The sequence below is a fragment of the Microbacterium sp. 11MF genome (genome assembly GCF_000383475.1).
GTDB classification, from domain to species: Bacteria; Actinomycetota; Actinomycetes; order Actinomycetales; family Microbacteriaceae; genus Microbacterium; species Microbacterium aquilitoris.
The window spans coordinates 1-57,671 of sequence record NZ_KB911459.1; the positions used below are offsets into that span (position 1 = coordinate 1).

Annotated in this window: 45 protein-coding genes, 1 tRNA gene and 3 rRNA genes (1 of these 49 running past the window's edge); 38 read left to right on the plus strand and 11 right to left on the minus strand. The window is 68.8% G+C overall.

Annotated elements, in window-relative coordinates:
- The first annotated feature begins 225 nt into the window (after positions 1–225).
- The 9 genes from H286_RS0100005 (at position 226) to H286_RS0100050 (ending at position 13,114) form a co-directional block, all read left to right on the plus strand.
- Positions 226–1,748 (plus strand): 16S ribosomal RNA (locus H286_RS0100005).
- Positions 1,749–2,117: 369 nt separating this feature from the next.
- A 23S ribosomal RNA gene (locus H286_RS0100015) occupies positions 2,118–5,223 on the plus strand.
- Between the two features lie 98 nt (positions 5,224–5,321).
- Positions 5,322–5,438, plus strand: a 5S ribosomal RNA gene (gene rrf, locus H286_RS0100020).
- The 16S, 23S and 5S rRNA genes sit together here, the layout of an rRNA operon.
- Positions 5,439–5,567: 129 nt before the next feature.
- Positions 5,568–7,256 (plus strand): ABC-F family ATP-binding cassette domain-containing protein, encoded by a 1,689-nt coding sequence (locus H286_RS0100025; RefSeq protein WP_028497327.1) that lies wholly within the window; start codon positions 5,568–5,570, stop codon positions 7,254–7,256.
- Positions 7,257–7,303: 47 nt separating this feature from the next.
- Positions 7,304–8,425 (plus strand): GuaB3 family IMP dehydrogenase-related protein, encoded by a 1,122-nt coding sequence (locus H286_RS0100030; protein WP_018188924.1) that lies wholly within the window; start codon positions 7,304–7,306, stop codon positions 8,423–8,425.
- A complete protein-coding gene (locus tag H286_RS0100035; protein WP_020096611.1) occupies positions 8,425–9,291 on the plus strand; it encodes an SURF1 family protein in 867 nt (288 codons plus the stop codon). The genes H286_RS0100030 and H286_RS0100035 overlap by 1 nt, the downstream gene beginning before the upstream one ends.
- Before the next feature lie 10 nt (positions 9,292–9,301).
- Positions 9,302–9,820 (plus strand): DUF3817 domain-containing protein, encoded by a 519-nt coding sequence (locus H286_RS0100040; protein ID WP_018188922.1) that lies wholly within the window; start codon positions 9,302–9,304, stop codon positions 9,818–9,820.
- Positions 9,817–11,397 (plus strand): glutamine-hydrolyzing GMP synthase, encoded by a 1,581-nt coding sequence (guaA, locus tag H286_RS0100045; protein ID WP_020096612.1) that lies wholly within the window; start codon positions 9,817–9,819, stop codon positions 11,395–11,397. The genes H286_RS0100040 and guaA overlap by 4 nt, the downstream gene beginning before the upstream one ends.
- Before the next feature lie 124 nt (positions 11,398–11,521).
- Positions 11,522–13,114, plus strand: a complete 1,593-nt coding sequence (locus H286_RS0100050) for a sensor histidine kinase (protein WP_020096613.1) — start codon at positions 11,522–11,524, stop codon at positions 13,112–13,114.
- A gap of 337 nt (positions 13,115–13,451) precedes the next feature.
- Here the strand turns inward: H286_RS0100050 and H286_RS0100055 are convergent, their stop codons facing one another.
- Positions 13,452–14,348: a Bax inhibitor-1/YccA family protein gene (locus H286_RS0100055; RefSeq protein ID WP_020096614.1), complete on the minus strand. Its 897-nt coding sequence runs from the start codon at positions 14,346–14,348 to the stop codon at positions 13,452–13,454.
- Positions 14,349–14,512: 164 nt separating this feature from the next.
- Between H286_RS0100055 and H286_RS0100060 the strand changes: the two genes are divergently transcribed.
- The 5 genes from H286_RS0100060 to H286_RS0100080 all read left to right on the plus strand — a co-directional run bounded on the left by H286_RS0100060 (position 14,513) and on the right by H286_RS0100080 (position 22,172).
- The gene (locus H286_RS0100060; RefSeq protein ID WP_020096615.1) at positions 14,513–15,523 is read left to right on the plus strand and encodes a glycerophosphodiester phosphodiesterase family protein; all 1,011 of its coding nucleotides are present in this window, start codon (positions 14,513–14,515) and stop codon (positions 15,521–15,523) included.
- Between the two features lie 91 nt (positions 15,524–15,614).
- Positions 15,615–16,865: an MFS transporter gene (locus H286_RS0100065; RefSeq protein WP_020096616.1), complete on the plus strand. Its 1,251-nt coding sequence runs from the start codon at positions 15,615–15,617 to the stop codon at positions 16,863–16,865.
- A gap of 30 nt (positions 16,866–16,895) precedes the next feature.
- Positions 16,896–17,828 carry an ABC transporter ATP-binding protein gene (locus tag H286_RS0100070; protein ID WP_028497328.1) on the plus strand — a complete coding sequence of 311 codons (933 nt, stop codon included), beginning with the start codon at positions 16,896–16,898 and terminating at the stop codon, positions 17,826–17,828.
- Positions 17,825–18,904, plus strand: coding sequence for an ABC transporter permease (locus H286_RS0100075; protein WP_020096618.1), 1,080 nt, complete (start codon positions 17,825–17,827; stop codon positions 18,902–18,904). The genes H286_RS0100070 and H286_RS0100075 overlap by 4 nt, the downstream gene beginning before the upstream one ends.
- A 169-nt stretch (positions 18,905–19,073) precedes the next feature.
- Positions 19,074–22,172 (plus strand): S8 family serine peptidase, encoded by a 3,099-nt coding sequence (locus H286_RS0100080; protein WP_155900273.1) that lies wholly within the window; start codon positions 19,074–19,076, stop codon positions 22,170–22,172.
- Positions 22,173–22,237: 65 nt separating this feature from the next.
- Here H286_RS0100080 and H286_RS0100085 read toward each other — a convergent pair whose 3' ends face one another.
- Positions 22,238–22,657, minus strand: coding sequence for a hypothetical protein (locus H286_RS0100085; protein WP_020096620.1), 420 nt, complete (start codon positions 22,655–22,657; stop codon positions 22,238–22,240).
- 87 nt (positions 22,658–22,744) lie between these two features.
- On the opposite strand from H286_RS0100085, the gene H286_RS0100090 reads away from it, so the two are divergent.
- Positions 22,745–23,374: a DUF1684 domain-containing protein gene (locus tag H286_RS0100090; RefSeq protein WP_020096621.1), complete on the plus strand. Its 630-nt coding sequence runs from the start codon at positions 22,745–22,747 to the stop codon at positions 23,372–23,374.
- Here the strand turns inward: H286_RS0100090 and H286_RS0100095 are convergent.
- The 3 genes from H286_RS0100095 to H286_RS14355 all read right to left on the minus strand — a co-directional run bounded on the left by H286_RS0100095 (position 23,359) and on the right by H286_RS14355 (position 25,480).
- Positions 23,359–23,790 carry a DoxX family protein gene (locus tag H286_RS0100095; RefSeq protein WP_020096622.1) on the minus strand — a complete coding sequence of 144 codons (432 nt, stop codon included), beginning with the start codon at positions 23,788–23,790 and terminating at the stop codon, positions 23,359–23,361. The genes H286_RS0100090 and H286_RS0100095 overlap by 16 nt on opposite strands.
- A 45-nt stretch (positions 23,791–23,835) precedes the next feature.
- A tRNA-OTHER gene (locus tag H286_RS14850) sits at positions 23,836–23,910 on the minus strand.
- 82 nt (positions 23,911–23,992) lie between these two features.
- On the minus strand, positions 23,993–25,480 hold the full coding sequence (locus H286_RS14355; protein WP_020096623.1) for a serine/threonine-protein kinase: 1,488 nt from the start codon (positions 25,478–25,480) through the stop codon (positions 23,993–23,995).
- 280 nt (positions 25,481–25,760) lie between these two features.
- Here H286_RS14355 and H286_RS0100105 point away from each other — a divergent pair, with 280 nt between their 5' ends.
- The 5 genes from H286_RS0100105 to ligD all read left to right on the plus strand — a co-directional run bounded on the left by H286_RS0100105 (position 25,761) and on the right by ligD (position 33,191).
- Positions 25,761–27,320, plus strand: coding sequence for a glycosyltransferase family 2 protein (locus H286_RS0100105; protein WP_231370858.1), 1,560 nt, complete (start codon positions 25,761–25,763; stop codon positions 27,318–27,320).
- A gap of 75 nt (positions 27,321–27,395) precedes the next feature.
- Positions 27,396–28,499, plus strand: coding sequence for an FUSC family protein (locus H286_RS0100110; RefSeq protein WP_020096625.1), 1,104 nt, complete (start codon positions 27,396–27,398; stop codon positions 28,497–28,499).
- 60 nt (positions 28,500–28,559) lie between these two features.
- On the plus strand, positions 28,560–31,016 hold the full coding sequence (locus tag H286_RS0100115) for an ATP-dependent helicase (protein ID WP_020096626.1): 2,457 nt from the start codon (positions 28,560–28,562) through the stop codon (positions 31,014–31,016).
- Between the two features lie 41 nt (positions 31,017–31,057).
- Positions 31,058–32,122, plus strand: coding sequence for an SseB family protein (locus tag H286_RS0100120; RefSeq protein WP_018188903.1), 1,065 nt, complete (start codon positions 31,058–31,060; stop codon positions 32,120–32,122).
- Positions 32,123–32,177: 55 nt separating this feature from the next.
- Positions 32,178–33,191, plus strand: coding sequence for a non-homologous end-joining DNA ligase (ligD, locus tag H286_RS0100125; protein WP_020096627.1), 1,014 nt, complete (start codon positions 32,178–32,180; stop codon positions 33,189–33,191).
- 6 nt (positions 33,192–33,197) lie between these two features.
- Here the strand turns inward: ligD and H286_RS0100130 are convergent, their stop codons facing one another.
- The 4 genes from H286_RS0100130 to H286_RS0100145 are packed head-to-tail and all read right to left on the minus strand — an operon-like array spanning position 33,198 to position 37,460.
- The gene (locus tag H286_RS0100130) at positions 33,198–34,376 is read right to left on the minus strand and encodes an AI-2E family transporter (RefSeq protein WP_020096628.1); all 1,179 of its coding nucleotides are present in this window, start codon (positions 34,374–34,376) and stop codon (positions 33,198–33,200) included.
- Between the two features lie 44 nt (positions 34,377–34,420).
- Positions 34,421–35,461: an ATP-dependent DNA ligase gene (locus H286_RS0100135; protein WP_020096629.1), complete on the minus strand. Its 1,041-nt coding sequence runs from the start codon at positions 35,459–35,461 to the stop codon at positions 34,421–34,423.
- A gap of 47 nt (positions 35,462–35,508) precedes the next feature.
- Positions 35,509–36,735 carry an acyl-CoA dehydrogenase family protein gene (locus tag H286_RS0100140; RefSeq protein WP_020096630.1) on the minus strand — a complete coding sequence of 409 codons (1,227 nt, stop codon included), beginning with the start codon at positions 36,733–36,735 and terminating at the stop codon, positions 35,509–35,511.
- Positions 36,736–36,794: 59 nt separating this feature from the next.
- A complete protein-coding gene (locus H286_RS0100145) occupies positions 36,795–37,460 on the minus strand; it encodes a TetR/AcrR family transcriptional regulator (protein ID WP_020096631.1) in 666 nt (221 codons plus the stop codon).
- A gap of 74 nt (positions 37,461–37,534) precedes the next feature.
- On the opposite strand from H286_RS0100145, the gene H286_RS0100150 reads away from it, so the two are divergent.
- Complete coding sequence (locus H286_RS0100150) at positions 37,535–39,049, plus strand: FAD-dependent oxidoreductase (RefSeq protein WP_020096632.1); 1,515 nt, start codon at positions 37,535–37,537, stop codon at positions 39,047–39,049.
- A 1-nt stretch (position 39,050) separates the two neighbouring features.
- Here the strand turns inward: H286_RS0100150 and H286_RS0100155 are convergent, their stop codons facing one another.
- Positions 39,051–39,551, minus strand: a complete 501-nt coding sequence (locus tag H286_RS0100155; RefSeq protein ID WP_020096633.1) for a hypothetical protein — start codon at positions 39,549–39,551, stop codon at positions 39,051–39,053.
- A gap of 152 nt (positions 39,552–39,703) precedes the next feature.
- Between H286_RS0100155 and H286_RS0100160 the strand changes: the two genes are divergently transcribed.
- The 5 genes from H286_RS0100160 to sucD all read left to right on the plus strand — a co-directional run bounded on the left by H286_RS0100160 (position 39,704) and on the right by sucD (position 44,524).
- Positions 39,704–40,915: a sensor histidine kinase gene (locus H286_RS0100160; protein WP_020096634.1), complete on the plus strand. Its 1,212-nt coding sequence runs from the start codon at positions 39,704–39,706 to the stop codon at positions 40,913–40,915.
- Positions 40,912–41,514: a response regulator transcription factor gene (locus H286_RS0100165; protein WP_018188894.1), complete on the plus strand. Its 603-nt coding sequence runs from the start codon at positions 40,912–40,914 to the stop codon at positions 41,512–41,514. The genes H286_RS0100160 and H286_RS0100165 overlap by 4 nt, the downstream gene beginning before the upstream one ends.
- Before the next feature lie 3 nt (positions 41,515–41,517).
- On the plus strand, positions 41,518–42,282 hold the full coding sequence (locus H286_RS0100170; protein ID WP_020096636.1) for a phosphotransferase: 765 nt from the start codon (positions 41,518–41,520) through the stop codon (positions 42,280–42,282).
- A gap of 135 nt (positions 42,283–42,417) precedes the next feature.
- Positions 42,418–43,584 (plus strand): ADP-forming succinate--CoA ligase subunit beta, encoded by a 1,167-nt coding sequence (gene sucC, locus H286_RS0100175; RefSeq protein WP_020096637.1) that lies wholly within the window; start codon positions 42,418–42,420, stop codon positions 43,582–43,584.
- A gap of 37 nt (positions 43,585–43,621) precedes the next feature.
- On the plus strand, positions 43,622–44,524 hold the full coding sequence (gene sucD, locus H286_RS0100180) for a succinate--CoA ligase subunit alpha (RefSeq protein ID WP_020096638.1): 903 nt from the start codon (positions 43,622–43,624) through the stop codon (positions 44,522–44,524).
- Positions 44,525–44,668: 144 nt separating this feature from the next.
- Here sucD and H286_RS0100185 read toward each other — a convergent pair whose 3' ends face one another.
- Complete coding sequence (locus H286_RS0100185) at positions 44,669–46,096, minus strand: NCS2 family permease (RefSeq protein WP_020096639.1); 1,428 nt, start codon at positions 46,094–46,096, stop codon at positions 44,669–44,671.
- Positions 46,097–46,205: 109 nt separating this feature from the next.
- On the opposite strand from H286_RS0100185, the gene H286_RS0100190 reads away from it, so the two are divergent.
- The 12 genes from H286_RS0100190 to H286_RS0100245 form a co-directional block, all read left to right on the plus strand.
- A complete protein-coding gene (locus tag H286_RS0100190) occupies positions 46,206–47,549 on the plus strand; it encodes a cell division protein PerM (RefSeq protein ID WP_020096640.1) in 1,344 nt (447 codons plus the stop codon).
- A gap of 4 nt (positions 47,550–47,553) precedes the next feature.
- Positions 47,554–48,135 (plus strand): phosphoribosylglycinamide formyltransferase, encoded by a 582-nt coding sequence (gene purN / locus H286_RS0100195; protein WP_020096641.1) that lies wholly within the window; start codon positions 47,554–47,556, stop codon positions 48,133–48,135.
- 55 nt (positions 48,136–48,190) lie between these two features.
- Positions 48,191–49,798 carry a bifunctional phosphoribosylaminoimidazolecarboxamide formyltransferase/IMP cyclohydrolase gene (purH, locus tag H286_RS0100200; RefSeq protein WP_020096642.1) on the plus strand — a complete coding sequence of 536 codons (1,608 nt, stop codon included), beginning with the start codon at positions 48,191–48,193 and terminating at the stop codon, positions 49,796–49,798.
- A gap of 109 nt (positions 49,799–49,907) precedes the next feature.
- Positions 49,908–50,606 (plus strand): WXG100-like domain-containing protein, encoded by a 699-nt coding sequence (locus H286_RS0100205; protein WP_020096643.1) that lies wholly within the window; start codon positions 49,908–49,910, stop codon positions 50,604–50,606.
- Between the two features lie 97 nt (positions 50,607–50,703).
- Positions 50,704–51,396, plus strand: a complete 693-nt coding sequence (locus H286_RS0100210) for a hypothetical protein (protein WP_231370859.1) — start codon at positions 50,704–50,706, stop codon at positions 51,394–51,396.
- A gap of 2 nt (positions 51,397–51,398) precedes the next feature.
- The gene (locus tag H286_RS0100215) at positions 51,399–52,499 is read left to right on the plus strand and encodes a hypothetical protein (RefSeq protein WP_231370860.1); all 1,101 of its coding nucleotides are present in this window, start codon (positions 51,399–51,401) and stop codon (positions 52,497–52,499) included.
- Complete coding sequence (locus tag H286_RS0100220) at positions 52,496–53,071, plus strand: hypothetical protein (RefSeq protein WP_155900274.1); 576 nt, start codon at positions 52,496–52,498, stop codon at positions 53,069–53,071. Before H286_RS0100215 ends, H286_RS0100220 begins: the two co-directional genes overlap by 4 nt.
- A 75-nt stretch (positions 53,072–53,146) precedes the next feature.
- Complete coding sequence (locus H286_RS0100225; RefSeq protein ID WP_018188882.1) at positions 53,147–53,848, plus strand: hypothetical protein; 702 nt, start codon at positions 53,147–53,149, stop codon at positions 53,846–53,848.
- Positions 53,849–53,860: 12 nt separating this feature from the next.
- Entirely contained in the window at positions 53,861–54,472 is a 612-nt protein-coding gene (locus H286_RS0100230) for a hypothetical protein (protein WP_020096646.1), read from the plus strand.
- 25 nt (positions 54,473–54,497) lie between these two features.
- Positions 54,498–55,370: a hypothetical protein gene (locus H286_RS0100235; RefSeq protein ID WP_020096647.1), complete on the plus strand. Its 873-nt coding sequence runs from the start codon at positions 54,498–54,500 to the stop codon at positions 55,368–55,370.
- Positions 55,367–56,698 carry an RDD family protein gene (locus H286_RS0100240; protein ID WP_028497329.1) on the plus strand — a complete coding sequence of 444 codons (1,332 nt, stop codon included), beginning with the start codon at positions 55,367–55,369 and terminating at the stop codon, positions 56,696–56,698. Before H286_RS0100235 ends, H286_RS0100240 begins: the two co-directional genes overlap by 4 nt.
- 55 nt (positions 56,699–56,753) lie before the next feature.
- Positions 56,754–57,671 carry the beginning of an FtsK/SpoIIIE domain-containing protein gene (locus tag H286_RS0100245; protein WP_020096648.1) on the plus strand. The gene runs 3,678 nt beyond the window's last position, so 918 of the gene's 4,596 nt are visible here — the first part of the coding sequence; its start codon is at positions 56,754–56,756; the stop codon falls past the right edge of the window.

Below are 57,671 nucleotides of genomic sequence, written 5' to 3' on the forward strand. Positions count from 1 at the left end.
CCCTGCGGGGTGGTGTGGGAGCATCCGATCCTTGAGAACTCAACAGCGTGCACTTGTCAAATGCCAAATAACCTCGACTTCAGCTTCGGCTGAGGTGAGATTCCTTTGGATCAAAGTCCGGCTTCTTTCGGGAGGTCGGCAAACGGATAGTCAGCAATGATTTATCTCTTTGGTCAGTTCAAACTCGCTGCTTCGGCCTATTCCGGTCGTTGTCAGTATTTTTCTTTTACGGAGAGTTTGATCCTGGCTCAGGATGAACGCTGGCGGCGTGCTTAACACATGCAAGTCGAACGGTGAAGCAGAGCTTGCTCTGTGGATCAGTGGCGAACGGGTGAGTAACACGTGAGCAACCTGCCCCTGACTCTGGGATAAGCGCTGGAAACGGCGTCTAATACTGGATATGAGCTGCGACCGCATGGTCAGCAGTTGGAAAGATTTTTCGGTCTGGGATGGGCTCACGGCCTATCAGCTTGTTGGTGAGGTAATGGCTCACCAAGGCGTCGACGGGTAGCCGGCCTGAGAGGGTGACCGGCCACACTGGGACTGAGACACGGCCCAGACTCCTACGGGAGGCAGCAGTGGGGAATATTGCACAATGGGCGAAAGCCTGATGCAGCAACGCCGCGTGAGGGATGACGGCCTTCGGGTTGTAAACCTCTTTTAGCAGGGAAGAAGCGAAAGTGACGGTACCTGCAGAAAAAGCGCCGGCTAACTACGTGCCAGCAGCCGCGGTAATACGTAGGGCGCAAGCGTTATCCGGAATTATTGGGCGTAAAGAGCTCGTAGGCGGTTTGTCGCGTCTGCTGTGAAATCCCGAGGCTCAACCTCGGGTCTGCAGTGGGTACGGGCAGACTAGAGTGCGGTAGGGGAGATTGGAATTCCTGGTGTAGCGGTGGAATGCGCAGATATCAGGAGGAACACCGATGGCGAAGGCAGATCTCTGGGCCGTTACTGACGCTGAGGAGCGAAAGGGTGGGGAGCAAACAGGCTTAGATACCCTGGTAGTCCACCCCGTAAACGTTGGGAACTAGTTGTGGGGTCCATTCCACGGATTCCGTGACGCAGCTAACGCATTAAGTTCCCCGCCTGGGGAGTACGGCCGCAAGGCTAAAACTCAAAGGAATTGACGGGGACCCGCACAAGCGGCGGAGCATGCGGATTAATTCGATGCAACGCGAAGAACCTTACCAAGGCTTGACATATACGAGAACGGGCCAGAAATGGTCAACTCTTTGGACACTCGTAAACAGGTGGTGCATGGTTGTCGTCAGCTCGTGTCGTGAGATGTTGGGTTAAGTCCCGCAACGAGCGCAACCCTCGTTCTATGTTGCCAGCACGTAATGGTGGGAACTCATGGGATACTGCCGGGGTCAACTCGGAGGAAGGTGGGGATGACGTCAAATCATCATGCCCCTTATGTCTTGGGCTTCACGCATGCTACAATGGCCGGTACAAAGGGCTGCAATACCGTGAGGTGGAGCGAATCCCAAAAAGCCGGTCCCAGTTCGGATTGAGGTCTGCAACTCGACCTCATGAAGTCGGAGTCGCTAGTAATCGCAGATCAGCAACGCTGCGGTGAATACGTTCCCGGGTCTTGTACACACCGCCCGTCAAGTCATGAAAGTCGGTAACACCTGAAGCCGGTGGCCCAACCCTTGTGGAGGGAGCCGTCGAAGGTGGGATTGGTAATTAGGACTAAGTCGTAACAAGGTAGCCGTACCGGAAGGTGCGGCTGGATCACCTCCTTTCTAAGGAGCACTGCACTCTTCGGAGTGACAGAGCCGGTTTCGAGACGAATGTTCTCGGCCGGAGCTCATGGGTGGAACATTTGACAAGGTGTCGGAGGGTGACCTTCGGATTTAGTACGGCCTTCGGGTCTGGAACGGTTCGGGGTGAGGCTTCTGGCACATGCACGCTGTTGGGTCCTGAGGGACCGGATGAGAGTCCGAACCTCTGGGCCTTTCCTTGTGCCGGCGTTGCCGGTGCGGGGGAGGTACCGCCCGTACTTTGAGAACTACACAGTGGACGCGAGCATCTTTGAACTGATCTTTGATCGGTTCAGAAAGATGATCTTAAAGATCATTAGTCAATTTCGATTGACGATTCAACTCATGTGATTTCAAGTCTTTAAGAGCAAACGGTGGATGCCTTGGCATCTGGAGCCGAAGAAGGACGTAGCAATCTGCGATAAGCCTCGGGGAACTGATAAGCAAGTTTTGATCCGAGGGTGTCCGAATGGGGAAACCCCGCTGGGCGGCGTGCCGACCTAGTGACTCCCGCCTGAATATATAGGGCGGGTAGAGGGAACGTGGGGAAGTGAAACATCTCAGTACCCACAGGAAGAGAAAGCAACCGCGATTCCGTTAGTAGTGGCGAGCGAAACCGGAACAGGCTAAACCGAGTACGTGTGATATCCGGCAGGAGTTGCGTATTCGGGGTTGTGGGACTTTTCAGACAGTTCTGCCGATCTGTCGGCGTTACAAGAAGGTATAGACGAACCGCATTGAAAGGCGGGTCATAGAGGGTGCCAACCCCGTAGTCGAAATGCCTCTCTTGACGCGAAGAGTATCCCAAGTAGCACGGGGCCCGAGAAATCCCGTGTGAATCTGTCAGGACCACCTGATAAGCCTAAATACTCCCAGATGACCGATAGCGGACAAGTACCGTGAGGGAAAGGTGAAAAGTACCCCGGGAGGGGAGTGAAATAGTACCTGAAACCGTTTGCTTACAAACCGTTGGAGCCTCCTTAGTAGGGGTGACAGCGTGCCTTTTGAAGAATGAGCCTGCGAGTTAGCGATATGTGGCGAGGTTAACCCGTGTGGGGTAGCCGTAGCGAAAGCGAGTCTGAATAGGGCGATTCAGTCGCATGTCCTAGACCCGAAGCGAAGTGATCTATCCATGGCCAGGTTGAAGCGACGGTAAGACGTCGTGGAGGACCGAACCCACTTAGGTTGAAAACTGAGGGGATGAGCTGTGGATAGGGGTGAAAGGCCAATCAAACTTCGTGATAGCTGGTTCTCTCCGAAATGCATTTAGGTGCAGCGTTGCGTGTTTCTTGCCGGAGGTAGAGCTACTGGATGGCCGATGGGCCCTACAAGGTTACTGACGTCAGCCAAACTCCGAATGCCGGTAAGTGAGAGCGCAGCAGTGAGACTGTGGGGGATAAGCTTCATAGTCGAGAGGGAAACAACCCAGACCACCAACTAAGGTCCCAAAGCGCGTGCTAAGTGGGAAAGGATGTGGAGTTGCTGTGACAACCAGGAGGTTGGCTTAGAAGCAGCCACCCTTGAAAGAGTGCGTAATAGCTCACTGGTCAAGTGATTCCGCGCCGACAATGTAACGGGGCTCAAGCACGCCACCGAAGTTGTGGCATTGACATTATTGGTAGGCCTTCGTGGTCCAGCCGTGTTGATGGGTAGGAGAGCGTCGTGTGGCCAGCGAAGCGGCGGTGTGAACCAGCCGTGGAGGCTACACGAGTGAGAATGCAGGCATGAGTAGCGAAAGACGTGTGAGAAACACGTCCTCCGAAAGACCAAGGGTTCCAGGGTCAAGCTAATCTTCCCTGGGTAAGTCGGGACCTAAGGCGAGGCCGACAGGCGTAGTCGATGGACAACGGGTTGATATTCCCGTACCGGCGAAGAACCGCCCAAGCTAATCCAGTGGTGCTAAGAGTCCTAACCCGGCTGAGTGGATCCCTTCGGGGTGAAGCCGGCCGGTCTAACGCTCGACCCCGTTCTGGTGCGGCTAGCGTATTAACAGGTGTGACGCAGGAAGGTAGCCCAACCCGGGCGATGGTTGTCCCGGGGCAAGTGCGTAGGCCGAGAGATAGGCAAATCCGTCTCTCATTAAGGCTGAGACACGATGCGGATAAAAAGTGGGTGATCCTATGCTGCCAAGAAAAGCATCGACGCGAGGTTCAAGCCGCCCGTACCCCAAACCGACTCAGGTGGTCAGGTAGAGAATACCAAGGAGATCGAGAGAATCGTGGTTAAGGAACTCGGCAAAATGCCCCCGTAACTTCGGGAGAAGGGGGGCCTTCCGCTTATTAGGATTTACTCCGAAAGGGCGTGGAGGCCGCAGAGACTAGTGGGTAGCGACTGTTTACTAAAAACACAGGTCCGTGCCAAGTCGCAAGACGATGTATACGGACTGACGCCTGCCCGGTGCTGGAAGGTTAAGAGGACCGGTTAGCCGCAAGGCGAAGCTGAGAATTTAAGCCCCAGTAAACGGCGGTGGTAACTATAACCATCCTAAGGTAGCGAAATTCCTTGTCGGGTAAGTTCCGACCTGCACGAATGGCGTAACGACTTCCCAACTGTCTCAACCGCGAACTCGGCGAAATTGCATTACGAGTAAAGATGCTCGTTACGCGCAGCAGGACGGAAAGACCCCGTGACCTTTACTACAGCTTGGTATTGGTGTTCGGTGTGGCTTGTGTAGGATAGGTGGGAGACTTTGAAGCGGTGACGCCAGTTACCGTGGAGTCATTGTTGAAATACCACTCTGGTCACTCTGGATATCTAACTTCGAACCGTAATCCGGTTCAGGGACAGTGCCTGGTGGGTAGTTTAACTGGGGCGGTTGCCTCCCAAAAAGTAACGGAGGCGCCCAAAGGTTCCCTCAACCTGGTTGGCAATCAGGTGGCGAGTGTAAGTGCACAAGGGAGCTTGACTGTGAGACTGACAGGTCGAGCAGGGACGAAAGTCGGGACTAGTGATCCGGCAGTGGCTTGTGGAAGCGCTGTCGCTCAACGGATAAAAGGTACCTCGGGGATAACAGGCTGATCTTGCCCAAGAGTCCATATCGACGGCATGGTTTGGCACCTCGATGTCGGCTCGTCGCATCCTGGGGCTGGAGTAGGTCCCAAGGGTTGGGCTGTTCGCCCATTAAAGCGGTACGCGAGCTGGGTTTAGAACGTCGTGAGACAGTTCGGTCCCTATCCGCTGCGCGCGTAGGAAATTTGAGAGGATCTGACCCTAGTACGAGAGGACCGGGTTGGACGAACCTCTGGTGTGCCAGTTGTTCTGCCAAGAGCACCGCTGGTTAGCTACGTTCGGGATGGATAACCGCTGAAAGCATCTAAGCGGGAAGCCGGCCTCAAGATGAGATTTCCATACCTTCGGGTGAGAGGCTCCCAGCCAGACTACTGGGTTGATAGGCCGGATGTGGAAGCGTGGTAACACGTGAAGCTGACCGGTACTAATAAGCCGATGACTTGATAACACACCGTTTAGGTGCTTGCGTCCACTGAGTGGTTCTCGATGTACGGTCGAGAACCGCATAACGAATATTCGTTGTGCAGACTGAAACATCAATAGTGTTTCGGCGGCCATAGCGTGAGGGAAACGCCCGGTTACATTCCGAACCCGGAAGCTAAGCCTCACAGCGCCGATGGTACTGCAGGGGGGACCCTGTGGGAGAGTAGGACACCGCCGGACTTCTTTCGATCGAAAGCCCCGACCAATGCTGGTCGGGGCTTTCGTGGTTAACGTGCACTTTTCCTTTCGGGGACAGCGACTTCTCGGATAAGCTGGTTGGCTCCGCTCTCGGAGCGGAAGGACCATCTCGTGTCGCACATCGACGTTCAGAACGTCTCACTCTCTCTGCCCGACGGGCGCCCACTCCTCGACGACGTCACCTTTCGGGTGCCGTCGGGGAAGACGACGGCCCTCATCGGCCAGAACGGTGCCGGAAAGTCCACCCTGATGAGAATCGTCCGGGGCGACGTGTCTCCGCATGCGGGCGTCGTCACGATCGATGGTGCGCTCGGAGTCATGGACCAGTTCATCGGCCACGGCGCTGCGGGCAGCACCGTCCACGATCTGCTGGTCGCGGTTGCGCCCGCTCGCATCTCCCAGGCGGCGAGGGAACTTGAGGACGCCGAGAACGCCGTCATCATGGCCGACTCCCTCGAGTCACAGATGCGGTATGCCGGCGGCATCGCCGACTACGCCGATGCCGGTGGATACGAATACGAGACGGTGTGGGACACCTGCACGATCGCAGCCCTTGGCATCCCGTTCGATCGTGCTCGCTACCGGGAGCTCGTCACCCTCTCGGGCGGAGAACAGAAGCGCCTGGCGCTCGAGGCGTTGTTGCGTGGCACGGATCAGGTGCTGCTGCTCGATGAGCCCGACAACTACCTCGACGTACCCGGTAAACGTTGGCTCGAGGAGCGCCTCCGCGAAACAGCGAAGACCGTGCTCCTGATCTCGCACGATCGCGAACTCCTCGCCCGTGCGGCGGACCGCATCGTCACCCTCGAGGCCGGCCCGGCAGGCAGTTCCGCGTGGGTGCACGGCGGCGGCTTCGGCACGTACCACCGAGCCCGCGAGGAACGGATGTCGCGGCTCGACGAGTTGCGCCGACGGTGGGACGAACAGCACGCGGCCCTGAAGAAGTTCGTCGCGGACATGAAGGTGAAAGCGGCCGCGAGTGACGACTTCGCGTCTCGCTACCGCGCTGCTCAGACGCGGCTGCGGAGGTTCGAGGATGCGGGACCGCCGGAAGCCCGCCCGATCGAGCAGCGTCTCGACCTGCGGTTGCGAGGCGCCCGGACCGGAAAGCGGGCCGTGGTCGCCGAATCCCTCGAGCTGAGCGGATTGATGAAGCCTTTCGATCTGGAGGTGTGGTTCGGCGACAGGGTCGCCGTCCTCGGCTCCAACGGGTCGGGGAAGTCCCACTTCCTCCGCCTCCTCGCCGGCGGCGGCACCGACCCCGATGCGCTGCTGGGCCATGTGACCGACGCGGGATCGGCCCTCCAGCGAGTGGAGCACGCCGGCCGTGTCAGCCTCGGGGCCCGCGTCGTGCCCGGCTGGTTCGCGCAGACCCACCAGCATCCCGAATACACGGGCCGGACCCTGCTCGACATCCTGCACCGCGGGGACAGCGACCGGAACGGGATGCCGCGGGACGCCGCCAGTTCGGCACTCGACCGCTACGGGCTCGTCGCGCAGGCGGAACAGGCCTTCGATCAGCTGTCCGGAGGCCAGCAGGCGCGCTTCCAGATCCTCCTGCTCGAGCTCTCGGGGGCGACATTGCTCCTGCTGGACGAGCCGACGGACAACCTCGACCTCGTGTCCGCCGAAGCACTGGAGAGCGCCCTAGCGTCGTTCGAGGGCACCGTGCTCGCCGTGACGCACGACCGCTGGTTCGCGCGATCCTTCGATCGCTTCGTCGTCTTCGGTTCCGACGGAGAGGTGTACGAATCGGACGCGCCGGTCTGGGACGAGCAGCGCGTGAGCCGAGTCCGCTGACGGGCGGGGCAGGGGAGAGAGCTCGACGGTAGGCTGGGGTGGTGACCATGGAAATCGAGCTCGGCCGCGCCAAGCGCGCGCGTCGCGCGTACGCCTTCGACGACATCGCTGTGGTGCCCTCGCGGCGCACGCGCAACCCCGAGGACGTCTCGACCTCCTGGTCGATCGATGCCTACAGCTTCGGCATCCCTGTCCTGGGCGCACCGATGGATTCGGTCATGAGCCCTCGAACGGCCATCATGCTCGGCCAGCTCGGCGGACTCGGTGTGCTCGACCTCGAGGGGCTCTGGACCCGGTACGACGACCCAGAACCGCTGCTGGCCGAGATCGCTGCGCTGCCGGCGGACGGCGCGACGCGCCGCATGCAGGAGCTGTACTCGGCGCCGATCAAGCCCGAGCTCGTGCGTGATCGTCTCGCCGAGATCCGCGCCGCCGGCGTGACCGTCGCCGGTGCGCTCACCCCCCAGCGCACGCAGGATCTGTACGAAACCGTCGTCGCGGCAGGCGTCGACCTCTTCGTCATCCGCGGCACCACCGTCTCGGCGGAGCACGTCTCGAGCGTCGATGAGCCCCTCAACCTCAAGAAGTTCATCTACGACCTCGACGTCCCCGTGATCGTCGGAGGCGCGGCGACCTACACCGCTGCCCTGCACCTCATGCGCACCGGCGCGGCGGGTGTCCTCGTCGGATTCGGTGGGGGAGCGGCATCCACCACCCGTGCGACGCTCGGCCTGCACGCGCCGATGGCCACGGCCGTCGCGGATGTCGCGGGTGCGCGTCGCGACTACCTCGACGAGTCCGGCGGGCGCTACGTCCACGTCATCGCCGACGGCGGGGTGGGCACCTCGGGCGACATCGTGAAGGCGCTCGCGATGGGCGCGGACGCCGTCATGCTCGGCGTTGCGCTCGCGCGCGCCACCGACGCCCCCGGACGCGGCTACCACTGGGGACCCGAATCGCACCACGCGAAGCTGCCGCGCGGCACGCGCGTCGAGGTCGGACAGGTCTCGCCGCTCGAGGAGATCCTGTACGGCCCGGCCCCCGTCGCCGACGGAACGGCCAACCTCATCGGCGCACTGCGGAAGTCGATGGCGACGACCGGATACTCCGATCTGAAGGAGTTCCAGCGCGTCGAGGTCGTCGTCGCGCCGTACGCGTCGTCCCACTGATGACCACTACTCCCGCCGTCGACGACGTCCCCGACGTCTTCCCGCCGACGCTGCGGGAAGTCATGGTCCGACCCTTCTGGATCGGGATGCTGGGACTCGCCCTGCTCGTCGCCGGGATCTTCGCGTGGCTCGGGCAGTGGCAGCTCGGCAACGCGATCGACACGAACCCTCCCGCCGCCGGCGCGACGGAGAAGGTCCGCCCCCTGGGCGACGTCGTCGCCCCCGGCGTCTATCTGGCGGAACCCCTCGTCGGGCAGCGCGTCGACGTGTCCGGATCCTTCGTCGCGGGAGACTTCCGCGTCGTCACGTCGCGCTACGACGACGGCGAGCCCGGCTTCTGGGTGGCTGGTCAGTTCCGTGTCGACCCGGCCACGCCGGGTGTGGACGGTCCGACGTCGCTGGCGGTGGCCGTCGGGTTCACCGCGGATCGATCGGCGGCGGATGCTGCGGCATCCGCTCTGAACGAGGATGCCCCGCAGAAGGTCGATCTGACGGGCCGGCTCATCTCGGACGAGGGCGCGAAGGAACCGCCGCGGAACGGCAGCCCCTTCGAGATCGCGGCCATGTCGCCCGCTGCGCTGCTCTCGCAGTGGAGCGATGCGCAGGGGATCGACGTCTACCGTCCGTACCTCGTGTCGTCCGAGGCCTTCGGGGGACTGCAGGAGATCCACTCGCCCGCTCCGACGGAGTTGTCCTCGGTCAACTGGCTCAACATCTTCTACGCCATCGAGTGGGCGGTGTTCGCCGGCTTCGCGTTCTACATGTGGTACCGACTCGCGCGCGATGCGTGGGAGAAGGAAGTCGAACTTCTCACCGAGGGCGATCCCGACTCCGACGCGGCTGAGCAGCTCCCTTCGCGCCCGTAGACTGGAAGCCATGCCCGTTCAGCCCAAACTCGCCTCTTTTCCGGCGATCCGCGGCGCCCTGAAGTTCTACCAGATCGCTTCGATCATCACCGGTGTTGGCCTGCTCCTGCTGGTCACCGAGATGGTCCTCAAGTACACGCCCCTGCACGTCGAGCTCTTCGCGGGTGGGTCGGGCGGGTTGCTGTGGTTCGCCACCGCGATCCCGAGCCCGGACTGCGAGTGGTACTCGCTGTTCGTCCCGGGAAGCAGCACGTGCGACATCGTGTCGACGGGCGACGGCGTGAACATCTCGCTCGCGATCCTCATCGTCCACGGCTGGTTCTACGTCGTGTACCTCTTCGCGTGCTTCCGCGTCTGGAGCCTGATGCGCTGGCGCTTCCCGCGCTTCATCGTCCTGGCCCTCGGGGGCATCGTGCCCCTCTTGTCCTTCTTCATGGAGTCGAAGGTCGCGCGCGAGGTCAGGGAGTACCTGGCCACGCGTGAAGCCGCGGCATCCACCCCCCTCGAGACCCCCACGGAGACCCGGTGACAGAGCAGACCGAAACCTCCCAGCGCCCCGTCCTGGTCGTCGACTTCGGCGCCCAGTACGCGCAGCTGATCGCCCGTCGCGTCCGCGAAGCCGGCGTCTACAGCGAGCTGGTCCCGCACACCGCGACGGCCTCGGAGATCGCCGAGAAGAACCCGGTGGGCATCATCCTCTCGGGCGGCCCGTCCTCGGTGTACGAGGAGGGCGCGCCGCAGCTCGATGCCGGCGTGTTCGACCTCGGCATCCCGACCCTCGGCATCTGCTACGGCTTCCAGGTCATGGCGAAGACGCTCGGCGGTGACGTCGCCAACACGGGACTGCGCGAATACGGTGCGACGGATGCCACGATCGTCACCGACAACGTGCTCCTCGACGGACAGCCGGTCGACCAGAACGTCTGGATGAGCCACGGCGACCAGGTCAGCGCCGCCCCCGACGGCTTCCAGGTGCTCGCCCGGACCGCCGCAACCCCCGTTGCCGCCTTCGCCGACGACGTGCGCAAGTTCTACGGCGTGCAGTGGCACCCCGAGGTCAAGCACTCCGACCACGGCCAGCGCGTGATCGAGAACTTCCTGCACAAGGCCGCAGGCCTCCCCGCGGACTGGAACAGCGACAATGTGATCGCCGAGCAGGTCGAGAAGATCCGCGCGCAGGTCGGCTCGGGTCGCGTGATCTCGGCGCTCTCCGGCGGCGTGGACTCCGCGGTCTCGACGGCGCTCGTCCACAAGGCGGTCGGCGATCAGCTGACGGCCGTCTTCATCGACCACGGTCTCCTCCGCAAGGGTGAGCGCGAGCAGGTCGAGAACGATTACGTCGCGTCGACCGGCGTGCGTCTGATCACCGTCGACGCCCGGGAGACGTTCCTGGACGCCCTCGCCGGCGTCAGCGACCCCGAGCAGAAGCGCAAGATCATCGGCCGCGAGTTCATCCGCGCCTTCGAGAAGGTGCAGTCCGATCTCATCGCCGAGGCTGCCGCGGACGGCGATCCCATCGGGTTCCTCGTACAGGGCACGCTGTACCCCGACGTCGTCGAGTCGGGCGGTGGCGCCGGTACGGCGAACATCAAGAGCCACCACAACGTCGGCGGCCTGCCGGAGGACCTTCAGTTCGAACTCGTCGAGCCGCTCCGGACCCTCTTCAAGGACGAGGTCCGTGCGATCGGTCGCGAGCTCGGGCTGCCCGAAGCGATCGTCGGCCGCCAGCCGTTTCCGGGGCCCGGCCTCGGGATCCGCATCGTGGGCGAGGTCACCGCTGACCGTCTCGAGATCCTGCGTGACGCCGATGCCATCGCCCGTGCCGAGCTGACGAAGGCGGGCCTCGACGGCGAGATCTGGCAGTGCCCCGTGGTGCTGCTCGCCGATGTCCGCTCTGTCGGTGTTCAGGGCGACGGCCGGACCTACGGGCACCCGATCGTCCTCCGTCCGGTGTCGAGCGAGGACGCCATGACGGCGGACTGGACGCGACTGCCCTACGACGTGCTCTCGAAGATCAGCAACCGCATCACGAACGAGGTGCGCGAGGTCAACCGGGTGGTGCTCGACGTCACGTCGAAGCCCCCGGGGACCATCGAGTGGGAGTGAGTCACGGGGGTCGCCCCCGTGACGGTGCACTCCACCGCCTCTTGACACGGCCCGTGCCTCACCATCAGAGTGAGCGCGGGACCCAGCCCCTTTCTGCACCGCCGTCTGAGGAGGGGGTGAGGCGTTGATCGAGCGTTCGCGCACGCAGCCGTACGCGCAGTTCGTCCTGGCCGCCGCCAGCCTCATCGTGGTGCTCATCCTCGGGACCATCGACAGCGAGCGGGTCACTCCGTTACTGCTCGCCGGATTCGGCGTCATCGTGCTCAGCACGGCGGCGATGACCGCGATCTGGCTCGTGCAGCCGTCGCGGCACACCGGATGGCTCGCGGTGGTGCCGCTGCTGCAGATCGTGGCCTGCGTGCCGGTGAGGGACGCCGGCGTCGATGTGCTGCCCTCGGCGTCGATGCTCATCATCTTCCCGCTCGGGTGGCTCGCCTTCGCGTTCCCCCCTGCCCTCGCCGCAGCCGGCGTCCTGCTGACCGCGCTCGGACCTCTCGTGCAGGTGCTCGCCAGCGGCGGCATCCGCGGTGTTCAAGACATCGTGTCGATCCTGGCCTTGCCGATCCTCTCGGCCTTCGTCGCCGTCACTGTCGGCATCATCGCGCGGCACCTGGCCCGAATGCGGGAGACGATGCAGAGCGTCTCGACGGATCTGGAGCATGCGATGCGTCTGTCGGGGCGCGACACCGCCATGCTGCGGGCGACGCTCGACGCGACGGACAACGCCGTCGCGGTCTTCGGATCGGACGGGCGCCCCATCCTTCTGAACGCCGTCGCCGCCGAGATCAGTGGCAGGTCCGGGATCGACGACGTCGACCGGGACGGCTTCGCGTCGCTCATCTGGCGGGCGGATCCCTCGATGCCGCTCGAAGCGACGTCGGCGGACTTCGTCGAGCGCGTCCGCTCCGGCGACTTCGCGGCGCCCCGCACCGTCGAGTTCGGCGGCGATCCGCGTCGCGTCATGCAGGTCATCGTCCGTCCTGTCGTTGCGGGTGGCGACGAGGTCGGCATCGTCATCGTCGGTCAGGACGTCACCGAACTCGTCAACGCCGTCGAAGTCCGCGACCGATTCCTGAGCACCGTCGGCCACGAGTTCCGCACGCCGCTCACCGTCATCCTGGGTCATACCGACATCGCTCTGATGAACGGGTCCCCTGAGACCGAGCGCTGGGAGGCGGTGGAGCGCTCCGCGGAGCGCCTGCTGCGCCTCGTCGAACGTCTCATCGCCGCGGGTCAAACGACGCGGGATGTCGAGGCCCGCTCCGGTGCCTCGCACGTCGGGCCGGTCGTCAAGCATGCCGTGACGGAGGTGGCGGCCCGCGCGAAGGAGCGTGGGATCGGCATCCAGATCGGAGCGATGCCCGAGCGTGCCGCCCGGATCGCCGTGCGCGATCTCGCCTCGATCCTCGAGGAACTGCTGCGGAACGCGGTCGAGTTCACTCGGGCCGACGGCGGGGACGTCGTCGTCTCGGCGCACGAGGACGGACGCGACATCGTCGTGACCGTCGCTGATGAGGGCGTCGGGATGACGGAGCAGGAGCGCGTCCACGCCTTCGAACGGTTCTACCGGGCCCCCTACGCCCACGATGCGGCGATCCCGGGGACGGGCATCGGCCTCTCCAACGCGGCATCCCTCGCCGAGGCGTATGGGGCGAGCGTCTCGCTCGAGCCCCACACGCCGCGCGGCACCGTCGCGGTCCTGCGGCTGCCGTCCTGACTCGCGGCGTGCCGGCGGGCGGGGTCGCCGCGCGGGGCGGCGCGCGCTGGGGGCGGCGCACGATCACCGAGACTGCACGCCCGCGCCGAGACCGCGGCTCGGGGCAGCTGTCTCGCGCGCCGCGTGCAGTCTCGCGGTGTACGAGAGGCGGGCGCCCGCAGATGGCGGCACCGGGGGAGCGAGCACCGGGCGGCGAGACTGCACGTGTGTGGCGAGACCGCGGTGCGGGGCCGCAGTCTCGAGGCCCACGTGCAGTCTCGCGGAGAGAGGTGTGCGCCGAAACGACGAAGGCCGCCCGGTCACCCGGACGGCCTTCGTCGTTACGCGTTGCGTGAGGTCAGTTGTTGCCCCGCAGGATGGCGATCATGCGGAGGATCTCGACGTACAGCCACACGACGGTGACCATGATGCCGAAGGCGCCGACCCACCCGAACTGGCGGGGAGCGCCGTTGCGGGCGCCCTGCTGGACGAGGTCGAAGTCGAGCACCAGCGAGTACGCCGCCATGATGACGACGAGGACGCCGATGACGAGGCCCACCGGGAACGGCCCGATCTTCGCGCTGTGCAGACCGAACATCATGTCCTGGGGGAGGACATTCGTCCACATGAGGACGAGGTTGAGCAGCGAGAAGACCATGTAGCCGACCATCGCGATCATGAAGATCTTCGTCGCCTTCGCAGAGGCACGGATCTTTCCGCTCGCGAACAGTGCCAGCGTCGTTCCGACGACGGCGACCGTGGCCAGCGTCGCCTGCATGACGATGCCGGGCCAGATGAACTCGAAGAACGCCGAGATGCCACCGACGAAAAGTCCCTCGAAGGCCGCGTAGGCGAAGATCAGGGCGGGCCGGACCTTCTTGCGCGACGTGAACGAGATGACGAGGGCGAGGACGAAGCCACCCAGGGCGCCGATGATCCAGGGCATCATCGTCGGAACCGGGTTCTCGACGCTCACCGGAGCCAGCGTCCAGACCCAGCCGACGACGGCGGTGACCAGAAGGATTCCAAAGAGCATGAGGGTCTTGAGGACGGTGTCCTCAACCGTCATGCGGCCCGTGGCGGCGGACGAGGCGGTCGGAGCCGCGTACATCCCCTCGAGCTGGGCGTTCGACGCGACGTCGGCGGCCTGGTGCGAGGCTGCCGCGTAGTTCGTCTGGGCTGCCGGGGGAGTCAGGCCGGGGCGCTGCTCCTGGAAGACCGGATTGTTGAAGGCAAAATTGCCGGACGCTGCCATTGTGTGTCTCACTCCAAAAGTCGACTCACAGCGCTGTGCTGTCGATCCAGCGTATCGGACCGTCATTCCGCGGGTGGGGACCCCCGCTGTGAGAGGACTATGAGGGTCATCTGGTGACGGCGCACGACAGCGGCCGATCCCGGTCCGCTCGCTAGCCTGGGCGCATGTCGCGCAGCCGTCCGCTCATCATCGGCCACCGCGGAGCCCCCGGCTATCGTCCCGAGCATTCCCTCGCCTCGTACGAGCTCGCCCTCGACCTGGGCGTCGACGCCGTGGAACCGGACGTCGTGTTCACGAAGGACGGCGTGGCCGTCATCCGTCACGAGAACGAGATCGGCTCGACGACGGACGTCGCCGACCATCCCGAGTTCGCGTCCCGCCGGACCACCAAGCGGGTCGACGGCAGCGACCACACCGGCTGGTTCGTCGAGGATTTCACCTGGGAGGAGCTCGCAGCTCTGCGATGTCGGGAACGTCTGCCGAAGCTCCGGACACGCAGCGCCGACTTCGACGACCGATATCCGATCCTTCGGCTGCGGACGCTCCTCGACCTGGTCGCCACGGCGGGCGACCGCGAGGGACGGGCCATCGGGGTCGTCCTCGAGATCAAGCACGCGACCTACTTCGCCTCGCTCGGGTACGACGTGGCGGCCCTCCTCGCGGCGGAACTGCGGAGCGCGGGGTGGGACAGCGGTGTGCGGCCGCTCGTGATCGAGTCGTTCGAACAGCACATCCTGCAGCGGATGCGGGACCGCGGCATCCGGGCTCATTTCATCTATCTGCTCGAGGCGGAGGGCAGCGCGCACGATCTCCTCGCCGCCCAGGGGCCCGACGCGCCGACGTACGCGGAGCAGCTCACCGGGGCGGGCCTCGACCGGCTGGCGCGGGAGGTCGACGGCATCAGCCTCGACAAGCGCCTCATCCTCGGCGATCCGCGCGGCGATGACGGTGTCGTGGCCGAAGCCCATCGCCGCGCGCTCGACGTCTACACGTGGACGTGTCGACCCGAGAACGCGTTCCTCTCACCGTCCTTCCGGCGCGGGACCACCGATGCGGCGTTCGGGGACTGGGCGGGGGAGTGGCGGCGCATCGCCGATGCCGGCGTCGACGGGGTCTTCGTCGACCACCCGGACCTGGGGGTCGCGTTCTTCGGACGCTCAGGAGCCGATCGGTAGAATGGATGCCGGTGCGTCAGCACCCCGTGTAACTACCTGATCCGTGGAGAGTCAAGGCGGCACGACGCCTCGTCTGCACGGAGGTCACACATTGCCCCTCACCGATTCGACGCCGGTGCGCCCGGTGGAACGCGACAGCCCGATCCGCACCCTCGCGGCGAGCATCGGCATCGGCTACTTCGCCATCGCCCTGATCGCACGCCTGCCGTACGCGATGATCGTCGTCGGCGTCCTGACGATGGTCGTCGACGCCCGCGGGTCCCTCGCCGTCGGCGGGCTCACCTCGGCGATGGTCGGGCTCGGCACGATCGCCACCGGCCCGCTCATCGGCGCCGCCGCAGACCGCTGGGGCCAGCGCCCCGTGCTTCTGCTCGCGGCACTCGTCCAGAGCCTCGTCCTCGTCGCGCTCGTGGCCGTCGCCTACGGGGACACCCCCGAGGGGATGCTCCTGCTCGTGTCGGTGCTCGCCGGTGCGACCGCACCGCAGGTGTCGCCGATGTCGCGCGCCCGCCTGGTCGGCGCGATCGGCCGGATGCGGTTGGCGCGGGGTGCGCACGGCCGGCTGCAGGAGTCGACGATGGGCTACGAGTCCGCCGTCGATGAGATCGTCTTCGTCTTCGGTCCCGTCCTCGTCGGCGTCGTCGCCATCGCCGCGACTCCGGCCGCGCCCGTGCTCGCGGCCGCGGCGCTGACGCTCGTCTTCGTCACCGCGTTCGCGTTGCATCCGACGGCACGCACCGCCGGTCACGCGTCCGAGGCGGGCGACCGCGAACCTGCGCGGCGCATCGCGCGTCCCGGCATCCTGCTCGCCGCCGGCGGCACCCTCGCGACCGGGCTCTTCTTCGGGGCCATGCTCACGTCGCTGACCGCTTTCGCCAAGGCCGGCGGATTCCCCGAGCAGACCGGCATCCTCTACGGGATCATGGGCATCGGGTCGGCGATCCTCGCGCTCGGGGTCGGGCTCCTGCCGCGCCGGTTCGCGCTCGCGTGGCGGTGGATCGCCTTCACGACGATCCTGCTCGTCGGCGCCGTCCTCGCCGCCGGTGCGACGGGAGTCCTGTCGATGGGATGGGCACTGGCGCTCGCCGGGTGCGGCATCGGCCCCACCCTTGCGACGCTCTACGCGCTCGCCGCCGCCCGCTCGCCGCGCGGGCGCGAGGCCACCGTCATGGCCGTCCTCGGGTCGTCGGTCGTCGTCGGTCAGGCGCTCGCGAGCATGATCGTGGGCTCGCTGGCCGAGTCGGCGGGCCCCTCGGTCGCGCTGTGGGCACCCGTCGTCGCCGTCGTCCTCCTGCTGGTGTTCGGCCTTCTGAACTTCCGGGTCGGTCGGATCCGCCCCTGATCGGACACCGCCACCCCCTAGGGTGAGCGCATGACAACAGCTGGCATCGTCGCCGAGGGGGTGCGACGGTCCTTCGGGAACGTGCATGCCGTCCGGGGCGTCACCTTCCAGGCGCCCGAGGGCGCGGTCACGGGGCTCGTGGGGCCCAACGGCGCGGGCAAGACGACGCTGCTGCTCATGCTCGCCTCCCTCCTCGCTCCCGACGCCGGCACGATCCGCATCGGGGGAGTGGATCCCGTCGCAGAGCCGGCTGCCGCCCGCGCGAAGCTCGGCTGGATGCCCGACAGTCTCGGTGCCTGGCCGTCCCTCTCGGCGCGGGAGACGATCTCGGTGACCGGGCGGCTGTCCGGACTGAGCCCGGCCGCGGCGACCTCCCGAGCCACGGAGCTGCTGACGACGGTGGGGCTCGAGACGCTCGGCGACGCTCCTGCCCGAGTCCTCTCGCGCGGCCAGAAGCAGCGGCTCGGACTCGCGCGGGCCCTCGTCCACGACCCGCAGGTGCTGCTCCTCGACGAGCCGGCATCCGGTCTCGATCCGCAGGCGCGCATCGACCTGCGACTCCTCCTGCGCGCTCTCGCCGCGGAAGGCCGCACCGTGCTCGTGTCGAGTCACATCCTCTCCGAGCTCGAAGAGGTCGTCGACGACGCGGTCTTCATGATGCAGGGCGAGACGGTCAGCTCCGAGCGCGTCGCTGAAGCCGCGGGCCGCGCGCGGACGTGGCGTATCCGCCTCGCCGGTCGAGACGGCGTCTCCGCAGCCCTCCCCGTCGCGCAGGCTCTGGGACTCGACGTGGCGACGCTGCCGGTCGACCGGCGCGACGTCCTCGTCAGCTTCGAGGGGGATGCCGCGGCGGCGGCCGGTCTCACCGCCCTCGTGTCGGCGGGGCTCCCGGTCGCGGAGTTCTCCGCGGCCAGCGGCATCCTGGAACACACCTTCCTCGACCTCGAAGGAGGTGCGCGATGAACGCCTCGCGCCTGTGGACCATCGCCCGCCTCGACCTCACGCAGCGCATCCGGACGATCTCCTGGTACGTCCTGCTCGGCGTCTTCGCCGTCGTCCTCGTCGGAACGACGGCGCTCTCGTTCCTCTCCTTCTCGTATCTGGACGATTCCGGGCCCGGCGTCTACTCCGTCGTCGTCCTCGTCACGCTGCTGCTCATCGTCCTCGTCTCGCCGACCCTCAGCGGGAACTCGATCAACGGCGACCGGGATGCCGCGACGCTCGCGCCCCTGCAGGTAACCCAGGCCACGACCACCGAGATCGTGCTCGGGAAGTTCCTGGCGGCCTGGCTCACGGGACTGACGTTCGCCGCCGTCGCCGTTCCCTTCCTCGTCATCGCGACGTTCGGCGGCGGAGTCGAACCGATCACGGTCCTCGCATCGACCGCCATCCTCGTCGCCGAGACCGGTGTCGTCGCCGCGTTCGGCACGGCGCTCAGCGGCGTCCTCGCCCGCCCGCTCTTCTCGGTCGCGGCCACCTACCTCGTCGTCGCCGCCCTCACCATCGGGACCCCGATCGCCTTCGGGCTGATCGGCTCGAGCATCGCCTCCGAGCGCACGGAGCGCTACCTGACGGCGCAGTACGATCCGACGACCGGCGCGCCCGTCTGCGAGGACGGAACCACGAACTGCGCCAGCGACCTGTCGCAGCAGGTCTGCGAGGAGGAGGGGCCGCCGACGACTTCTCGGATCCCCCGCTTCGACTACGTGTGGTGGATCCTCGCCGCGAACCCCTTCGTCATCCTCGCCGACGCGACACCGAGCGGGTTCACCGTCGACGGGTATCCCGACGACCTGTTCGGTCAGACGAAGTACGCCGTCCGGCAGGCCCAGGTCGCCCCGGATCTCGACTACGTGTACGACGAGTGCGACCCCGAGCAAAACGGACCGACGGCGGAGGAGATCGTCGCCTCGACCGTGCCCAGCTGGTTCATCGGGCTGGGCGGTCAGGTCATCGTCGCGACCCTCCTGCTGTGGTGGGCGGTCTCGCGGACCCGCACGCCGGCGCGGCGTCTGCCCCCGGGGACGCGCATCGCCTGAGCCGCGCGTGAGGATCCTCTCATCTGCGCACATTCTTCTTGGGAGATCGTCAGGGGGTGCATAGCCTCCAATCAGCCTCGGCTGCGGCATCCGACTGGGATGTTCCGCGACAGCCCCGCCGAGCGCTCTTCCCAGAAGGAAAGGCGGTCCCCTTTTGCACCGACGCATCTTGGCAGTCGCGGGCGTCCTCGCGCTCTCGCTGCCCGCGACCGCGGCTCTCGCCGCGACCCCCGATGAAGACCCCACTGCACGCTTCGACCGCAGCACGTCGGCGGGAGCGATCGACAGCTCCTTCCGTGCTGCTTCGATCGATCCCGATCGCCAGGTCTCGGTCGTCATCGAGATGGAGGGCGATCCCGTCGCCGTCGTCGAGGCCGAGGAAGGCCGTTCGCTGAGCAAGAGCGAGCGCACCGACGTCAAGAAGGACCTCAAGGCTGCCCAGGACAAGATCCGTTCCGGGATCACCGAGCGCGGCGGGAAGATCCGCGCGCAGATGCAGTCCGCTTACAACGGCATCCAGGCCACCGTGCCCACCGCGCAGCTCGATGACGTCGCTGCGCTCCCCGGCGTCGTCGCCGTCCACCCCGTCGTCACGCACGAACTCGACAACGCCGTCTCCGTGCCGTTCCTCGGCGTTCCCCAGGTGTGGGAGAGCACCGGCTACACGGGCAAGCGCGTCAAGGTCGCCATCATCGACACCGGCATCGACTACACCCACGCCGGCTTCGGCGGCCCGGGGACGGTCGACGCGTACAAGGCAGCGGCAGCGGCATCCGACAAGCCGGCCGACCCGGCCCTGTTCGGTCCCAAGGCTCCCCGCGTCAAGGGCGGCATCGACCTCGTCGGCGACGCCTACGACGCCGGCGGCACGGGCGACGCGCTCGTCCCCAAGCCCGACGCGAACCCCCTCGACTGCGAGGGCCACGGTTCGCACGTCGCCGGCACCACCGCCGGCTCGGGCGTTCTGCCCGACGGGTCCACCTACAAGGGCCCGTACGACGCGTCGACCCCGTCCGTCGACTTCGGCATCGGCCCCGGCGTCGCCCCCCAGGCCGACCTTTACGCCGTGCGCGTCTTCGGCTGCGACGGCTCGACGGACATGACCATCCAGGCCATCGACTGGGCCGTGGACAACGGCATGGACGTCATCAACATGTCGCTCGGCTCCTCGTTCGGACGCGGCGACGACCCGAGCGCGGTGGCTGCGGCCAACGCCGTCGGCGCCGGCGTCGTCGTGGTGGCCTCGGCCGGCAACTCCGGCCCGAGCCCGTACCTCACCGGCTCGCCCGGCAGCGGCGACGGTGTGATCGCCGTCTCGGCGGTCGACAGCACCGCGGCCTTCCCCGGCGCGCAGCTGACCGTCGGCGGCAAGGCAGTCGAGGCGATCAACGCCAACGGCGCCTCGCTCAAGGGTCTCGGCACACTGACCGTCGTCCGACTCACCGACGACCCCGCGACCACGGCCAACGAGGCGCTCGGGTGCGCGGCATCCGACTACACCCGTGTCGGGGTGAAGAGCGGCGGCAACCAGATCGCGGTCTCCCAGCGCGGCACGTGTGCGCGTGCGGCGAAGGCGATCTTCGCCCAGCAGGCGGGTGCGAAGGCGGCTGTCATGGTCAACTCGACCGACGACCTCCCGCCCTACGAAGGAACGATCGATGAGAACCCGGACGACGGCACGCCCTACGACGTGACGATCCCGTTCCTGGGTGTCCGTTCCTCCAGCGGCGCGGCCTTCGTCAACGGCGCAGCCGTGACGATCAAGGGCAAGACGATCGCGAACCCGGCCTTCCGCAAGTACGCGTCGTTCAGCTCGTCGGGTCCACGCAGCGGCGACAGCTCGATCAGCCCCGATGTGGCGGCCCCCGGCGTGTCGATCTCGTCGGTCGCCGTCGGCACCGGAAGCGCCCCCAGCGTCCTGTCGGGCACGTCGATGGCTGCCCCGCACGTGGCCGGCGTCGCCGCGCTCACCGTGCAGGCGCACCCGAGCTGGAACTCCGAGCAGATCTCGGCAGCGCTCGTGTCGACCGCGAACCCGGAGGGTGTCGACGGCATCGACCCGACCCGCGGCGGCGTGGGCCTCGTCGACACGGCGCAGGCGGTCGCCACGAAGGTCACGGCGACCGGTGACAGCTTCACGACCGAGAGCGGCAAGGTCCGCGAGGCGGCGCTGAGCTTCGGTTTCGACGAGTCGGACGGCACCATCACCGGCTCGAAGCGGGTCACGGTCCGCAACGACGGCAAGAAGCCGGTGACGTTCGCCGTCTCGACCGCGCCGTCCGCGCAGTCGCTGAAGGCGAAGCTCACGGTGAGCTCGAAGAAGGTCACCGTCGCCGCAGGCAAGACGGCGTCTGTCCGCGTCGCGGTCTCGATCCCGGCATCCTCGATCCCGGGTTCGCTCTCGGGCGACGACCAGTTCTCGTTCTCGGAGGTCTCTGGTGACGTCGTCCTGACGGCGCCCGGCTCGACCCTCCGCGTGCCGTACCTGCTCGTCCCGCGCTCCAACAGCGACGTGACGGTGAAGGGTTCGCTCACGTCGCGCGGTCGGGTCACCGACGCCGACCGGACCCTCGAGCTGCGCAACGCCAAGGGTGCTCTGGATGCGGCGGCCGACGTCTACACGTGGGGCCTGTCGGACAAGAAGGATGCCCCGAAGGCGATCGCCGACACCGGGTACGACCTCCGGGCCGCCGGCGTGCAGTCGTTCGCGACGGCGGGTGGCGACCAGCTGGCCGTCTTCGCGATCAACACGCACTCGCGCTGGTCGAATGCGGCATCCAACGAGTTCGACGTCGTGATCGATTCCGACCGCGACGGCAAGCCCGACTGGGTGGTCCTGTCATACGACTCGGGCGCGGTCCGCGCCGGAGACGTCGACGGGGTGGCCGAGGTGTTCGTCCAGAACGTCAAGACCGGCGAGCTGGCACCCAGCGGGTACCTCGCTCAGGCTCCGACCGACAGCAGCACGATCCTGCTGCCGGTGAACCTCGCCGACCTCGGCATCACGGGGCCGTTCGCCTACACGGTGCAGTCCTTCAGCGGGACGACCGACGGCAGCGACTCGTTCGCCGGAACGGCCACGTACGACCCGAGCAAGCCCGCCATCAGCAACGGCCAGTACGAGGTCGTGCCGAAGGGCGGTACCGCCTCGGTGACGGTGCGGACGAATGCGGGCGCCTACGCCGCGCAGAAGCCGCTCGGCGCGATGGTGGTCGTGGTCGACAACGAGTCGGGCGCCGACGAGGCGCTGCTGGTGAAGACCCAGTAGCGATCGCGAAGGTCGCGGAGGGGGCGGTGCGTCGATGGACGCGCCGCCCTCTTCGGCATCCGTCGTCAGCGCTCGCAGAGTCGAGGCTCGTCGCCGGTGCCGAAACGGTAGTCGAAAGTGCGGTCGTCCACTCGGACGACGACGCGGTACCCGTCCACGAGCGCCTGCGTGTAGGACATGCCGGGGGCGGGGCATCCCAGGGCGCCGCTCGAGAACTGGACGCGCTCGGCGGAGACGACGTCCGGCTCGCCCGTCACGCCGCGGGCCGAGAGATCGGCCAGGAGGGCGTCCCATTTCGCCGGCGGCAGGTCCGCGGCCGAACCGGTCGGCCCGAGAGGGGCGGGGCTCGCCGTGCGGAACGGCGGGCGGCTCGAGGTCGGGTTCTCGCCGGGGGCGGGCATGGCGGGTCCTTCCGTCGCGCACGCGGCGAGCATGAGGGCTGCCCACAGGAGGGTGACCGCGGCGGCTGAGCGAGATGTGCGCATGAGGGGACCTCCTGCGGCGAGGCTACGCGCCTCGCCCGATTCGGGGGAGGGGGTCGCCTGTTCCTGTGATGCGCGTAACCTGAGCCGATGATCCCTTCGGCCGCTCGGACCGCCCTGGACGTCGTCGACTGGCGCCGACGCGTCTTCGCCCTCTACGCAGACGTCCGGGCAGCGCCACATCCCGAGGCGGGCCACGAACTGTGGCAGCGCGGGCGGAACGAGCTGCTCGCGCACCACCCCGCGACGCCGATCCTGCCGGAGCACCGGGCGGACTTCGACTCCGTCCCGGTCGCCCCTTACGACCCGGCGTGGCGGTTCGAGCTGCCTCTGCTGCCCGCGGAGCCCGGCGGGTTCGAGTTCGCAACCGGGACGGACGGGGTGGTTCCCTTCGAGCGGGTCGCCGTCGTCGACCTGCCCGACGTGGGGACGCTCGACGTCTGGCGCCTGACGACATACGGCGGCGGGCTGTTCATCCCTGTGCGTGACGCTCTGGCGGGCAAGCCGGACGGCACCTATGGCGGAGGTCGGTACCTGATCGACACGATCAAAGGAGCCGACCTCGGGACGGATGCCGAGGCCGGCACGATCGTGCTCGACCTCAACTTCGCCTACAACCCGTCCTGCGCCTACGACCCGGCGTGGGCCTGCCCGCTCGCTCAGCCCGGCAACGTCCTGGCGGTCGAGGTCCCGGTCGGCGAACGCTACGCGGGCGTCTGATCCCGGTCGTCCGGACCTCGGCGTCGGGCGCGCCAGGCTGCCCACGCGCCGGTCGACCACAGGGCGGCGAGGACGAGGAGCGGTTGGAAGAGCAGGCGGATGCCGCGGGCGAGGTCGGTGTCGAGCCCGAAGGCATCGGTGCCCCGGACGAACTGCTCGATGTTCCCGGGGAAGATCGCGATGAAGAACGCGGCGACGATCCATCCGACCGCGACGCGATACCGTCCGATCAGCAGGGCGAGACCGAGCGCGATCTCGACGATCCCGGAGGCGACGACGACGAAGTCCGTGGGGAGCGGCAGCCATTGCGGGACCTGGGCGACGAAGTCGTCGCGCGCGAAGGTCAGGTGAGCGGCGCCGGTGAAGACCAGCCCCGCCCCGAGCAGCAGACGGGTGATCGTTCTCGGTGCGCTCACGGATCGAGCGTAGCGAGGTCGGGCCCTACGCGGCCTTTCTCGGACTGGACGCGACGGCGGGAGTCGAACCCGCTGCACAACCGGTATGACCCGGTGCCCGGGACCACCCGGACCGTCGCGATGGTGTCACGCTAGCCCGGACGGCGGACATCACCATGGGGGATGACCGGAGATGACGCGACGTGTCGTCGCGTGACGGAGGTCAGTCCTTCTTGCCCTTGCCCTTGTCCTTCGCCTTCTCGCCGTGCACCGCGGAGTTCTCGTTCGCGTGCTCTTTGGCCTTCGGGTTCGCGTTCTCCTCAGCGGCCTGCCCGGGTGACTTCTTCGCCGAGCCGGAGTTGCCCTTCGCCGAGCCGGACGTCTCGGAGGTGGTCGTCGTCGTGTCTGTCGTCGTCTCGGTGGTCGCCGTGGCCGGATCGGTCGCCGCAGGCGTGGCCTGCGGGATCACCTCATCTGTCGCGTCGAGGGTGACGACCGCGGTCTCGCCCTCGTCCGAGACGAGTTCAGCGGGAGCGGGCGCAGTCGGCTCGCTGATCGTCTCCTCGGGGGCGGGGCGACCGCCCGGCGTGCCGTCCGCCCACCACGCCCCGAAGGCGATGAGGTGGATGACGGCGATGGCGGCCGCTGCGCCGGCGAGGATCCAGACCCGCGCGCGGCGTGGACGCCGCGCGGCCTTGGCCGAACGACGCGCGGCGGAACGGGTGACGACATCGGATGCCGCCGGTGCCGCGACCGTGACGGCAGAGGGCTCGAGGGGCCGAACCGCGCCGACGGCGGCGACCGGAGCGACGTCGAGGGCCTGCGTCTCCTGATCGATCGTGGGGAGGGCGGCCCGCGGCATCCGGACGATGTCGGTCGGCAGGGACCGGGCGCGATACGCCACCTGTCCCGCCGTCGGACGATCGGCGGGGTCCCGCGCGATCATGTCGCCCAGGAGGCCGGACCAGTCGGGACCGAGCCACGAGGGGATCTCGGGCGTCTGCACGAGGCGGGCCATGACCCGGCCGATCCCCGACGCCTCGGGGAACGCCCGTTCGCCCGTGATCGTCTCGAGGGTGAGCAGGCCCAGCGCGTACACGTCGGCCGGCGGGCCGGCCGGTTCACCGCGGACCTGCTCGGGGGCGAGATAGGCGGCCGTCCCGATGACCGTGCCGGGGGTCGTGTGGCGCGTGCTGTCGGCGAGGTAGGCGACGCCGAAGTCGGCGAGCTTCGCCCAGTGCCTGCGGCCGGGCACGGGCGACGGTGCGAGGAGGACGTTCGACGGCTTCACGTCGCGATGGACGATGCCTGAGTGGTGCACGACGTCGAGCGCCGAGGCGAGCTCGCCGACGAGGCCGGCGGTCTCGGCGGCATCCAGCGGACCATCGTGCAGAGCAGCGGCGAGCGACTCGCCCTCGACAAACTCCATCACGAGGTACTCCGGCTGGCCGGGCACGATCTTCGCGTCGTACAGGGTCACGAGCGAGGGGTGGTTCAACGAGGCGAGCAGAGACATCTCGGTGCGGGCTCGCGGCAGGATCGCCGGGTTCTCGGCTTCGGTGCGCATGATCTTGATCGCGACGGTGCGGCCGAGGATCACGTCCTCGGCTCGATACACACGGGCCATCCCGCCCTGACCGACGCACGGACCGAGGACGTACCGCCCATCCAGCATGCCCGTGGTCACAGGCTCGTCGGAGGGTTCGGTCACGGCGACTCCTGCTGCTACTGCGGACGCTGCGCGTCCGTCCACACGTCGCCCGGGTACGACGACACCGTCGAACGTAGGGCTCCGAGAGTCTCAGGTCTGGCGGGTTGACTCCGGCGGGGTTTGGTGCTTCGTTTCTTGATACCTCTTTCGGATGATGCCGGCCGGATGTCCCCGATGATGGGATGTGGTCATGTATTTCCCCGTGCACGTCTCCGACCGGATGCGACGGTTCGCGGAAACTCCTGGGGAAATCAATGCTTCGTATACATATACTCCGTATGTGATTTCTCGTCTCCGCAGTCGCGCATCGACAGCGCTGGTCGTGGCGGTGTGGATCGGGCTCGGCGTGCCGCTCTTCCTCTGGGCCGTCGGCCAGGGGACCCCCCTGTCGATCGCGTTCGCGGCCGCGAGCGCCCTCACCTGGATCGCGGGCGGGCGAGCGGTCGCGCTGTGGCTGCGCTCATCGCCGCCCGCGCTGATCCCGCCGCCCGCGACCGGGCGGGGGGCGGAGCGCATCGCCCTGCTGGTCTGCATCTGCGACGACCTCGACGAGCGGGCGGTCGTCCGCAGCTCCCGCCAGGACGTCCCGGTCGACGTCGTCCTCCTCGACGACTCGAGGGATGCCGCGACGGTGGCGCGCGTCGATGCGCTCGCCGCGACTCACGGCTGGCACGTGATCCGCCGCACCGAGCGCTCCGGCTTCAAGGCGGGCAACCTGAACGCCGGGCTCGCGCGCCTGCGTGGCCGCTACGACGCGTACCTGATCTGCGACAGCGACGTCGTCCTCGACGCCGGGGTGGCGCGGGTCTGCGGAGCCGCGCTCGCCGACCCCACGGTGGCCGTCGCGCAGGCGTCACCGGCGGCATCCGTCGGTCGGACCCGGTTCGCCCGCTACTTCGGGCCGCTGCTGGCCACCCACCTCGGTGTCACCCGGCGCGGTCGAGGAGCGCACGGGGTGACCGCCTTCCTCGGGCGCGGTGCGCTCGTGCGTGCGGAGGCCGTCGAGGATGTCGGCGGGTTCCCCGAGGCCGTCGCGGAAGACCTCGCGATGACCGTGCGGCTCCGCCGCCGCGGGTGGCGGATCGTCGACGCCGATGTCGCGTTCACGGAGGACTACCCGATCGACTACGCCGCGTTCCGTGTGCAGATGCGGAAGACCGCCGAGGGGGCGGTCGAGTTCCTGCGCCGCCCCGGCCGGATGCGGGGGCTCCGCATCCGGGAAGGCCTCGACCTCGCGCTCGAGACGGCCCTCGTCCCGGTGACCGCCCTGGCGGGAGCCGCGACCCTCGTCACCGGCGCCGCGCTCGCCGGCACCGGCACGCCCCCGCCGCTCTGGGTGATGCTCGTGTCGGCGTTCGCCGCATCCGCGCCGCTCCTTCCCGAGGCGGTCCGCCGCGCCCGCGCGCAACGGGTCGCCGCCGGCGTCGCCTTCGCCCTGACCGCAGGTCTCCTCTACGCCTCGACCACGTTCGTCGTGCTGGGCGCCGTGATCCGCACCGCCCTCGGCCGGCGCGCGACCTTCTGGGTCACGCCGAAGACGACCTCGCAGCGGGGCGTCGGCGCGACGGCGGGCCTGCTGCGCGATGAGCTCGTCCTCGTCCCGCTCCTCGCGGTCAGCGCCGTCCTCGTCTCGGGATCGCTCGTCGCGGTCGCCGGTCCGATCGGTCCCGCCGCGCTCGCCGCGGTCTTCGCGGTGGGGATGCTGCGGCCCCGCTCCCGTGCGGACCGCACCCTCGCCCCGATCGTGTCGGCGCGTCACCTGGCGGCCGTGCCGCACCGTACGCTGTCGACCGCGCCGCGACCGGCGCTCCCGACCCGGTCGCGCACCCTCGCCAGCTGACCCGCGTCGTACGACCTCGCACGCGCGGATGCAAGGGGGCGGCGCGCACGACCTCGCCGCGGCTACCGTGCCGGGATGCCCCGCACCACCCCGCGCCTGACCGCCGCGCAGCTGGCACTGCGCCTCCGCAGGGCCGGCGGTGACGTCTTCACGTCACGACGGCTGATCCTCGCGCTGAAGACGGCGGTCGCGGCGGCGATCGCCTGGTTCTTCGCGCCCATCGTGCCCTTCGCCGACGCCGACTACTCCTACTACGCGCCCCTCGGCGTCCTGGTCAGCATGTACCCGACCGTCGCGGACTCGGCGCGCGCGGGCCTCCAGTCCCTCATCGGGCTCGCGTGCGGCATCGCGATCGGCTTCGGCGGCCTCGCCATCGTGGCGGCGGGAGCGCCCGGCATCGTCGCGCTCGGCCTCGTGGTCCTGGTCGGCGTGGCGCTCGGCGGCATCCGTGCCCTCGGCGTCGGCCGGGACTGGGTGGCCCTCGCCGGGCTGTTCGTGCTGCTGCTGAGCAAGAACGACCCGGACGGCTTCTCGACGTCCTACCTCGCGACGATGGCCTTCGGCGTCCTGATCGGCGTCGTGGCGAACTTCGTCCTCGTGCCGCCGCTGTACCTGCAGTCGGCGCGCGACCGGCTGTCCGAGCTGCGCGCCGCCGTCACCGCCGCACTCGACCGCGCGGCGGACTCCGCGGCGAAAGGGGCGCCGGACGCGGCGAGTCTGAAGGAGGATGGCGAGGCGCTGGCCGAGATGGCCATCGCCGTCGCGGCGGATGTGGACGAGGCATCCCGCTCCGAGCGGGCGAACCTCCGCGCCCGCGGCGTGGGCGGTGTGCACGACGAGAACGCGCAGCGGTGGTGGGGGCTCGAACGGGCGACGTACCTGACCCGCGACCTGCTCGACGTGCTCGCCCAGCACGAGCGGCTCGACGCGCGCCACGGCGACCCCGCTCGGCTCGAGGACGCGCTCCGCCGGGTCGCGGAGCTGATGGCGACCCCACCCGCCGACGAGGAGATGACCGCGAGAACGGATGCCGCGTGGCGCGCCGTCGACGCATATGCGGCATCCCTACCCGCCCCCGATGCCGCCGAGGACCCGCACGATCAGCCCGGTCTGTGGGTCGCCGCCACGCTCGGGCGCATCACCGACATCTCGCGACGGGTGTCCGACGCGCTCGCCTGATCGCGCTGCGGACGGATGCCGGGAGTCGATGTCGGCAGTCGAACGTAGACTCGTGGGGACATGAGCGACTCCATCAAGCCCGTCATCGTTGGCGCCGGAGCGCCCCGTCCTGCGGGCGATTCCCGCCCCGACGAGGACCTCCTCGCCGGCCTCAACCCGCCGCAGCGCGAAGCGGTCACGCATCGGGGGCCCGCCCTGCTGATCGTCGCGGGTGCGGGGTCGGGCAAGACAAGCGTGCTGACCCGGCGCATCGCGTCACTGATGCGCACGCGCGAGGCCTACCCGAGCCAGATCCTCGCGATCACCTTCACCAACAAGGCCGCGGGCGAGATGCGCGAACGCGTGCGTCAGCTCGTCGGCGACAACGCCCAGGGCATGTGGATCTCGACGTTCCACTCCGCGTGCGTGCGCATCCTTCGCCGCGAGGCCGACCAGTTCGGGTTCACGAAGAGCTTCACGATCTACGACTCCGGCGACTCGCGCGCGCTCATCAAGCGTCTCGTCAAGGAGCATGAGGGCGACTCGTTCGGGTTCACCCCCGCGGCCGTGCAGGGGCGTATCTCCAAACTCAAGAACGAGCTGGCGGATGCCGAGTCCTACGCCCGGCAGGCGAACATGAGCGATCCCGCCGAGCGGGTCTTCGTCGACATCTTCGCGGACTACCAGCGCTCGCTCCAGAAGGCGAACGCCTTCGACTTCGACGACCTCATCGCGCAGACCGTCTACCTCTTCCGCGCCTTCCCGCACGTCGCCGACGTGTACCGCAAGCGGTTCCGGCACGTCCTCGTCGACGAGTACCAGGACACGAACCACGCCCAGTACGCGCTCATCCACGAGCTGACGCGACCCGTCGTCGGCAAGGCGGGCGACGCGTTCTCCAGCGGCGGGATGATGATCTTCGAGCCCGACGAGGCCCCCGAGATCGAGGGCGCGTCGCTCACCGTGGTCGGCGACTCCGACCAGTCGATCTACGCGTTCCGCGGCGCCGACATCCGCAACATCAGCGAGTTCGAGCGGGACTTCCCGGGCGCGAAGGTCGTGCTCCTCGAGCAGAACTACCGCTCGACCCAGAACATCCTGTCGGCGGCCAACGCCGTCATCGGCCACAACTTCGACCGCAAGGACAAGAAGCTTTGGACCGACGTCGGCGACGGCGACCCGATCATCGGGTTCACCGGGTACTCGCAGCACGACGAGGCGCAGTTCGTGGCCGACGAGATCGAGGCTCTGCACCGCAAGGGCGTCGACTACTCGCAGGTGGCGGTGTTCTATCGGACGAACTCGCAGTCCCGCGCGCTGGAGGAGATCTTCATCCGCTCGGCCGTGCCCTACAAGATCATGGGCGGCACGAAGTTCTACGACCGTGCCGAGATCAAGGACGCCATGGCGTACCTCATCGCGGTGGCGAACCCCGCCGACGAGATGGCGGTGCGCCGCATCCTGAACCGGCCCCGTCGCGGCATCGGCGACGTCACCGAGACCGCGATCGCCCGGTACGCGGCATCCGAGGGCATCACCTTCCGCGACGCCCTCGCGAACGCATCGGCGCTCGGTGTCGGAGCGAAGGTGCAGAAGGCCATCGCCGAACTGGACGCCGTCCTCGTCGAGGCATCCGAGATCATGCTGCCCAGCTCGGGTGAGATCGCGCCGTCGACGTCGGTGACCGAAGGGCTCCGCGTCCTGCTCAACAAGTCCGGCTACTACGACGCCCTCCGGATCTCGAAGGACCCGCAGGACGAAGCGCGCGTCGAGAACCTCGACGAGCTCGTCGCCGTGACGCGCGAATTCGCCCGCAACAACCCCGACGGCACGCTGCTGGACTTCCTCACCGAGGTGACGCTGGTGTCGGATGCCGATGACCTCGACGACGCCAGCGGTTCGGTCTCGCTCATGACGATGCACACGGCCAAGGGCCTCGAGTTCGACGCCGTCTTCGTGACCGGCGTCGAAGAAGACCTCATCCCGCACCGCATCTCGGCGGGGGAGCCGGGCGGACCACAAGAGGAGCGGCGTCTGTTCTACGTGGCGCTCACCCGGGCGCGCAAGCGTCTGCACCTCTCGCTCGCGATGACCCGTGCGCAGTTCGGCGAGGTCTCGGCCGCGATGCCGAGCCGCTTCCTGCAGGAGATCCCGCACGAGCTGATCGACTGGCGCCAGTCGCCCGGCGATGTGAACTCGCGCGGCGGGATGCCGTCGCGCGCGCTGAACGGCCGGCCCGGAGGCGGCTCCCGGTTCGGCGGATCCGGATCGAATCGGTACGGCGACGACCTCGTCCCGCTGCCGAAGCGCGAGAAGTCCGATGCCCTCGCGAAGTTCGCCAACCGCATCCCGGCGAAGATCCGCGACAACGGTGACATGGAGCTCGCGGCGGGCGACCGCATCCGTCACGACGACTTCGGCGAGGGCAAGGTCGACATGGTGACCGGTGAGGGCGCGAAGCGCGTCGCCCACGTCCGCTTCGACACCGCAGGCCCGAAGAAGCTGCTCATCAAGGTCGCCCCGATCACGAAGCTCTGAGCGTCGCGCGACGCGCGCCGTATCGCGCGTACGCTGAGGGCATGGCTCTGTTCTCCCGCCGTCCGAAGAAGAACTCCGACGGGTCCGATGAGGTTCCCGTCGACGCGCAGGCGGATCTCGCCGACGTCCAGCAGGACGTGAGCGCGGCGGTCGCCGCCGAGCAGGCGGATGCCGAGGACGTGCCGTTCGTGCCGATCTCGATGTCGACCTACGGGCAGCCCGCCCCGCGGCCCGAGCAGCCCCGCCTGCCGCAGGTCGAGGAGACCGCCCCCGAGCGGACCGAGGGTCGACCCGGGATGCCGGACAACACGCTTCTGCTCGCGGCGCTGGTTGAGGCGCCCGAGGAGCCCGACAACGCGGCGATCCTGGGCGTGACGCGCCAGGCGCTGCAGGGCACGCTGTACCTGCGCATCATGGGCGACGCGCAGGCGCAGGTCGCTGCGGGCGAGCCGCTGCGCCTGGCGATCTCGATCATGAACGACAAGAAGTTCCTGCTCGCGTACACGGGTGCTGCGGCGATCCAAGCGGGTCTCAGCGATGACCCCGAGGCGGCGAACACGTCGGTCCTCGGCCAGCCCGCTCAGAACGTGCTCCGCAACGTCGTCGACGCGGGCTACGACGGCATCGTCTTCGACCACGCAGGCCCCGGCCGGCGCATCGTCCTGCCGACGGGTCTCATCTCGCGCGCGATGGATCAGGCCGACCCCGAGTTCACCATCAAGAACCTCCTCGCCGGCCCGCGGACCGATGAGACCGCTCGCGCCGTCGTCGATGCGCTCGTCACCCGCGGCGCGTGGATCGCAGCCGGCACCCGACCGGACGGCAGCATGGGCGTCGCCGAGGCACGGTCCGCCGAGGGGACCCGCTACCTCCAGGTCTTCTCGCACCCGCTCGAGATCCTCACGCTCCGCCGAGAGGATCAGCCGATGCCGCTGACGGCGGCGCAGCTGGGGGAGGCGCTCAGGAGCGAGCCCGAGCTCAGCGGCTTCCTCGTCGACGCCGCAGGCCCATGGATCCGGCTCGAACGCGAGCAGCTCGAGCCGCTCGTCACGATCGCCGATGCCGCGGAGACCGTCGACGCCGCGGCGGCCGCCGACGAGGACTGAGCCCGCGCGGGGCAAGCCCCTGGTCGTGCCGGTGGCCCGCCCCTAGGGTGGGCGCATGGCGTCGGAGCGGATCACCCTGCAATTGCCGGGAGGCAGAGAGCTCTCGCTCTCGAGCCCCAACCGCGTCGTGTTCCCCGAGCCCGGGATCACCAAGCGCGAGCTCGCCGAGTACGTCCTCGCCGTCGCCGACCCGTTCCTGCGCGCCAACGGTCACCGGCCCGTCTCGCTCGAGCGGTTCCCCGCGACAGTCGACGGCGAAAGCTTCTTCTCGAAGAACCCGCCCAAGGGCACGCCCGACTACGTCGACGAGGTCGTCTGCACGTACAACAGCGGCCGGCGGCATCCCCAGGTCGTCCTGAACGAGGCCGCCGCGATCGTGTGGGCAGTGCAGATGAACACGGTCGTCTTCCATCCGTGGGCGTCTCTCGCCGCCGACACCGACAACCCCGTCGAGCTGCGCATCGACCTCGACCCTCAGCCCGGCACGGACTTCACGGATGCCGCTGCGGTCGCGCCCGCGCTGCGAGAGGTCCTCCGCGAGGCGGGGCTGGAGTCGTGGCTCAAAACGAGCGGCAATCGCGGCATCCATGTCTTCTGCCCGATCGAGCCGTCGCACGAGTTCCTCGACGTGCGGCACGCGGTGATCGCCGCGGGACGCGAGCTCGAGCGACGGATGCCGGACAAGGTCACCATGAACTGGTGGAAGGAAGAGCGCGGTGAGCGCATCTTCATCGATTTCAACCAGGCGAACCGGGACCGCACGATGGCCGGCGCCTACAGTCCGCGGGCGCTTCCGGGCGCGACGGTCGCCACCCCGATCACGTGGGACGAACTCGCCGACGGCGTCGACCCCGCCGCGTTCACGGTGCGGACGGTGCCGGATCGACTCGCGACGATCGGCGACCCCTGGGAGCAGCTGCAAGCCGTCCCGGGACGCATCGACACCCTGCTGGAGTGGTGGCAGCGCGACCTCGACGCAGGCCTCGGCGAACTGCCGTTCCCGCCGGAGTTCCCCAAGATGCCGGGGGAGCCGCCGCGTGTACAGCCGTCGAGGGCGAAGAAGGACTGAGCGCCGTCAGCCGGCCGTGACGGTGTCGACCTTCTCCTCAACGGGGGGACGACGTCGAGCCCAGCGGGCGGGCGTATTCGGTCCGTCCCACACCTGGATGATGCCCCAGGCCGCCGCCGTGAGGGGAACCGCGAGGATCGCGCCGACGATGCCGCCGAGGACGGTGCCGATCGTCAGGGCGATCAGCACCGCGAACGCGTGCAGCTTCATCGACCGACCCATGAGGAACGGCTGCAGGAAGTTGCCTTCGAGCTGATTGACCGCCACGACGATCACGACCACCCAGATCGCCGCGACCAGACCGTTCGTCACGAGGGCGACCAACGCAGCCAGGATGCCCGCGACGGTCGCGCCCACGATGGGGATGAACGCCAGCACGAACACGAGGGCGCCGAGCGGGAGGGCGAGCGGGATCTGCAGGATGAGCAGACCGATCGTGATGCCGATCGCGTCCACGGCCGCCACGGCCGCGGTGCCACGGAGGTAGGCCCCGAAGGTCTGGACGGCTTTATGGCCGACGCGCACGGCGCGGTCGTAATTCGATCCGCGGAACGGACGGATGAGGAACTCCCACAGATTCGGGCCGTCCTTCAGGAAGAAGAACAGCGTCACGATCATGAGGACGAGCCCCGTCAGGAAGTTCGCGACCGCGCTCACGCCGGCCAGGGCGCCGGAACCGAACTGTGCGCTGGTGAGGAAGTCGGTCGCTGTGCCGACCCACTCGTCGATCTGCTTCTGGTCGATGTCGAACGGCAGGGATTCCGCCCACGCGAGCACGCTCTGGAACCCGGCCTGCGCCTTCGTGGAGAGGTCGTCGAACTGATCGCGGACGGCGTTGACCACGAGCCAGCCGATTCCGCCCAGCACGACGACGAACGCCAGCAGCGTCAGGATGGTCGCGAACACGGACGGGATGCCATGGCGGCGCTGCCATGCCATGAGCGGCGCGGCGGCCGAGGCGATGATGAGCGCGAGCAGGACCGGGATCACGACGACGGTGAGTTGCAGCATCCCGAGGATGAGGGCCGTCACGATGACGGCGACGATGATCACCTGCAACGACCGGGTCGCGAGGGTGCCGAAGCCGTCGGACCACATGCTCGCGGGCTTGCCCGTCGCGGCCATGCGGACGGGCCGTCCGTCGTCGAGACGCACCGAGCGGGGAGATGACGAGAAGAGGCCCATGCTGCGACCCTACCGATCCGCCTTTCCGGGCGAGGCCCCTTGACTCAGTCGAGCACGTCGGCCAGGTCGTAGGCCGACACGGTCTCGAGCTGGTCGAAGGTGCAGGACGCGGCATCCCGGTCCGGACGCCATCGCTGGAACTGCACCGTGTGGCGGAACCGGTCGCCCTCGAGCTGGTCGTAGGCGACCTCGAGGACCCGCTCGGGGCGGAGGCGCACGAACGAGGTGTCCTTCGACGCGGTGAACCGGGAGCGGTCCGACTGCCCCGTGACCGCGTCGCCGTCGTCGCCCCGGACGACCAGCGGCGCGAGCTCGTCGATCAGTTCGAGTCGCCGCGCGTTGCTCCACGCGGCGACCCCGCCGACCTGGCGGAGGTTCCCGTCGTCGTCGTGGAGGCCGACCAGGAGCGATCCGACGCCCTCACCGCTCTTGTGGATGCGGTAGCCCACCGCCACGACGTCGGCGGTCCGCGCGTGCTTGATCTTGAACATCGTGCGCTTCCCCGGCGCGTAGGGGAGGGCGAGCGGTTTGGCGACGACGCCGTCGAGCCCGGCCCCCTCGAACTCGGCGAGCCACTGCTCGGCGAGGGCGGCATCGGTCGTCGTCCGGGTCAGATGGATCGGATGCGGCACATCGCGCAGCAGATCCTCGAGCTGTGCGCGCCGCTCGGAGAAGGGCTCGTCGCGCAGGTCGCGATCGCCCCGAGCGAGCAGGTCGAACGCCACGAACATCGCGGGGGTGGTCTCGCTCAGGAGGGCGACGCGGGATGCCGCGGGGTGGATGCGCTGCGACAGCTGCTCCCACTGCAGCCGCTGCGACCCGGGCTCGCCGTCGGCGACGACGATCTCACCGTCGAGCAGGGACGGTTCGGGCACGAGACGCGAGATCGCGTCGACCAGCTCGGGGAAGTACCGGGTGAGGGGCTTCGACCCGCGGGACCCGATCTCGACCTCCGAGCCGTCCCACCCGATCAGCGCGCGGAACCCGTCCCACTTCGGTTCGTACAGCAGTCCGCCGGCCGTCTTGGCCGGATCGGGGACGGCGGGGACGGATTTCGCGAGCATCGGCGCGGGGATCTCGTACATGCGCCCATCCTGCCCGCCGGTCAGGCGCTGCGGAACGGGCTTGCGGGTCAGGCGAAGGCGCTCACGCCGGTGATGTCCCGCCCGAGCAGGAGGGCCTGCACCGACTCGGTCCCCTCGTACGTGTGGATCGCCTCGATGTCGGCCATGTGCTGCATGACGCCGTTCTCGAGCAGGATGCCGTTGCCGCCCAGCAGGTCGCGCGCGGTCGCCGCGACGCGGCGCGCGGCGCGGGTGTTGTGGAACTTCGCGAGCGACGCCTGCGTCGGGCGCAGTCCGCCGGATGCCTCGAGGTCGGCCAGGCGACGGCAGTACAGTTGCATCGCGGTGAGGTCCTCGAGCATGTGCGCGAGGCGCTCCTGCACCATCTGGAAACGGGCGAGCGGTTTGCCGAACTGCACGCGCTGCTGCGCGTACTGCAGCGCCGCCTCGTAGCAGGCGGTCGCGTGGCCGAGCGCCGACCACGCGACACCGGAACGGGTCGCGTAGAGGACGGTCGAGGCATCCTTGAAGGTCCGCGTCCCCGGCAGGACCGCGTCGATGGGAACGCGCACGTCGTCGAGGGCGATGTGGGCCTGGTGGATGCCGCGCAACGACGCTTTGCCGCCGATGACGGTCCCGGTGTAGCCGGGGCGGTCCTGCTCGACGAGGAAGCAGCGGACGTTGCCGTGGTGCTCGTCGCCCTCGTCGTCGACGCGGGCCCAGACGAAGGTGATGCCGCCGGAGGCGCCGTTGCCGATCCACTTCTTGGCCCCGCGCAGCACCCACTCGTCGCCGTCGCGGCGCGCGAAGGTCTCGAGCGAGACCGAGTCCGAGCCGTGGTCCGGCTCGGTGAGGGCGAACGCGGCCGGGACCTCGAAGCGCGCGACCGGGGTCAGCCAGCGCTCCTGCTGGGCGTCGCTGCCGAAGAGGGCGAGGGTGCGCAGCGCCAGTCCGCCCTGGACGGCGAGGACGGTGCCCAGCGACCCGTCGCCGCGCGAGATCTCCATGTTCACGAGGCCCGCGGCCAGGGGGGAGAAGCGCGTGAGTCGCGGGTGGTCGATGCCGTCGTTCAGCAGGTCGAGCTCGCCGAAGCGTCGGGCGATGTCGAGCGGGTACTCCGCGGCATCCCACGCGTCCCGCATCCGGTCGCCGACCTCGTCCACGAAGCCCTGCGTCCGCTGCCACACGTCGCGGTCGGCGTCGGGGATGTCGGAGAAGACGGCGTAGTAGTCGGTGTCGAGCCGTCCGAGCACGTCGTAGCGGCCGGACGCGCCGCCGGGCAGGTCAGAGGTCATCGCGCCAGGATACGCCCGGTTGGGATTCAGTTCCACCTCGTGTGGAACGCCGTTCCAGGTCAGTCGCGCAGGGCGCCGAGCCGACGGGCGACCTCGGCGGGCGGCATCCGCCGGGGGAAGGTCGCCACGACGATGTCGTCGTCGGCGGCGGGTTCCGGGTCGGGGTGCACGCCGAAACGGCGCAGCAGTTCGTCGTAGGCGGTCTCGAGGACGGCGGCGGGGACCCGCGTGGAGCCGCGCAGCAGGCGACGCAGCACGTGGTTGTGCACCGCGGTCACGGCGGCGGCGAACGCCACAGCGTCGACGGGGTCGAGCCCCGGGACGGAGCGGCGCAGGTACTCGTCGAAGGCGCGCTCGTAGCGGAAGACCGTCACGATCTCGCGGTCGCGCAGCGACGGCACCTGGCGCACGACGGCGTATCGACGGCGAGCGACCTCGGGATCGGACGCGAAGTGGCGGTAGATCTGCACCGACGCCTCGCACACCGCCGCCCACGGGTTCTCGTGCGCCTCGGAGAGGTAGGCGCGCAGTCGGTCGAGGAGCAGCTCGTGGTCGGCGAAGACGACGTCGTCCTTGCCGCCGAACTGGCGGAAGAACGTCGACCGCGACACCCCCGCGGACTGGGCGATCTGCTCGACCGAGGTCTGCTCGTAGCCGTGCTCCGCGAACAGCGCGAGCGCGGCGGCCACCACTGTGCTGCCCGTGGGACGGAGGTCGTCGGCCATGGAGGGAAGCCTAATGCGAAGGCCGTCCTGTCAAGGCCTGTGCCTGTTGCGGTCGGCGCGCCTTGACTCACCCCATGTCCTCCCTGTGGAAGCAGCACCCGACCGAGTCCGCCGACACCCCGTTCGAGCCCGGGGCACATCACGACGTCGTCGTGATCGGCGCGGGGCTCACCGGCCTCGCGACGGCCTACGAACTGGCGCGGACCGGGGTCGACGTCGCCCTCCTCGAACGCGGCGGCATCGGCGAGCTCGCCTCGGGATCGAACACCGGCAAGGTGTCGCTCCTGCAGGGGACGACGCTTTCGACGCTGCGGTCGGGGCACCCGGCATCCCTCGTCCGCGCCTACGTCGACGCCAACCGCGACGGCTTCGCGTGGATGACGGACACCGCAGAGCACCTCGGCGTGCCGCTCACCTCGCGCACCGCCTACACCTACGCCCAGGCCGGCGAGGGGCGGCGTTCCGTCGCGCAGGAGTACGAGGCGGCCCGCGAAGCCGGGCTCGCCGTACGCCTCGTCGGCGAGGACGAGCTGCGCGCCGCAGCCGTGCCCATGGCGGCAGCCGTCGCGCTCGACGACCAGCGCGCGGTCGACCCGATGCGGATGCTCGCAGCGCTCGCCGACGCGTTCGTCGCCGCCGGCGGCACGCTGCATCTGGGCGTCGAAGTCAGCGGCGTCAAGGTCTTCCCCGAGCCGCGCGTCGAGACCGATCGGGGGCCGATCTTCGCGTCGCGGGTCGTGGTGGCCACCGGCATCCCGATCCTCGACCGCGGCCTCTACTGGGCGAAGGTGAGCGGGATGCGGTCGGCCTGCGTCTCGTTCACCCTCACCGCGCCGCTGCCTGATGGCATGTACCTCTCAGCCGACGAGCCCACGCGCTCGGTGCGCACGATCCTCCCCGAGGACGGCCCGGCCGATGTCGCGCAGATCGTCGTCGGAGGCGCGGGGCACCCCGTCGGGCGGGCCGAGTCGGAGCGCGCGATGCTCGACGAGCTGTCGCGCTGGGCGCAGCAGACGCTGCCCGTGGGGGAGGAGACCCACCACTGGTCGGCGCAGGACTACACCTCGCACAACCGCATCCCCTTCATCGGTACGATGCCCCGGACGCTCGGGCGCGTGCGTTTCGCGACGGGCTATGCGAAGTGGGGACTCACGAACGCGCCGGCGGCCGCGCTGCGCATCGTCAGCGAGCTGCGCGGCGAGAAGATGAGCGAACGCCCGCGGTGGATGACGCAGATCGGCACACGTCTCACGATGCCCGCCGACATCGCGCAGGGAGCGGCGGAGAACGCGAAGGTCGGCCTCGCCGCCGCGAAGGGGTGGGCGGGCGCCGAAGCGCAGGCCGTGCCCGTGCCGCAGCCCGCCGAGGGGGAGGGCGTCGTCGCGCAGCGCGCGGGCCGACCCGTCGCCATCTCGACCACCGACGGCGAGACGCGCGCCGTGAGCGCCGTCTGCCCGCACCTCGGCGGGATCCTCGAGTGGAACGACCTCGAGTGCACGTGGGACTGTCCGCTGCACGCGTCGCGCTTCACGGCATCCGGAGAACGCATCGAAGGCCCCGCGACCAGAGGCCTCCGGCCGGTCGACTGAATCAGGATGCCGCGGCGATGACGCCCGTGATGATGAGCGTCACGACGGTCGTCCACAGCACGATCGCCGTGCCCTGCCAGAACAGCACCGTCCGGGTCGGCACGCCCGTCCCCTTGAGCGCCGCCGCCGTGAACTGCGTCGGCAGGATGAGGGGACCGAGGAGGCTGACGCCGGGCGTCCCATAGCGGTGGTAGGCCTTCTGGAACTTCTCGGAGCGCGCCGACGGCGCCTTCTCGGATGCCCCCGCGCGGGAGGTCACGGCCGTGCGGACGCGGGCGGTCGCGAGGACGACGATCGCGACGCAGAGGAAGTTGCCCGCGGCGCCGGCGACGGCGGCGACGACGGGATGGATGCCGCCGACGATCCCGATCGCCGCGGCGCCCTCGCCCTCGATGAAGGGGACCGCGCCGGCGAGGGCCACGACGAGCGGCTGAACGAGGTCGGGCATCTGCGCCACCAGGTCCTGGAAGCCGGCGACGAGGTCGGAGACGGGGTTCGACATGGTGTCCTCTCGGTGTCGGCGACCGGATCTCGTATCGCCGTGACCCCAGTCCACCGTCCCGGGCCGGGGTGCGGCAGTGCCGCCCCGTCACCTTCCTGCGGGAGGTTCGACGGGCCGAGGGGTGACATTCGTCATGGTCGTACTGTGGCCGTGTGACCACGCCCGACCCGACCCCGACGCGGACCGCCGCGTCGCTCGCGCGAGGCGTGACGGCGACCGGGTGGTACATCGCCACGTCGATGGTCTTCTTCCTCCTCGGCACCGTCGTCGTGTGGGGGCTCGTCGTCCTCGTCGCCCGCGAGGGATGGCGGAGCCCCGTCGCCCTCGTCGCCTACGTCGGTGCGGCGGCGATCGTCGTGACCTGCACGATCCTGCTCCTCACGCGCTATCGCAGGGACGGCGACCTCGACGACGGCGACCGCCCGTCCTGGCGGCGCCGGTTCCTCTCGCTCCCGGTCGTCGCGGCGGTCCTCGCCTCGGCCGTCCTCGGCGTCGTGGCCGGGTCGCCGCTGCTCGGCGCCGCGCTGGTCGGCGCCACCCTCTGCCTCGTCCGCTGGGGCCCCGGCATCCGGTGGCGCGGTGTCGTGCTGCTCGAAGTCGCCCTCGTCGTGCTCTGGCTGCTCGAGCAGGCCGCGCCGATGCCTCGGAGCGACGCGTTCGTGCTCGTGTTCTTTTCCGTCGCGCTCCCGATGACGCAGGCGCTGTCGCTCTGGTCGTGGGACGTCGTCCTCGAGCTCGACAGCGCACGCCGCACCGAAGCCCGCCTCGCCGCCGTGCAGGAGCGGCTGCGGCTCGCCGGCGAACTCCACGATCTGCAGGGGCACCACCTGCAGGTCATCGCACTGCAGCTCGAACTCGCCGAGCGCATGATCCACCGCGATCCGGATGCCGCCGCCCGCCAGATCGCGCTGGCGCGGACATCCGTCGACGAGGCCCGCGACGGCACGCGCGCGCTCGCCGGACGCTTTCGTGGCGTGCCACTGCCCGACGAGCTCGCGAACGCGGCCGACCTGTTGCGCGCCGCCGGGCTGACGGTCACGCTCGACGTCGCGGCAGACGCGGCATCCGCTCCCGCCGATCTGTTGGGACCCGTGATCCGAGAGTGCACGACGAACGTGCTCAAGCACGGCGGTGGGACCTGGGCGTGGCTCGGGCTCGAGCGGGTCGGCGACGTGTGGCGTCTGACGATGGCGAACGACCCCGGGGCGGGGTCGACGATCGGGTCGGGCGCGGGGCTCGAGGGCATCGCGCACCGGGTCGGCGTGGCCGGCGGTGACGTCGCATCGCGTCGGGGCGACGATCGGTTCGACGTCGTCGTCACGGTTCCGGCCGGGGTGGCATCGGTGAGGGAGGGGACAGGATGATCCGGGTGCTCATCGCCGACGACGAGGACATGATCCGGACGGCTCTGGCGACGCTCCTCGCGCTCGAGGAGGACCTCGAGGTCGTCGCCGAGTGCGCCGACGGCGAGACGGCCGTCTCCCGTGCGCTCGAACTGCGCCCGGACGTCTGCCTGCTCGACCTCGAGATGCCCGGGATCGACGGGGTCGAGGCGGCCGCTCGTATCCGCCAGCGGATCCCTGCCCGTTGCGTCGTCGTCACCCGGCACGCACGCCCCGGAGTCCTGCGGCGCGCCCTCAGCGCCGGCGTCGACGGCTTCGTGCCGAAGTCCCGTCCCGCCGGCGACGTCGCCGCCGTGATCCGCGAGGTCGCCGCCGGGCGCCGCTACGTCGACCCCGAGATCGCCGCGGATGCGCTCAGCGACGAGCGGTCGCCGCTGACCGACCGCGAGCTCGACGTCCTGCGCGCCGGAGCCCGCGGCGAGACGATCGCCGACATCGCGGCATCCCTCCATCTGTCCTCTGGGACGGTCCGCAACCACGTGTCGTCGATCCTCGGCAAGCTCGGGCTCGCGACACGGCAGCAGGCGGCGATCACGGCGCGCGAACGCGGCTGGATCTGACGGATGCCGCACGAGGACGCACCGCACGAGGAAGCACTGTCCGGCGGCAACGCGAGCGGTGCCGTCGTCCGGATCGGCGACACCGTCCGCAAGCCCTGGACGGCGTCGACGGCGAGCGTCACGGCATACGTCCGCGCACTCCGCGACGCCGGGATCGATGCGCCCGAGCCGCGGGGACGCGACGAGGGGGGACGCCAGGTGATCGAGTTCGTCCCCGGCGAGCTCGCGATCGAGCGGGGGCCGATGCCGCCGGACGACCTCCACCGCGTGGGGATGATGGTGCGCGCGATCCACGATGCGAGCGCCGCCTACGTCGTCCCCGCGGGGAGCGTGTGGCAGAGCGCGATCGCTGCCCCGGGGGCCGAGCTCGTCTGCCACAACGACCTCGCACCGTGGAATCTCGTGCAGGGGGAGCGGTGGGTGTTCATCGACTGGGATGCCGCAGCCCCCAGCACCCGGCTGTGGGACCTCGCGTACGCCGCGCAGTCCTTCGCGCTCAACGACACCTCGGTGCCGCCGGACGACGCCGCCCGGGGATTGGCTGCCCTCGTGGACGGGTACGGCGCCGGTACCGCGCTGCGTCACGGGCTGCCGGAGGCGATGGTCGAGCGCACGGCGGCCATGCACGAGCTCCTCCGCCGTTCCCACGGGACCGGAACGGAGCCGTGGTCGTCGATGTTCGTGCAGGGGCACGGGGACCACTGGCGGAGGGTCACCGCGTACGTCGAGCGCCATCGCGAGATCTGGGCGAGGGTGCTGCGGGAGTGAGCCCGACCCTGCCGAACGAGGGGATCGGAGCGCGGGGCACTCAGGCGCGGGTAGTAGGCTTTTCGACCGGGCGATCTCTCGACATCGAGATAATTCCGCGCCCGTAACCCCGCCGTCGCCCAGCGAAGGATTGCAGTGGACCTTTACGAGTACCAGGCACGAGACCTGTTCGAGAAGTACGAGGTGCCGGTGCTCGCCGGCATCATCGCCGACACCCCTGAGGAGGCGAAGGCGGCTGCCGAGAAGATCGGCGGCGTGGTCGTCGTCAAGGCTCAGGTCAAGACCGGAGGTCGCGGCAAGGCCGGCGGCGTCAAGGTCGCCAAGACCCCCGACGAGGCCTACGCGGCAGCCGAGGCCATCCTCGGCCTCGACATCAAGGGCCACGTCGTCCAGCGCGTCATGGTCGCCCAGGGCGCCGACATCGCCGAGGAGTTCTACTTCTCGGTGCTGCTCGACCGCTCGAACCGCTCCTACCTGAGCCTCTGCTCGGTCGAGGGCGGCATGGAGATCGAGGAGCTCGCCGTCGAGCGCCCCGAGGCGCTCGCGCGCGTCGAGGTCGACCCGCTGCAGGGCATCGACAAGGCCAAGGCCGTCGAGATCGCGAAGGCCGCGAACTTCCCCGAGGACCTCGTCGAGAAGGTCTCGGATGTGTTCGTCAAGCTCTACGACGTCTACAAGGGCGAGGGTGCGACCCTCGTCGAGGTGAACCCGCTCGTCCGCACGGGCGCCGGCGACATCGTCGCCCTCGACGGCAAGGTCTCGCTCGACGAGAACGCCAGCGAGGTCCGCCACCCCGAGCACGAAGAGCTCGAGGACAAGGGTGCCGCAGATCCGCTCGAGGCGAAGGCGAAGGCATCCGGCCTCAACTACGTCAAGCTCGACGGCCAGGTCGGCATCATCGGCAACGGCGCCGGGCTCGTCATGTCGACCCTCGACGTCGTCGCCTACGCCGGCGAGAACCACGGCGGCGTCACGCCCGCCAACTTCCTCGACATCGGTGGCGGCGCGAACGCGCAGGTCATGGCGTCGGGTCTCGACGTCATCCTCGGCGACGAGCAGGTCAAGAGCGTCTTCGTCAACGTCTTCGGCGGCATCACGTCGTGCGTCGCCGTCGCCGAAGGCATCGTGAAGGCCCTCGAGATCCTCGGCGACGCGGCCACCAAGCCGCTCGTCGTCCGCCTCGACGGCAACCAAGTCGACGAGGGTCGTGCGATCCTCGCCGAGGCCAATCACCCGCTCGTCACGCTCGCCGCCGGTATGGACGAGGGCGCCGACAAGGCCGCCGAGCTGGCGAACGCCTGAGCCGCGCGAAGACTACCGAGACACAGGGACAACAGACATGTCTATCTACCTCAACAAGGACTCCAAGGTCATCGTCCAGGGCATCACCGGCGGTGAGGGCACCAAGCACACCGCCCTCATGCTGAAGGCCGGGACGAACGTCGTCGGCGGCGTCAACGCCCGCAAGGCCGGCACGACCGTCACCCACGAGAAGCCGCACGAGGGCGAGGTCGAACTCCCCGTCTTCGGCTCGGTCGCCGAGGCCATCGAGAAGACCGGCGCTGACGTCTCCATCGCGTTCGTGCCGCCGGCCTTCACGAAGGACGCCATGATCGAGGCGATCGACGCCGAGATCCCGCTGCTCGTCGTCATCACCGAGGGCGTCCCCGTCGGCGACACCGCCGAGGCCTGGGCCTACGCCAAGAGCAAGGGCAACAAGACCCGCATCATCGGTCCGAACTGCCCCGGCATCATCACCCCCGGTGAGGCGCTCGTCGGCATCACGCCCGCGAACATCACCGGCAAGGGACCGATCGGCCTCGTGTCGAAGTCGGGAACCCTGACGTACCAGATGATGTTCGAGCTCCGTGACCTCGGCTTCTCGACCGCCATCGGCATCGGCGGCGACCCGGTCATCGGCACGACGCACATCGACGCCCTCCAGGCGTTCGAGGCCGACCCCGAGACCAAGGCCATCGTCATGATCGGCGAGATCGGCGGCGACGCCGAAGAGCGCGCGGCCGACTACATCAAGGCGCACGTGACGAAGCCGGTCGTCGGCTACGTCGCCGGCTTCACCGCTCCCGAGGGCAAGACCATGGGCCACGCCGGCGCCATCGTCTCGGGCTCGGCGGGCACCGCGCAGGCCAAGAAGGAGGCCCTCGAGGCCGCCGGCGTCAAGGTCGGGAAGACCCCGTCCGAGACCGCCGACCTGATGCGCGCCATCATCGAGGCGCTCTAAGCCAGACAGAGCGAAGGGGCGGATGCTGCGGCATCCGCCCCTTCGTCGTCCCCGGAACTCCATCGCAACGACCGAGGTCCCGATCCGGCCGGGAATGCGCGAGGCATAACCGGCCCGATCGGGACCTCGGGGCAGCGAACGCGGTCAGGCGCCGATGAGCGCCTCGATCGGGCCGCGCGCGAAGTAGATCACGAAGCCGGCTGCGACGATCCACAGCAGCCAGTGGACCTGCTTGGCCTTGCGGGCGAAGACGTTCACGACGACCCAGCTGATGAAGCCCGCCCCGATGCCGTTGGCGATCGAGTAGGTCAGCGGCATGACGGTCGCGGTGAGGAACACCGGCAGCAGGACGCTGAAGTCCGACAGGTCGATGTTCTTGATCTGCGCGAGCATGAGCGCACCGACGAGCACGAGCGCCGCCGCGGCGACGTAGCCGGGGACGATCGAGGTGAGCGGCGTGAAGAACATCGCCAGCAGGAACAGCACACCCGTCACGACGTTCGCGAGCCCGGTGCGCGCTCCCTCGCCGATGCCCGAGCCGGACTCGACGAACACGGTCGCCGACGACGACGAGGTCGCACCACCGGCGATCGCGCCGACGCCCTCGACGATCAGCGCCGACTTGATGCGCGGGAAGTCGCCCTTGTCGTTCGCGAGACCCGACTCCTTCGCGAGGCCCGTCATGGTCCCCATCGCGTCGAAGAAGTTCGAGAACACGAGCGTGAAGACGATCATGACGACCGACACGATCCCGATCTTCGCCCAGTCGAAGCCGAAGTCGATCTTGCCGACGAGCTCGAAGTTGGGCAGGGCGACGATCTTCAGCCCGTCGAGCTTGAGGCCCAGCGCCGTCGGCCAGATCGCGTTGACGATGTAGCTGATGACCGTGCCGCCGACGAGGCCGATCAGCAGCGCACCCTTGACGCGGAGGGCCATCAGGATGCCGGAGAGGAAGAGCGTGACGACGAACATGACGGTGCTGATCGTCGTGATCGAGCCGCCCACGCCGAGGTCGAGCGGGGGAGAGGCGTTGCCCGTCGCGGTGACGAAGCCGGCGTTGACGAAGCCGATGAAGGCGATGAACAGGCCGATGCCGACCGTGATCGCGAGCTTCAGCTGGACGGGGACGGCATCGAAGATCATCTTCCGCAGGCCCGTCGCGGCCAGCAGCACGATGATCAGACCGTTGATGACGACGAGCGCCATGGCCTCGCCCCACGTGACCTGGCCGACGACCGAGAAGGCGAGGAAGGCGTTGATCCCGAGCCCCGCCGCGAACGCGAACGGCAGGCGCGTGACGAGACCGAAGAGGATCGTCATGACACCGGCGGTCAGGGCGGTCGAGGTCGCGACGGCGGTGCCGTCGAGGACCGTGCCGGCGACGTCGGGAGTCGACAGGATGATCGGGTTGAGGATGACGATGTAGGCCATCGTCACGAAGGTGACGATGCCGCCGCGGACCTCCGTGCCGACGGTCGAGCCGCGGCCGGTGATGTCGAAGTAGCGGTCGAGGAACGAGGGGGATGCCGGGGCTGCGGCACCGCGGGACGCGCGGGATGTCGTGCTGTTCACCCTCCGAGGGTAGTGGGTCGCCGGGGCACCCGCTGAGGGCGGCCGATCGCTCGTGCCTCCGGTGCGGGAGCCGGGCGCCCGGGCGGACCGCGGGTAAGGTCGGTTCGTTGTGAATCGCCTCCTCGTCTCCCTCCTCGCCGCCGTCGACGCCCTCGTGACCGTCGCGGTCGGTGTCGGCGTCGTCCTCGCGCCGGTGACCCTCGTCTGGGTGTTCGGAGTGAGTGGGGATGCCGACTGGGCGGCGCTCTGGCCGGCGGCCGCCACGATCTGGCAGCTCGGCCACTTCGCGCCCGTCGCGGTGTCTCTTCCGGCGGAGCTCGTCGCCCTCGGCGGCCTGCCCTCGGGCGCTGCCGACTTCACCGTGTCGCTCGCCCCGACGCTGCTCGCCGTCTTCACCGCGATCTCGGCGTGGCGCTCCGGCAGTCGTGCCGCGCGGTCCGGGGCATGGCTGACGGGCGTCGCCGCAGGAACGGTCGCCGTCGCGGTGCTCTCGACGATCATCGCGCTCACCGGGCGGACCGGTGTCGCCGCGGTCGATCTCGGCGCAGCGGTCGCCGGGCCCACGCTCGTCTTCGCCGTCCCCGCTCTGCTCGGCGCGCTGGTCCGGGCATGGAGCGAGGGCGACGACGGCATCGTCGACGCCGTCAGCGAGCGCCTTCCCGACGACGTCCAGAACGCGGTGGATGCCGGTGCCCGCGGCATCGTGATGGCGGCGGCCGGCATCGTGGGGCTCGGCGCCCTCGTGCTCGCCGTCCTCTTCTTCGTCCGCGGCGGCGAGGTGATCTCGCTCACCCAGGCGGCCCAGGTCGATCTGCCCGGTGTGATCGTCCTCGCCCTCGGGAGCCTCTTCTATCTGCCCACCCTCGTCGTGTGGTTCGCCGGGTTCGCCGTCGGTCCCGGATTCGCGATCGGCAGCGGCACGGCGGTGTCACCGGCCGCCACCAGCCTGGGAGTCGTGCCGGGCATCCCCGTGCTCGGCGTCATCCCCGACTCGACCTCGCCCTGGCTCCTGCTCCTGGCGCTGGCGGTCGTCGGACTGGGCGTCGTCGCCGGGTCCGTCGCACGCGCCTCGCTGCTGGTCGGATCGACGGCGGATGCCGAGCCCCTCCGCCCGCGCCTGGTCGCCCTCGGTGTCACGGTCGTCGGGACCGGGCTCGTCGTCGGGGTGTTCGCCGGAGCCGCGCGCGGCTCGATCGGCCCCGGCCGGCTCGCCGAGGTCGGACCCGAACCGTGGCTCGTCGCCCTCGTCGCCGCGGTCGAGGTCGGAGTGGGTGCTGCCGTCATGCTGCTCTCGCCGCGCGGTGCGGATTCCGATCGGCCGGCTGCGGCATCCGTCCCGCGCGACGCGCCCGCGGTGTCCACGCCCGCGACGCCGACGTCGACGGCGCAGACGCGTCGTGAGCCCGCCGGGGCGGTCTCGCCCGACGAGTTCCCCACCGCCCCGCTAGACTGACCCGGTGCTCACGGTCGCCGTTCTCATCTCGGGCACGGGATCCAATCTGCGTGCTCTCCTGGACGCCGCGAGCGAGCCCGACTTCCCCGCCCGCGTGATCGTCGTCGGAGCCGACCGGCAGGCCGACGGCTTCGCCCACGCCGAGGCCTACGGCATACCGACGTTCATGGTCCCGTTCCAGGAGTTCGACAGTCGCGAGGCGTGGGGCGACGAACTGCTCGCACACCTCGGCGTGTGGAAGCCCGACCTCGTCGTGCTGAGCGGCCTCATGCGACTGTTGCCGGCCGCCGTCGTCGCCGCGTGGGCTCCTCGGCTCATCAACACCCACCCCGCGTACCTACCGGAGTTCCCCGGCGCCCACGGCGTCCGCGATGCGCTCGCCGCGGGAGCATCGCAGACCGGTGCAAGCGTCATCGTCGTGGACGACGGCGTCGACACAGGTCCGATCCTCGCGCAGGAGCGGGTCCCGGTGCTCCCGGACGACACCGAGCACACTCTGCACGAGCGCATCAAGCCGGTGGAGCGGCGCCTGCTCATCGACGTCGTCCGTCGCATCGCGACCGGCGAACTCGCCCTTACCTCCTGACCCGCACCACCCCCTGAACCGACACCCGAACGCCCCCGACTCGAGGAGTTCCCGCATGGCCGGCCCGCAGATCGACCCGTCCCTCTACCGCGCACGCGACATCGTGCCCGTCCGTCGCGCGCTCGTCTCGGTGAGCGACAAGACCGGGCTGCTCGAGCTCGGTCAGGCTCTCGCAGCCGCCGATGTCGAGATCGTCTCGACGGGCGGATCGGCAGCGCTCCTGCGCGACGCCGGCATCGCCGTCAAGGACGTGTCCGAGGTCACCGGCTTCCCCGAGTCGCTCGATGGACGCGTCAAGACGCTGCACCCCAGCGTGCACGCGGGGCTCCTGGCCGACCTCCGCCTGGAGGACCACGAGAGCCAGCTGGGCGAGCTCGGCATCCTGCCCTTCGAGCTCGTCGTCGTGAACCTGTACCCCTTCGTCGAGACGGTCGCCTCGGGCGCCCAGGGCGATGCCGTCGTCGAGCAGATCGACATCGGCGGCCCCGCGATGGTGCGCGCCTCGGCGAAGAACTACGCCAACGTCGCGATCGCCGTCTCGCCCGAGTCGTACCCCGCGATCGTCGATGCCCTCGGGCAGGGCGGCACGACCCTCGCGCAGCGCCGCGAGCTCGCCGCCCGCGCGTTCGCGCACACGGCAGCGTACGATCGCGCGGTCGCGACCTGGTTCGCCGAGGAGACGCTCGACGCCGAGGGCGACCTGCCGCAGCACCTGACGATCAAGGCCGAGCGCCTGGCGACCCTCCGTTACGGCGAGAACTCGCACCAGCGCGCCGCGATCTACTCGCGCGTCGGCGGTCACGGCATCGCGCAGGCGACGCAGCTGCAGGGCAAGGAGATGTCCTACAACAACTACGTCGACGCGGATGCCGCGCTCCGCGCCGCGTTCGACCTCGTCAAGCCCGCGGTCGCCATCATCAAGCACGCGAACCCGTGCGGCATCGCGATCGGCGCACCCCAGGCGCTCGACCCGATCGCCTCCGCGCACCTGCGCGCGCACGAGTGCGACCCCGTGTCGGCTTTCGGTGGCGTCATCGCCGCCAACCGCACTGTCACGCTCAAGATGGCCGAGAACCTCCGCGACATCTTCACCGAGGTCATCGTCGCGCCCGACTTCGAGCCCGAGGCGCTCGAGGTGTTCCGGCTGAAGAAGAACCTCCGGGTCCTGCAGCTCCCCGCCGACTGGCGTCAGGAGCCCATGGACGTCCGCCTCGTCTCGGGCGGCCTCCTGCTGCAGGATGCCGACCGCTTCCCGAACGAGATCGAATCGCTCGTGGACTCGTGGCAGCTCGTGTCGGGGGAGCGCCCCGCGGACAGCGAGCTGGAGAACCTCTCGTTCGCGTGGAAGAGCTGCCGCGCCGTGAAATCCAACGCGATTGTGCTCGCCAAGAACTCGGCGACGGTCGGGATCGGCATGGGGCAGGTCAACCGCGTCGACTCGTGCCGCCTGGCCGTGGAGCGTGCGGGCGAGCGTGCCGCCGGGTCGGTCGCGGCATCCGATGCGTTCTTCCCGTTCGCCGACGGACCGCAGGTTCTGCTGGATGCCGGCATCACGACGATCATCCAGCCGGGCGGATCCGTGCGCGACCAGGAGGTCATCGACGCCGCGCAGGCCGCCGGCGTGACGATGTACTTCACGGGCGAGCGGCACTTCTTCCACTGAGCGGGTCGGTTGGCCACGAATCATAGCGGGTGAGGGGGAGGGCAGTTCTCCCCATCGAAATCGATCGCTCTGATCACCTACTCTCTTGGCGGGAGGTTCCGCTATGGGAATGATGTTGCCGAACGAGCTGATCTGGGTGATGGAGAAGCTCGGGTTCGATTGGCCCGACATCGACGAGGACGAACTGCGCCGCGGCGGCCAGATCATCTCGACGTTCCGGGACGAGCTCGAGAACAAGATCCAGGTGATGGACCGCAAGGTCAACACCGACATCGCCGGCGCTATGCGCGGTCAGGCGGGCCCGGCCTACGTCAGCGCCTGGAACACGAACCGTTCCCAGAACCTCCAGAAGCTCATGGACATCCTCGGGCCCGTCCCGCCGGGTGTCGAGATCGCGGCCGGCGGCGTCACCGCGCTCAAGATCAAGGTCATCGCGGACGTGACCTCCACGATGATCACCCTCGTCGCCATGCTGACGAACCCCGTGACCGCCGTCGGCGCCGGCCCCATGCTCCTCATCAAGAAGAAGCTGCTGAACGCGGCCGTCGACATCGCGGTGGAGCAGGTGCTCAACCAGGTCCTGCCGATGGTCATCGAGCCGCTGGCGAACGAACTCCCGGGCGTCATCATGGCGGCGCTCGACTCGCCGATCGTCGAAGCGGTCGCCGGCGACCCCGACGAGTTCTACGCCGACCTTCAGGCGCTCGAATCCGCTCAGGGCGAGATGGAGCAGCACGCGGCCGACGTCGAGGGTCTCACCGACCGGCTCATGTCCGACCTCGCGAGCCTGAACATCGGAGGCGATTGACGGTGCCGGATCCGGTGACCTCGCATTCCGACCCGGATGCCGCCGTACACAGACGACTGGCGATGAACGATTCGACGGGATTGAACAGATCATGAAGATGGGCGAAGTCATCCGTCCGCTGAAGGACTCGCTGGACGGTGTGCCGGTGCACGTCCGGCAGCTGTCGGACATGTTCCGCAAGCACGGGCAGAAGCAGAACCGCAACACCAGTCGGGTCGACGACCTCGACGCGACGAACGTTCCCGAACCGCTGCGCGACGGCTGGAAGAAGGATTCCTGGCACACCCCGGACCGCGTGGTCGGTTCGGGTAAGCCGAACCGCCCCTATCCGGCGGAGTACCTCGACGCGGACTACATTCAGCAGCACCTGCAGCGCTTCGAGGGCGGTGCGACCCGGTTCTACCGGACCGAGAGCCTGAACAATTACGGCCCCGGCAACCAGGGCACGACGTTCGTCTTCCCGACCTCCGAGATCGACAACATCATCACGCAGGCGGACGGCGACCCGAAGAAGCTCGGCGTCATGCTCGGCCTCGGCGAGAACTTCTTCGTCGACGCCGACGGTAAAGCGGTCGACATCACCCGCGCGGACTTCAACTACGAGGAGATCGTCAACGGCAACCTCCGGATGCCGCGCGGAAACGAGGCGGGCGCGAACGAGGCGTGGATCCCGGGTGGTTATCTGCCTGAAGGCATCCCCGAGGCGGTGCTGAGCACCCACCCCGACGCCGTCAAGGGCGACCCGTCCGCCGGCGGGACGTGGGGTACGTACACGCCGTTCGGGCTGTGAGCGTGGCAGCCGCCTCCGGCGACGTCCGCTACCCCCGTCGGTTCGAGATCTTCCGGTTGGAAGCGCTGGGCGACGCCCCGTTCTTCACCGATGAGGACGCACGGGAGGAGTACGACCAGGGCCGTCGGCTCGCCGTGACGGATGCCGGCTCCCCGCCGACCTGGTACCTCGACATCCTGCCGGGGCAGCAGCGGTTCACGGTCACCTTCTACTCGTCCTACAAGACCCCCATCCGCGAGGTCGTGTGGGAGGCGACGGCCGGCCGCCTTCTCCGGCGACGCGCGCTCGACCTCTTCTACCCCGAAGGGGACCCGAAGCGTCGAGTCCCGTACTCGCAGCTCCTGACGGTCGATCAGCACGGGTACGCCGACGGGGTCGCGCGCATCGAGCGGTCATCGCCGATCGACGAGGATGTGTTCGCGGAGATCACCGTGAGCGAGCAGGAGCGTATCGACGTCCCCGAGTTCGGTGCGTGGTCGGCGCTGATCGCGGCATCCGCTCCGTCCGATGTGAGCCGCTTCGATCTGGACGCGATCGATGCCGCGGAGGAGTACGTGCGGGCCGCGATCGCCGCCGGTGGACCTCTCGCCGTTCCCGGCCGATGGAGTCTCTCCGCGTCCGCGTCGACGGTCCTGGGCACCGTGACCGCTCTCACCGCCTTCGAGCCGACGCCGTCGCTCGTGCCGGTCATCGAGCGCGACGCGGCGAAGATCCTCCCGGTGTTCGTGCAGGGGGCATCCCCACGGCAGTCGGGCCTCGACGCCCGCGAGGAGCAGCGGCGCGTCGACGACCTGGCGTCCGACCTCGCCGGCGCGTTCGAGTATGCGGCGGGACGGCCGATCCCCTTCCCGCTCGACCAGCGGGGCGACGGCCCGGTCGCGGAATACGCGGCATCCCTTCGTGACGCGAATGCGCGAACCGCCCAGTGGTGGACGCTGAACGAGACAGGTGTCGTGGTCGTGCGTTCGGGCGACGAGGATGCCGGTGACCTGGCGCTCGCCGTCCATCTGGTCCCGGCGAGGTGGGTCTCGGGGCGGAGCGGGACGCCGACAGGGCGCGCGCCGGCCGATCTTCGCTGGTCGCGGGCGGAGATCGCCGGGTGACCGCCGCCCCGTCGGGAGGAAGCGGGTGGATCACCGGACACCCGCGCGTGGCCGCCGGCGTGGCGGTTGACGGTGACGGCGTCCTGATGACGGGCGAGCGCATCGTCGGCGCCGCCGAGGAGCTTCTCGTTCGTCCTGGAGCGGAGCTCGAGGAGGGGGAACTGCTCCCGGGAGTGCCCGTGATCCGTCGAGGGGAAGCATGGATCATCCCGCTGTCGTGGCAGCCGCCCGCGGCCAGTGCGCCTGGCAGCGCCCTGCGACGCCGCTCCGAGGACCTGCGTTCGAGCATCCGATCGGCATGCGAGTTCCGCTACGGTTTCGGGATCGTCGCGGACCTCGAGAAAGCTCCTCCCGCCAACCCCTACCTCCGAGAGCTCCGACGTCAGGGAGCGCGGTTCGCCGGGTGGTGGGCGACGGAGGGCAAGGCTCTCGTCCTCGTCGTGCACGGTGCCCCCGTTCCCGAGCCCGTGTCGGCTGCCGCCCTGCACGTCGTTCCGCTGGGCTGGGTCTCCGACGCGCGGCCCGCACGGCGGGTGCCGGAGGTCGATGTCGGATGGAGCGGGCCCTTCTAGACGGGCAGCCGGTTGATACGCAAGACCTATGTGCCCTCCAACGGGCGTGGTTAGCATCTTCAGCAGGGGGGATACATGGGAATCGGAGAAGTCATCCGGCCGCTCAAGAACTCGCTGGACGGGGTTCCCGTTCACGTTCGGCAGCTCGCCGAGATGTTCCGCAAGCACGGTCAGAGGCAGGGGGACAACACCGCTCGCGTGACCGATCTCGATGCCACCGATGTCCCGGAGGCCCTCCGGAACGGGTGGAAGGGCGACTGGACGCCGAGCGACGTCGTCAAAGTGCCTCAGGGGCAGCGACCGCATCCGTCCGAGTACCTCGACGCGGAGTACATCCGTCAGCATCTCGATCAGTTCTCCGACGGTGCGACCCGCATCTACAAGAAGCCCAGCCTCGACGGCTATGGGCCGGGTAACAACTCCGGGCCGGACGGCAGGAACACGACCTACGTGTTCCCGACCGACAAGCTGGGCGACGTCATCCGCGCGGCCGATGGCGACCCCGTCAAGCTGAGCGACGCGCTGGGATTGCCGAAGGACTTCTTCGTCGGTGCGGAAGTGGAGCTTCGCGATTTCGCGCCGCACGAACTCGACGGACTCACGGTCCCCACGGGCAACGAGGGTGGAACGGATCTCGAAAAGTGGATTCCTGGGGGCTACCTGCCCAGCGGTATCCCCGAAGCCGTGATCGATATCCCGGAGACGGCCACCGGCCTCAACAACGGCGGATTCGACCCGTCCTATTGGCCGGGTACCCCGCGTCATTTCGAGCTGTAGGCGGACACCCTCATGCGTGATGACACCGACCTCTGGCGGGGCCGGTCCGAAGCTTTCGGGCCGGCGTCCGCCGTCGGCGGCGCGGTTCTCCCTCACGAGGGGAGAACCGCACTGCAGGCGCCCGACGGGCTTCCGGCCGCGGTCTTCCGCGCGGATGTCGACGGGTGGGCGACCCCGTCCACGCCGGTCCTCGTCCGCGGACGAGCGAAGATCCTGCCGCTCGCGTGGTCCGGCGACCCGACGGCATCCGTCCGTACCGTCGACACGGCCGAGATCGATGCCCTCGCCGAGCAGATGCTCGCCGCCGGCATGCACTGGGCCGGCAACTGGCGCGTGCTCGAGCTCGTGGAGCGGCGAAGCGACAGCATCGGCTCATACGCCGACGCCCTCCGCACGGCGGGGGCGACCCGGGTGGATTGCTGGACGTACTCGCATGAGGTGGGGCTCTCGCTCGTCTGGGCGGGGAGAGCGGATGCCGGCACGGCATCGCTCGCGCTCCACGTCGTCCCGGCGTCGTGGGTGTCCGAGCCGCGTGCAGGCAAACCGGTGAAGAACATCGACGTGCGATGGTCGTGGCACGACGTCGTCGGACTTTTCGAGCACGACCGAGGATTTAGTCTGTGAGCAAGCTGATGAGAGGGCTGGACCAATGAGTGCTGTCGACGGAATCGCCACCGATGTGACCCTTCGGATCTACGGTGCGAGCGAGCTCGGCGTGCTGTCGCAGACCGCTCCCGGCGCCGCCCACCCCCGCGTGGAGTACGTCGGCGGCGAGGTGTTCGTCGGGCTCGATCACCGCGACGGCAACGCCCCCGTCACCCAGGGTGAGACCGACGGGGCGGATGCGGACTTCCGCGATGCCGTGCGTTGGGCGATCTCCGCTGCGGGCGACAGCCCCGTCGAGGGAGCGAGCTCACTCGTCATCACCGAGGAGGCGCTCGCCGCCGCCATGCTTCTCGACCCCTCGCGACTCGCGGGTGCGGGTCTGTCCGGGGCGCCGGTGGCGTTCCCCTATGCGCGGGATCGCGTCATCATCGTGGGCGCGGACGACGACACCGCGATCGGGCGCGTTCTCGACGTCGCCGAGCAGCTGTACGAAGCGGAGCAGCCGCTCGTCAGCGCGCACCCGATCGTCCTGACCGACGACGGTTGGGCGCCGTTCCCGTGGCGCGAGCGTCTGCCCGAGCTGGAGATGCGCTTCGAGCGGGTGCTGCGTCTGTTCTCGGTGCGCGCATACGACGTGCAGACGGCCGCGTTGCAGCGCCCCGACGTGCACATCGCTCCTGCGAAGATCCAGGTCCTCGAGTCCGGCGTGACGACGACCTTCGCGGCATGGCCGCAGGGCACCGCGACACTGCTTCCCGTGGTCGACAACGTCATCATCGCCGACCCCGCGGGCACCCTCAGCGTCGCGACGATGACCGAGTTCCTCGACGCCGCCGGCGATGCGGTGATCCGGACCGGACTGTCACCCGCTCGCTACTTCGTGCCGGGTGACGAACCGGACGCCTCGCAGGCATGATCTGGGAGATCGATCAGCCCGAGGACCGACCCGACGGCGTTGACGCCCTCGGACGGCCCGATCCGGCGTACGCCGCGGCCCTGGGGCTCATCCGTGCCCCGTTCGGCCGTCGGTCGATGGCGTACGTCATCGACATGCTCGTCTGGGTCGTGCTGCAGCTTCCCCTGTGGCTGGGGGCGCTGCCCCTGCTGATGAAGCTCGCGACCGGCTCGATCTCGCCCTATGGCCTCGTCAACCATCCCGACTTCGTGCTGGCCGCTGTCATGGCGGCCGTCTCGGTCGCTCTCTCGCTCGCGCTCACGATCGTCCAGTGGATCCTGCAGGCGCGCCGCGGACTGACGATCGGCAAGGGGTTCATGGGACTTCGCAGCGTCAACGTCCGCACCCTGGAGCGACCCGGCGCGGGTCCTGTCCTCCTCCGTGCTCTCATCGTCGGGGCGGCCGGCATCATCCCGGTCATCGGCACGGCCGTCATCCTCGCCTCGCCGACCTTCGATTCGACGGAGCGCGGGCGGGGCTTCCACGACCGCGCTGCACGGATGTGGCTCGTCGACGTCAAGCTCGGGCTGAACCCGTACGACGAGAAGCGGATGCGGATCGCCCGGAAGGCGGTGAAGGCGGAACCCGTGCGCGAGCGCGCCGAGCGCCCCTCGTTGGCCACCTCGACGCGTCCCGGCACCACTCCCGAGTACCGGCCGGGCAACCGCATCAGCGCCGGTGTCCTCGGCGTCGTTCGGTCGAAGGACGGCACCCCCGATGCGGGGAAGGATGCCGCGCCTGCGCCTGCGGCAGGATCGGCCCCGGTCATCGACGCCGCCCCCGGTGTCGACGAATCGCGACGCACCCCGTTGCCAGATCGCGGGACCTTCGTACCCGCGGAACCGGTCGGTGGTCCCGAGGCGGCTGTCGCCGTGCCGACGTCCGCCCCCGCCGAAGCCCCGGCTCCGGCTGTCGCGCCTGCGCCCGTATCGCCGTCGCAGCCGGAACCTGCGCCTGCGCCCGCGTCCCGGATCGGCCTTCGCTTCGACACGGGGGAGACCGTCGTCCTGTCGACGGCGCTCCTCGTCGGACGCGATCCCGACCCCGCGTCCACCCCCGGGGCCGAACCGACCCGGCTGACCGACGAGAGTCGGTCGCTGTCGAAGACCCACGCACTGCTCGTCCCGACGCGAGGCGGCCTCGAGCTCATCGACCGCGGGTCGACCAACGGCAGCGCCGTCATCCATGCGGGTGCGGAGACGCCGGCGGTCCCCGGTGTCGCCCTGCCTGCCGCCGTCGGAGACACCGTCCGTCTCGGCGACCGCCTCGCTGAGATCGTCGTGTTGTGATCGTCTTGCCCGCCCCCGTCGAACGAACGCGACCCCATCCCTTCGGAGAAGACTCATGCGGCTGAAGCTCACCCTGCACCGGCAGGGCAACGACCCCGTCGACATCGTCGTGACGGCAGACTCGACCGCGACGGTCGGCGACGTCGCCCGCTACATCGCGGCGTCCGATCCGATGCGGACCACGACCTTCGCAGAGGACGACGTCCTCACTCTGTCGGTCGCGCCGCCCACGGCCTCGCGCGCCGTGGAGCTGCCGCACGACCTGCCGATCGGTGAAGCGCCCATCGGGTCGGGATTCGCGGCATCCATCGTCAACTACGGGGCCGGGTACATCAAGGCCGGTCGCGGCGAGACGGTCGGCATCCTCAGAGCTCTCGCGGGGCCGCTCGCCGGGCAGGAGTTCGCGCTGTCAGCGGGTCACGTGTCCATCGGCCGCGACCCGAGCAATGACGTCGTACTGGCCGACCCGCTGGTCTCCAAGCGGCATGCCCGCCTCGAGGTCGGGACGTACGCCGAGGTCGTCGACCTGAACTCCGCCAACGGCGTGCTCGTCGAAGGCGTCGAGGTGCAGCGTGTCCGCGTCGAGGACGGTCGTCCGTTCGTCATCGGCAACACGACCCTCGCGGTGTACCTGACCCGTTCGTGGGACGGGGCGGCGATCGAGGATCCGGTCATCGAGCGCGGCGGAGGCCTGCTCTTCAACCGCAGCCCTCGCGTCGAGGTGCGGTACCCGGGGACCCGTTTCAAGCCCCCCCGCCTGCCCACCGAGAAGATCGGCAAGATCTTCCCGTGGCCGATCATGGTCGCGCCGATCCTCATGGGTGCTGCCCTCTTCGCGCTCAACGGCAACCCCCGCTCCCTGCTGTTGATCGTCATGACCCCGCTCATGGCGTTCGGCAACCTGATCAACCAGTCGGTGCAGAGCCGCAAGAGCGAGGACCACGAGCGGCTGCTGTTCGAGCGTCAATTCGAG

Bases quoted from the DNA above. Each gene is read 5' to 3' on its own strand.
- H286_RS0100030 (WP_018188924.1), top strand. From the start codon at position 7,304: ATGGAAATCGAGCTCGGCCGCGCCAAGCGCGCGCGTCGCGCGTACGCC.
- H286_RS0100035 (WP_020096611.1), top strand. From the start codon at position 8,425: ATGACCACTACTCCCGCCGTCGACGACGTCCCCGACGTCTTCCCGCCG.
- H286_RS0100040 (WP_018188922.1), top strand. From the start codon at position 9,302: ATGCCCGTTCAGCCCAAACTCGCCTCTTTTCCGGCGATCCGCGGCGCC.
- H286_RS0100055 (WP_020096614.1), bottom strand. From the start codon at position 14,348: ATGGCAGCGTCCGGCAATTTTGCCTTCAACAATCCGGTCTTCCAGGAG.
- H286_RS0100060 (WP_020096615.1), top strand. From the start codon at position 14,513: ATGTCGCGCAGCCGTCCGCTCATCATCGGCCACCGCGGAGCCCCCGGC.
- H286_RS0100070 (WP_028497328.1), top strand. From the start codon at position 16,896: ATGACAACAGCTGGCATCGTCGCCGAGGGGGTGCGACGGTCCTTCGGG.
- H286_RS0100075 (WP_020096618.1), top strand. From the start codon at position 17,825: ATGAACGCCTCGCGCCTGTGGACCATCGCCCGCCTCGACCTCACGCAG.
- H286_RS0100085 (WP_020096620.1), bottom strand. From the start codon at position 22,657: ATGCGCACATCTCGCTCAGCCGCCGCGGTCACCCTCCTGTGGGCAGCC.
- H286_RS0100090 (WP_020096621.1), top strand. From the start codon at position 22,745: ATGATCCCTTCGGCCGCTCGGACCGCCCTGGACGTCGTCGACTGGCGC.
- H286_RS0100110 (WP_020096625.1), top strand. From the start codon at position 27,396: ATGCCCCGCACCACCCCGCGCCTGACCGCCGCGCAGCTGGCACTGCGC.
- H286_RS0100115 (WP_020096626.1), top strand. From the start codon at position 28,560: ATGAGCGACTCCATCAAGCCCGTCATCGTTGGCGCCGGAGCGCCCCGT.
- H286_RS0100120 (WP_018188903.1), top strand. From the start codon at position 31,058: ATGGCTCTGTTCTCCCGCCGTCCGAAGAAGAACTCCGACGGGTCCGAT.
- ligD (WP_020096627.1), top strand. From the start codon at position 32,178: ATGGCGTCGGAGCGGATCACCCTGCAATTGCCGGGAGGCAGAGAGCTC.
- H286_RS0100130 (WP_020096628.1), bottom strand. From the start codon at position 34,376: ATGGGCCTCTTCTCGTCATCTCCCCGCTCGGTGCGTCTCGACGACGGA.
- H286_RS0100135 (WP_020096629.1), bottom strand. From the start codon at position 35,461: ATGTACGAGATCCCCGCGCCGATGCTCGCGAAATCCGTCCCCGCCGTC.
- H286_RS0100140 (WP_020096630.1), bottom strand. From the start codon at position 36,735: ATGACCTCTGACCTGCCCGGCGGCGCGTCCGGCCGCTACGACGTGCTC.
- H286_RS0100145 (WP_020096631.1), bottom strand. From the start codon at position 37,460: ATGGCCGACGACCTCCGTCCCACGGGCAGCACAGTGGTGGCCGCCGCG.
- H286_RS0100150 (WP_020096632.1), top strand. From the start codon at position 37,535: ATGTCCTCCCTGTGGAAGCAGCACCCGACCGAGTCCGCCGACACCCCG.
- H286_RS0100155 (WP_020096633.1), bottom strand. From the start codon at position 39,551: ATGTCGAACCCCGTCTCCGACCTCGTCGCCGGCTTCCAGGACCTGGTG.
- H286_RS0100165 (WP_018188894.1), top strand. From the start codon at position 40,912: ATGATCCGGGTGCTCATCGCCGACGACGAGGACATGATCCGGACGGCT.
- H286_RS0100170 (WP_020096636.1), top strand. From the start codon at position 41,518: ATGCCGCACGAGGACGCACCGCACGAGGAAGCACTGTCCGGCGGCAAC.
- sucD (WP_020096638.1), top strand. From the start codon at position 43,622: ATGTCTATCTACCTCAACAAGGACTCCAAGGTCATCGTCCAGGGCATC.
- purH (WP_020096642.1), top strand. From the start codon at position 48,191: ATGGCCGGCCCGCAGATCGACCCGTCCCTCTACCGCGCACGCGACATC.
- H286_RS0100205 (WP_020096643.1), top strand. From the start codon at position 49,908: ATGATGTTGCCGAACGAGCTGATCTGGGTGATGGAGAAGCTCGGGTTC.
- H286_RS0100210 (WP_231370859.1), top strand. From the start codon at position 50,704: ATGGGCGAAGTCATCCGTCCGCTGAAGGACTCGCTGGACGGTGTGCCG.
- H286_RS0100225 (WP_018188882.1), top strand. From the start codon at position 53,147: ATGGGAATCGGAGAAGTCATCCGGCCGCTCAAGAACTCGCTGGACGGG.
- H286_RS0100230 (WP_020096646.1), top strand. From the start codon at position 53,861: ATGCGTGATGACACCGACCTCTGGCGGGGCCGGTCCGAAGCTTTCGGG.
- H286_RS0100235 (WP_020096647.1), top strand. From the start codon at position 54,498: ATGAGTGCTGTCGACGGAATCGCCACCGATGTGACCCTTCGGATCTAC.
- H286_RS0100240 (WP_028497329.1), top strand. From the start codon at position 55,367: ATGATCTGGGAGATCGATCAGCCCGAGGACCGACCCGACGGCGTTGAC.